Source organism: Argonema antarcticum A004/B2, from assembly GCF_023333585.1.
GTDB classification, from domain to species: domain Bacteria; phylum Cyanobacteriota; class Cyanobacteriia; order Cyanobacteriales; family Aerosakkonemataceae; genus Argonema; species Argonema antarcticum.
This window is the reverse complement of the sequence record NZ_JAIQZN010000014.1, coordinates 1-57,671: the sequence shown is the minus strand read 5'-3', so window position 1 is coordinate 57,671 and position 57,671 is coordinate 1. Positions and strand designations below refer to the sequence as shown.

49 protein-coding genes and 1 pseudogene (1 of these 50 running past the window's edge) are annotated in these 57,671 nt (G+C 43.5%); 23 read left to right on the top strand and 27 right to left on the bottom strand.

All coding sequences use genetic code 11. The features are described from left to right. Positions 1–2,011 carry the 5' portion of an FkbM family methyltransferase gene (locus LAY57_RS08800; protein WP_249066033.1) on the bottom strand. The gene continues 686 nt to the left of window position 1, outside the view, so the window shows 2,011 of its 2,697 coding nt (coding positions 1–2,011); the start codon lies at positions 2,009–2,011; the stop codon falls past the left edge of the window. 194 nt (positions 2,012–2,205) lie between these two features. Then, positions 2,206–4,095, bottom strand: coding sequence for a tetratricopeptide repeat protein (locus LAY57_RS08795; protein WP_249066032.1), 1,890 nt, complete (start codon positions 4,093–4,095; stop codon positions 2,206–2,208). A gap of 130 nt (positions 4,096–4,225) precedes the next feature. Between LAY57_RS08795 and LAY57_RS08790 the strand changes: the two genes are divergently transcribed. Next, positions 4,226–4,477, top strand: coding sequence for a helix-turn-helix domain-containing protein (locus LAY57_RS08790; protein WP_249066031.1), 252 nt, complete (start codon positions 4,226–4,228; stop codon positions 4,475–4,477). On the opposite strand, the gene LAY57_RS08785 is transcribed toward LAY57_RS08790, so the two are convergent. The 3 genes and pseudogenes from LAY57_RS08785 to LAY57_RS08775 form a co-directional block, all read right to left on the bottom strand. Further along, complete coding sequence (locus tag LAY57_RS08785) at positions 4,398–5,042, bottom strand: DNA cytosine methyltransferase (protein ID WP_249066030.1); 645 nt, start codon at positions 5,040–5,042, stop codon at positions 4,398–4,400. The two genes, LAY57_RS08790 and LAY57_RS08785, sit on opposite strands and share 80 nt — an antisense overlap. Before the next feature lie 57 nt (positions 5,043–5,099). Further along, a pseudogene (locus LAY57_RS08780) lies at positions 5,100–5,336 on the bottom strand (glutathione S-transferase family protein); the annotation flags it as partial. Positions 5,337–5,418: 82 nt separating this feature from the next. Beyond that, the gene (locus LAY57_RS08775) at positions 5,419–6,516 is read right to left on the bottom strand and encodes a helix-turn-helix domain-containing protein (protein ID WP_249066071.1); all 1,098 of its coding nucleotides are present in this window, start codon (positions 6,514–6,516) and stop codon (positions 5,419–5,421) included. A gap of 206 nt (positions 6,517–6,722) precedes the next feature. Between LAY57_RS08775 and LAY57_RS08770 the strand changes: the two genes are divergently transcribed. The 4 genes from LAY57_RS08770 to LAY57_RS08755 all read left to right on the top strand — a co-directional run bounded on the left by LAY57_RS08770 (position 6,723) and on the right by LAY57_RS08755 (position 10,265). After that, the gene (locus LAY57_RS08770; protein ID WP_249066028.1) at positions 6,723–6,941 is read left to right on the top strand and encodes a hypothetical protein; all 219 of its coding nucleotides are present in this window, start codon (positions 6,723–6,725) and stop codon (positions 6,939–6,941) included. A gap of 159 nt (positions 6,942–7,100) precedes the next feature. Further along, the gene (locus tag LAY57_RS08765) at positions 7,101–9,308 is read left to right on the top strand and encodes a YcaO-like family protein (RefSeq protein WP_249066027.1); all 2,208 of its coding nucleotides are present in this window, start codon (positions 7,101–7,103) and stop codon (positions 9,306–9,308) included. A gap of 195 nt (positions 9,309–9,503) precedes the next feature. Continuing rightward, on the top strand, positions 9,504–9,860 hold the full coding sequence (locus LAY57_RS08760) for a hypothetical protein (RefSeq protein WP_249066026.1): 357 nt from the start codon (positions 9,504–9,506) through the stop codon (positions 9,858–9,860). 12 nt (positions 9,861–9,872) lie between these two features. Continuing rightward, positions 9,873–10,265: a PIN domain-containing protein gene (locus LAY57_RS08755; protein ID WP_249066025.1), complete on the top strand. Its 393-nt coding sequence runs from the start codon at positions 9,873–9,875 to the stop codon at positions 10,263–10,265. Positions 10,266–10,267: 2 nt separating this feature from the next. Here LAY57_RS08755 and LAY57_RS08750 read toward each other — a convergent pair whose 3' ends face one another. The 7 genes from LAY57_RS08750 to fusA all read right to left on the bottom strand — a co-directional run bounded on the left by LAY57_RS08750 (position 10,268) and on the right by fusA (position 15,517). Beyond that, positions 10,268–10,867, bottom strand: a complete 600-nt coding sequence (locus tag LAY57_RS08750) for a Uma2 family endonuclease (protein WP_249066024.1) — start codon at positions 10,865–10,867, stop codon at positions 10,268–10,270. A 79-nt stretch (positions 10,868–10,946) separates the two neighbouring features. Continuing rightward, positions 10,947–11,090 (bottom strand): DUF5615 family PIN-like protein, encoded by a 144-nt coding sequence (locus LAY57_RS08745; RefSeq protein WP_249066023.1) that lies wholly within the window; start codon positions 11,088–11,090, stop codon positions 10,947–10,949. Between the two features lie 3 nt (positions 11,091–11,093). Beyond that, on the bottom strand, positions 11,094–11,435 hold the full coding sequence (locus LAY57_RS08740; RefSeq protein WP_249066022.1) for a DUF433 domain-containing protein: 342 nt from the start codon (positions 11,433–11,435) through the stop codon (positions 11,094–11,096). Positions 11,436–11,791: 356 nt separating this feature from the next. Then, positions 11,792–11,932, bottom strand: a complete 141-nt coding sequence (locus LAY57_RS36170; protein WP_338022380.1) for an aquaporin — start codon at positions 11,930–11,932, stop codon at positions 11,792–11,794. Next, positions 11,926–12,156, bottom strand: coding sequence for an aquaporin (locus tag LAY57_RS36165; RefSeq protein WP_338022379.1), 231 nt, complete (start codon positions 12,154–12,156; stop codon positions 11,926–11,928). The genes LAY57_RS36170 and LAY57_RS36165 overlap by 7 nt, the downstream gene beginning before the upstream one ends. A gap of 116 nt (positions 12,157–12,272) precedes the next feature. Then, positions 12,273–13,457, bottom strand: coding sequence for an RNA ligase family protein (locus LAY57_RS08730; RefSeq protein WP_249066021.1), 1,185 nt, complete (start codon positions 13,455–13,457; stop codon positions 12,273–12,275). Next, positions 13,454–15,517, bottom strand: a complete 2,064-nt coding sequence (gene fusA, locus LAY57_RS08725; RefSeq protein WP_249066020.1) for an elongation factor G — start codon at positions 15,515–15,517, stop codon at positions 13,454–13,456. Before fusA ends, LAY57_RS08730 begins: the two co-directional genes overlap by 4 nt. Positions 15,518–15,681: 164 nt before the next feature. On the opposite strand from fusA, the gene LAY57_RS08720 reads away from it, so the two are divergent. The 4 genes from LAY57_RS08720 (at position 15,682) to LAY57_RS08705 (ending at position 20,715) form a co-directional block, all read left to right on the top strand. Beyond that, positions 15,682–16,245: a Uma2 family endonuclease gene (locus tag LAY57_RS08720; protein ID WP_249066019.1), complete on the top strand. Its 564-nt coding sequence runs from the start codon at positions 15,682–15,684 to the stop codon at positions 16,243–16,245. Positions 16,246–16,456: 211 nt separating this feature from the next. Then, complete coding sequence (locus LAY57_RS08715) at positions 16,457–17,767, top strand: hypothetical protein (RefSeq protein ID WP_249066018.1); 1,311 nt, start codon at positions 16,457–16,459, stop codon at positions 17,765–17,767. A gap of 82 nt (positions 17,768–17,849) precedes the next feature. Next, positions 17,850–18,062, top strand: a complete 213-nt coding sequence (locus LAY57_RS08710) for a hypothetical protein (protein ID WP_249066017.1) — start codon at positions 17,850–17,852, stop codon at positions 18,060–18,062. Positions 18,063–18,243: 181 nt separating this feature from the next. After that, a complete protein-coding gene (locus tag LAY57_RS08705) occupies positions 18,244–20,715 on the top strand; it encodes a CHASE domain-containing protein (RefSeq protein ID WP_249066016.1) in 2,472 nt (823 codons plus the stop codon). A gap of 71 nt (positions 20,716–20,786) precedes the next feature. On the opposite strand, the gene LAY57_RS08700 is transcribed toward LAY57_RS08705, so the two are convergent. From LAY57_RS08700 to LAY57_RS08685, 4 genes are all read right to left on the bottom strand, one after another. Beyond that, positions 20,787–21,311, bottom strand: a complete 525-nt coding sequence (locus tag LAY57_RS08700; protein WP_249066015.1) for a hypothetical protein — start codon at positions 21,309–21,311, stop codon at positions 20,787–20,789. 26 nt (positions 21,312–21,337) lie between these two features. Beyond that, positions 21,338–22,108, bottom strand: a complete 771-nt coding sequence (locus LAY57_RS08695; protein ID WP_249066014.1) for a hypothetical protein — start codon at positions 22,106–22,108, stop codon at positions 21,338–21,340. Continuing rightward, positions 22,098–22,850 (bottom strand): TIGR04255 family protein, encoded by a 753-nt coding sequence (locus LAY57_RS08690; protein ID WP_249066013.1) that lies wholly within the window; start codon positions 22,848–22,850, stop codon positions 22,098–22,100. The genes LAY57_RS08695 and LAY57_RS08690 overlap by 11 nt, the downstream gene beginning before the upstream one ends. A gap of 143 nt (positions 22,851–22,993) precedes the next feature. Continuing rightward, positions 22,994–23,134: a hypothetical protein gene (locus tag LAY57_RS08685; protein ID WP_249066012.1), complete on the bottom strand. Its 141-nt coding sequence runs from the start codon at positions 23,132–23,134 to the stop codon at positions 22,994–22,996. Positions 23,135–23,184: 50 nt separating this feature from the next. On the opposite strand from LAY57_RS08685, the gene LAY57_RS08680 reads away from it, so the two are divergent. The 3 genes from LAY57_RS08680 (at position 23,185) to LAY57_RS08670 (ending at position 31,618) form a co-directional block, all read left to right on the top strand. Continuing rightward, positions 23,185–24,627, top strand: coding sequence for an RtcB family protein (locus LAY57_RS08680; protein WP_249066011.1), 1,443 nt, complete (start codon positions 23,185–23,187; stop codon positions 24,625–24,627). A gap of 322 nt (positions 24,628–24,949) precedes the next feature. Further along, positions 24,950–30,415, top strand: a complete 5,466-nt coding sequence (locus LAY57_RS08675) for a trifunctional serine/threonine-protein kinase/ATP-binding protein/sensor histidine kinase (protein ID WP_249066010.1) — start codon at positions 24,950–24,952, stop codon at positions 30,413–30,415. Between the two features lie 27 nt (positions 30,416–30,442). Further along, positions 30,443–31,618: a low temperature requirement protein A gene (locus tag LAY57_RS08670; protein ID WP_249066009.1), complete on the top strand. Its 1,176-nt coding sequence runs from the start codon at positions 30,443–30,445 to the stop codon at positions 31,616–31,618. Positions 31,619–31,653: 35 nt separating this feature from the next. Here LAY57_RS08670 and LAY57_RS08665 read toward each other — a convergent pair whose 3' ends face one another. Together LAY57_RS08665 and murG are read right to left on the bottom strand one after the other, a co-directional pair. Further along, on the bottom strand, positions 31,654–32,334 hold the full coding sequence (locus LAY57_RS08665) for a Uma2 family endonuclease (protein WP_249066008.1): 681 nt from the start codon (positions 32,332–32,334) through the stop codon (positions 31,654–31,656). Between the two features lie 89 nt (positions 32,335–32,423). Continuing rightward, positions 32,424–33,539, bottom strand: coding sequence for an undecaprenyldiphospho-muramoylpentapeptide beta-N-acetylglucosaminyltransferase (gene murG, locus LAY57_RS08660; RefSeq protein ID WP_249066007.1), 1,116 nt, complete (start codon positions 33,537–33,539; stop codon positions 32,424–32,426). Positions 33,540–33,682: 143 nt separating this feature from the next. Here murG and LAY57_RS08655 point away from each other — a divergent pair, with 143 nt between their 5' ends. Together LAY57_RS08655 and LAY57_RS08650 are read left to right on the top strand one after the other, a co-directional pair. Then, the gene (locus LAY57_RS08655) at positions 33,683–34,537 is read left to right on the top strand and encodes a DUF8623 domain-containing protein (RefSeq protein ID WP_249066006.1); all 855 of its coding nucleotides are present in this window, start codon (positions 33,683–33,685) and stop codon (positions 34,535–34,537) included. Between the two features lie 159 nt (positions 34,538–34,696). After that, entirely contained in the window at positions 34,697–35,473 is a 777-nt protein-coding gene (locus tag LAY57_RS08650; protein ID WP_249066070.1) for an SDR family oxidoreductase, read from the top strand. A gap of 287 nt (positions 35,474–35,760) precedes the next feature. On the opposite strand, the gene LAY57_RS08645 is transcribed toward LAY57_RS08650, so the two are convergent. From LAY57_RS08645 to LAY57_RS08620, 6 genes are all read right to left on the bottom strand, one after another. Beyond that, positions 35,761–37,989 carry a pentapeptide repeat-containing protein gene (locus tag LAY57_RS08645; RefSeq protein ID WP_249066005.1) on the bottom strand — a complete coding sequence of 743 codons (2,229 nt, stop codon included), beginning with the start codon at positions 37,987–37,989 and terminating at the stop codon, positions 35,761–35,763. Positions 37,990–38,412: 423 nt separating this feature from the next. Then, positions 38,413–38,904 carry a DUF2614 family zinc ribbon-containing protein gene (locus tag LAY57_RS08640; RefSeq protein WP_338022378.1) on the bottom strand — a complete coding sequence of 164 codons (492 nt, stop codon included), beginning with the start codon at positions 38,902–38,904 and terminating at the stop codon, positions 38,413–38,415. A gap of 73 nt (positions 38,905–38,977) precedes the next feature. Continuing rightward, positions 38,978–40,162: a glycosyltransferase gene (locus tag LAY57_RS08635; protein ID WP_249066004.1), complete on the bottom strand. Its 1,185-nt coding sequence runs from the start codon at positions 40,160–40,162 to the stop codon at positions 38,978–38,980. Between the two features lie 49 nt (positions 40,163–40,211). Next, on the bottom strand, positions 40,212–41,210 hold the full coding sequence (locus LAY57_RS08630) for a GDP-mannose 4,6-dehydratase (protein WP_249066003.1): 999 nt from the start codon (positions 41,208–41,210) through the stop codon (positions 40,212–40,214). Positions 41,211–41,250: 40 nt separating this feature from the next. Next, complete coding sequence (locus LAY57_RS08625; RefSeq protein ID WP_249066002.1) at positions 41,251–41,625, bottom strand: four helix bundle protein; 375 nt, start codon at positions 41,623–41,625, stop codon at positions 41,251–41,253. 117 nt (positions 41,626–41,742) lie between these two features. Next, positions 41,743–43,359 carry a serine/threonine-protein kinase gene (locus tag LAY57_RS08620; protein WP_249066001.1) on the bottom strand — a complete coding sequence of 539 codons (1,617 nt, stop codon included), beginning with the start codon at positions 43,357–43,359 and terminating at the stop codon, positions 41,743–41,745. A gap of 397 nt (positions 43,360–43,756) precedes the next feature. On the opposite strand from LAY57_RS08620, the gene pheT reads away from it, so the two are divergent. Both pheT and LAY57_RS08610 read left to right on the top strand, forming a co-directional pair. Next, complete coding sequence (gene pheT, locus LAY57_RS08615) at positions 43,757–46,198, top strand: phenylalanine--tRNA ligase subunit beta (protein ID WP_249066000.1); 2,442 nt, start codon at positions 43,757–43,759, stop codon at positions 46,196–46,198. A gap of 238 nt (positions 46,199–46,436) precedes the next feature. After that, positions 46,437–46,706: a YciI family protein gene (locus LAY57_RS08610; protein WP_249065999.1), complete on the top strand. Its 270-nt coding sequence runs from the start codon at positions 46,437–46,439 to the stop codon at positions 46,704–46,706. 83 nt (positions 46,707–46,789) lie between these two features. On the opposite strand, the gene LAY57_RS08605 is transcribed toward LAY57_RS08610, so the two are convergent. Further along, positions 46,790–48,508 carry a sulfatase family protein gene (locus LAY57_RS08605; protein WP_249065998.1) on the bottom strand — a complete coding sequence of 573 codons (1,719 nt, stop codon included), beginning with the start codon at positions 48,506–48,508 and terminating at the stop codon, positions 46,790–46,792. A gap of 411 nt (positions 48,509–48,919) precedes the next feature. Here LAY57_RS08605 and LAY57_RS08600 point away from each other — a divergent pair, with 411 nt between their 5' ends. The 4 genes from LAY57_RS08600 to LAY57_RS08585 all read left to right on the top strand — a co-directional run bounded on the left by LAY57_RS08600 (position 48,920) and on the right by LAY57_RS08585 (position 52,557). Beyond that, positions 48,920–49,225 (top strand): small RNA NsiR4-regulated ssr1528 family protein, encoded by a 306-nt coding sequence (locus LAY57_RS08600; protein WP_249065997.1) that lies wholly within the window; start codon positions 48,920–48,922, stop codon positions 49,223–49,225. Then, on the top strand, positions 49,200–50,843 hold the full coding sequence (gene ggt, locus LAY57_RS08595; protein WP_249065996.1) for a gamma-glutamyltransferase: 1,644 nt from the start codon (positions 49,200–49,202) through the stop codon (positions 50,841–50,843). The genes LAY57_RS08600 and ggt overlap by 26 nt, the downstream gene beginning before the upstream one ends. A gap of 253 nt (positions 50,844–51,096) precedes the next feature. Further along, positions 51,097–51,900, top strand: coding sequence for an SDR family NAD(P)-dependent oxidoreductase (locus LAY57_RS08590; protein ID WP_249065995.1), 804 nt, complete (start codon positions 51,097–51,099; stop codon positions 51,898–51,900). Between the two features lie 93 nt (positions 51,901–51,993). After that, positions 51,994–52,557: a Uma2 family endonuclease gene (locus LAY57_RS08585; protein WP_249065994.1), complete on the top strand. Its 564-nt coding sequence runs from the start codon at positions 51,994–51,996 to the stop codon at positions 52,555–52,557. A 3-nt stretch (positions 52,558–52,560) separates the two neighbouring features. Here the strand turns inward: LAY57_RS08585 and LAY57_RS08580 are convergent, their stop codons facing one another. Continuing rightward, positions 52,561–53,403 carry a cobalt-precorrin-6A reductase gene (locus tag LAY57_RS08580; protein WP_249065993.1) on the bottom strand — a complete coding sequence of 281 codons (843 nt, stop codon included), beginning with the start codon at positions 53,401–53,403 and terminating at the stop codon, positions 52,561–52,563. A 23-nt stretch (positions 53,404–53,426) separates the two neighbouring features. Further along, a complete protein-coding gene (locus tag LAY57_RS08575) occupies positions 53,427–53,615 on the bottom strand; it encodes a hypothetical protein (RefSeq protein ID WP_249065992.1) in 189 nt (62 codons plus the stop codon). A 254-nt stretch (positions 53,616–53,869) separates the two neighbouring features. Between LAY57_RS08575 and LAY57_RS08570 the strand changes: the two genes are divergently transcribed. The 3 genes from LAY57_RS08570 (at position 53,870) to LAY57_RS36440 (ending at position 57,372) form a co-directional block, all read left to right on the top strand. Then, on the top strand, positions 53,870–56,410 hold the full coding sequence (locus LAY57_RS08570) for a mannose-1-phosphate guanyltransferase (RefSeq protein WP_249065991.1): 2,541 nt from the start codon (positions 53,870–53,872) through the stop codon (positions 56,408–56,410). A 179-nt stretch (positions 56,411–56,589) separates the two neighbouring features. Continuing rightward, positions 56,590–57,171, top strand: a complete 582-nt coding sequence (locus LAY57_RS08565; protein ID WP_249065990.1) for a single-stranded DNA-binding protein — start codon at positions 56,590–56,592, stop codon at positions 57,169–57,171. Between the two features lie 102 nt (positions 57,172–57,273). Next, complete coding sequence (locus LAY57_RS36440; protein WP_420839073.1) at positions 57,274–57,372, top strand: hypothetical protein; 99 nt, start codon at positions 57,274–57,276, stop codon at positions 57,370–57,372. Positions 57,373–57,671 lie beyond the last annotated feature (299 nt).

Sequence of the window (57,671 nt, the reverse complement as noted above, 5' to 3'; positions counted from 1 at the left end):
TGCCAATATAGGTGTCGTTTATGTTGTAAAGAAACACACCGTGACGGCATTTCTTTAGACGATTGAAACCATCCGCAGAAAGTAGGTTTTTATCGTCGTGGTTAATTGTTTCTATAAGTTTCTCCTGAGAATATCGATCTGTTAAACCCACTTGTTCATCATTTTTATGTAACTCGGCAACCAAATTCTGGAGCGCAACAGCCACTCGCTCAAATATTTCTGCCCAATCTCCCTCACGCGACTGGCGGAACAGGCGCATGGTAGGATACCAAGGGCTATCTTCTCCTTCAAGCATCCATCGCCAGTCGGGTATTTTAGTTAGCAAAACCCATACTGGTTTTCCCATAGCTCCGGCTAAATGAGCCACCGCAGTATCTACACTGATAATTAGATCGAGTTGCGCTATAGCAGCGGCGGTATCTGCAAAATCATTGAATTTTTCGCTCAAATCCTGCACTTTTACTATGCCAATTTTAGCCAAATCCGCAGCTTTTGGCTCTTTTTGCAAACTGTAAAAGGCAATCTGTGGAATATCTAAAAGAGATAAAAAATGTTTCAATTCGCAAGAACGGTTCCGGTCATTTTTATGAGCGGAACTACCAGCCCAAACTATACCCACTTTCAGCAAAGTTTCGGGTGGTGCTTGCAGGGTAAAGGGGTAAGGTTGTTGTGCTTCTAGGTAGGGTATGGAAGCGGGAATTGTTTCCAGGGTGGTGCCGAAAAGGTGGGGTAAGTTCAACAGAGGGGCATGAATTTCAAACTGAACTATCGCTCCTGTAGTTACTATCTGTTCAATGCCAGCAACGGTGCTAAACAGTCGCAGCAATGCTTCATAACATACGACAATAACACGACAGCCGAGTTGTGCAATTAGGGGGGCGTAGCGGATAAACTGGATGTTGTCGCCAAACCCTTGTTCGCAAACCAACAGAATTGTTTTTCCTTGTAAAGAAGAACCATCCCAGATGGGGTATGGCAAAGATTTTCTGATGAATTCTTTAGTTTGCCAGCGCCACTCATATTCGGCAAATCCATTCTTGAAGTCTCCAGTTAATAGCAGGCTTATAGCCAGGTTTTGGTGAGCTTCTGCAAAGTTGGGCTTAAGAATTAAGGCTTGGCGAAGGAGGGTTTGGGCTTCGGCTAATTTTCCTTGAGCTAGTAAAATGTTGCCCAGGTTGTTGTAAGCATTTGCATAGTTGGGATTTAAGATAAGAGCCTGCTGGTAGTAAGCGATCGCATCTTCTAATTTTCCCCATTCCTCAAAAGCGTTACCCAGGTTGTTGTGGGCTTCGGCGTTGTGAGGATTTAAGGCAAGTGCTTTTTGATAGTGTGCGATCGCATCTTCTAATTTCCCCTCCTCCTGTAGTGCGTTACCCAGGTTGTTGTAGGCTTGTGCGTAGTTGGGATTTAAGGTAAGCGCTTTTTGGTAGGATGCGATCGCATCTTCTAATTTCCCTTGTTCTTGAAGTGCATTACCCAGGTTGTTGTGAGCTTCCGCATCGTTGGGATTTAAGGTAAGCGCTTTTTGGTAAGATGCGATCGCATCTTCTAATTTGTCCTGTTTCCAAAGCGCAACGCCTAAGTTGTAGTGAGCATTTGCATAGTCGGGATTTAAGGCTATAGCCTGCTGGTAAGATGCGATCGCTTCCTCTAGTTTACCCGCTGCGTCGAAAATATTACCCAGGTTGTAGTGAGCTTCGGCATTGTGGGGATTTGCGGCTATAGACTGCTGGTAGGATGCGATCGCCTCTTCTACCTTCCCTTGTTCCTCAAAAGCATACCCCAGATTGTTGTAGGCTTCGGCATTGCTGGGATTCAAGGTTACAGCTTGCTGGTAAGATGCGATCGCATCCTCTAACTTCCTCTGCGCCTGAAGAACAACCCCCAAGTTGTTGTGAATATCGGCCCGATCGGGTTTAACTTGCAGAATTTCGCGGTAGATTTCTTCAGCTTCTATTAAACGTCCAGCCTGATGATGTTTTAGGGCAATTGCTAGTTTGTCATTACTCATATCTTGTCCGCTTGCATTGTTAGTACATTAGCGATCTCGTCAAATTTTCTGTTTTTATCATTGGTTAAATTTTTACCGCAGATGTAGGCAGATGAACGCAGATAAACGCAGATAAGAATAAGAACAGAATTTTTTAGGTAACCGATGCTACCGGACACGATCTCATTAGTCATTCGTGACTCAACGATCGCTGACTATTCATTCTGGTATTTTACCAGTAATTCCGGGATGTAGTCATATCCATCCACCCCAATCAGGGGAATAATCTTAGAGCGATATTTATTCAGGACATTCTGAAAAGCTTCTTTTCCTATCTGTCCTTGCAAAATCGTCAGCAACCCCGCCGTTTGACGCCACTGAGGAGAATAAATCTGCTCCAAAATATACATCCCCAAACTACCTGTATAGATAGCTTTTTCTATTTGTTGCAAGCTATAATTAGCTTCAGCTAAATAAACTAAATTTAGCCCTTGAAGATACAAATCGCCGGACATTTGGGCAGCTTGCAAACCAAATTCTAAGTATGGAATAGCAACTTGCGGTTGAGATAAAACAATATATGCAATACCGAGACTGCTGTAACAGAGAGATTTACTTTGCTGTAAGACGTATTGTATTCCATAACCATCGCTTAATCGCTCTGAGATCTGCAATCCTTGTTGGAGATAATTAATAGCTGTCTCGTAAACCTCCGGTTCCACCCGTTCCAATTGTTGGGCTTGCAGGACTTCGCTGTAGCCCAAATTTGCCAGGGCGTTTGCTTCTCCTAAACGTTCTCCGGTTTGGCGACTCAAAATTAATGCTCGTTGACTGTAATTAATGGCTTCGGTATAATTTTTCTGCGCTACGCAGATGCGGCTGATGTGATTGAGATTGGCAATTTCACAAGGAATATCCCCCGCAGTTCGGGCTATCTCCAAAGCTTGCTGATGGAATGACTGCGCCTGCTGATATTCCCCTACTGCTCCCATTGAATAGCCCAGCAATGTTAAAATGCGAGCCTTTTCTTGGGTTCCTTCAACATATCGAAGTGGTTCATCGAGATAATTCAGAGCAGAACGGAGATAATCCCCGCTGAATGAAGCAAAAATACCGCCGTAGAGGGGAAAGTATTTCTGTATGGTAAATGTGCGGAAAATTTGCAGCGTTATTTGAAAACAGGCGTTAGTTAGGGAAGTGATAGAAATAGAATTTCCCGCCCGATTAAAGCCACTGGCTAATTGCGACCAAATGACTGCAAAAGTAAGAAAGGTGGATATTGAAAGTTTTGCTCCTACTTTGGCATCATAAATGAGTTTGTCAAACCAGTTGACTAGCCCTCGTTGCAAGCACTGTAAAATAACAGCAAGTTCCACTAATTCATTTAGTTGTAAATGTTGTTTTGCAGCGAGTTCGACGATCGACTGATTGAGTGCTAAAGTTTGGAACAGTGCTTTTGGAAAGGGGCTATTCACTTGCTTTGCCCATAATGCCCAAGGGCCATTTTCTTCGGGAGAGCCTTGAAATCCGAGTTTTTCTCGATTTCGATCGTAAATCCAACTAACTAAATGTTCTTGCAATCTTTGCCAAGATTTCAAACCTTCAGTTAAGCCTTCTGATAATTGCTGAAGTTCGATCGCGCGATCGGAATCGGAACTTGTTTGAGCTTGTTGCGTTATAGATTTTGCTAATTGCTGTACTTGGTCTAAGTTTAAAGCCTGAGCTTGATTGGGATCGATCGCCTGCAACAAAGCTTGCAATCTGTTGTTAGTTTCGGCGTTGGCGATCGCATCCGTCGCTGCTGTAATAGCATTCGATCCGCGATTTTCCGCCTGATATCGTTCCCATTCTCCTTGGATGGTTTGGATCGCTCTCAAGCTCCGAGTTGCTTTCGCTTGCTTGAATTCATCCTTAGTATTGTCTATCTCGGACTGGGTAGTGGTGATGCGCGAGCTCAAGCATCGCTCGAAAATTTCCCCTTCTCCGGCGCTGACACCTTGCAACAGCATTTGATAAACCTGCTGTTTCGAGCGGATCTTGCCCTTGAGGGTCATCTGCACGATTTCGTCGATTAAAGCGAAGTAGCGATCTAGAGAGTCTGACATAGGCTGGTGCGATCGGTTCTGGCAATAAGCATAGCCTGGAAATTACCCATTTGGCTGGTAAACTTTCCTTTATAGCTTTGAATACTATAATCTGTAGAACTTTTGTATTCAAAGCTCTAACTTGTTTTTCATGCAATTGAACAAGTTAGATCGATTTTTAGGGCTAGAGATACAACACCGTCGTACAGAAAAGGGTTGGTCTCAGGAATATCTGGCAGAAATTTCAGGTCTGCACAGAACTTACATCAGCCAGTTAGAACGCGGACTGAAAAGCCCATCAGTGAGAGTTCTCAGTCATATTACTACTGCGTTAGGCGTGACAATGAGCGAATTTTTGCAAGCAGTTGAGGAAGCATTAAGTGCTGACAGACGAAGAGATTGAAAGATTGAGGCAAAGTATTATTGCTACCACAGCGATCTAAACTAGCAATAAAAAAAGCTCTAGCTCTCGTTTGCGGTACTCCGTAGTGGGCAGAATTTAACGATACAGATCTAACTTTGTATCCGAGCAACTCTAGTTTTTCTATTATCTCATCTCTGACTACGCCATTGTACGCTTTCAATATTTCAGGTACATTTTCCATCACAACATATAAGGGTCTGAATTCTTTGACAAACTCCAGAAAAGTTTGATATAACCGATTGCGAGGATCGTTCAGATATCGATACTCAGCCGGAATATTGCGTGAGAATCCTTGACATGGAGGCCCACCAATTAATGCTGTTAGAGTTTCTTTCGGTAAACCAAGTTGCGATCGAAGCTCTGAAGGCTCGACTCTACGAATATCATTATTGACGACTTCTGTAGTAGGGGAATTGTGCTTATATGTCGCCAAAGCCTTCATGTTTATGTCAATGGCGCAAAGAGACTTGAAGCCTGCTAAATGAAAACCTGTAGTCAAGCCGCCTGCGCCTGCAAATAAATCGATAACTGTGTGTGTCATCATTGAATACTATAGTATTTTATAGATAAAGTCAACTACTAAGGTCAAAAAATATTCATGTTAATAGGCTAATGGGGCATATAAAGGCTCGTCTGCCCTCTGAAAAGCCGGACGCTCCATCAGCTTTGTCAAATAAGCTTTGGCGGGGCTTTCGTCTTTCATCATTCCTAATTTTAATGCCCAGAGTAACACCCCACCTGTCACCACATCTGCTGTTGTGAACCGATTTTCAACTAAATAATCATGGTTTTGTAAATGCTCATTTATAGGCTCGCACACTTTGACAAACCATTCTAATGCTTCTGCTTGGGAAACATGAGTTTGCTGATTTTTGGGTAATAATTTTTCAGGTAAATTACTATATAACTAACAACTTGCGTTACTCCAAGCCATAACTATACTCCCTCAGTACAGGTGGCAGAGTATAAAAAGTTCCTTGTTGTTCTATCAAGCAGCGCCGCGATAAAGATTGGAGCGCTTTTAGTAAATATGACGGCGGAATTCTGCCATTTTCTAGCAATTTTACCAGGTTGATTGCATCGCTTTCTTTAGCCAACAAGGAGATAACTTGTTTTTCTATTTCGGATAGGCGACTAAACTGCTGCTCTAAAACATCTTTCAAATCTTCTGGCAACAATATGGGATCATCTAGTAATAACTCAGTGCCGCATCCTCCCAACTCTTGAATCAGAGTGGCGACGCTTTTTAACCATAAGGGGTTGCCTTGGTAACGGTTAATGAGTGCTGAGTAATTCTCGATTTCTGCTACCCCGTAATCTCTCAGTATTTCCCGTCCCGCTGCAATATCTAAACCAGTGAGTTGTAAGGTACGAATGGGAGTATTTTGGTTTTTTACTTGAGTCACTTCTCTTGGTTGTTCCCAACCGATTAACAGAAAGCAACTTTGATGAGATAATGTTTCTATCTGTTTGAAAAAGGAGCGATATTCTTCGTATCCTGGTTTATACTTCCCTGCCAATTCGCCGCTACTGAAAAGGTTGTGAATGTCATCTAAGACGACTAAACAGCGATGTTTTTGGAAATATTTAATCAACGGTAAGGTTTTTGGGTTCGTTGCAGGCGAATCTTGCTTTTCTGACTGCGAGAAAAACTGGATCGAGTTAGCTTCAAATTTAGCTAGAGTGGATGATGCGTCTAGACTGCGCCAAAGCACGTACTCAAACTCATCGACGTTTTTTGCAAAGTTTGAAACGTTAGAGACTTGGAACCTCTGAATTGTCGAGCGAAAATTCTTTTTATTAATATTTTCTCCTAACTCGTCTGAAAGTATCTGCCAGAATTGTGAAGCTACATTCCTAACACGGCTTTCAGAACAGTCAAAATCTTTTGCTATTTGCTTATATGTCTCATGTTGTAGAGTTCCGCGCACTACAGCTTCTTGTAAATCGTCAAGATGCTGACCCGTTTTCTCGAAGACTATTTTATCGGCGAGGTTTAACATTTCTTTAAGATTCATCTGCTCAAAAGCCTGAAATACTTTTGTGTAGTATGGCACAGTCTTAGACATTTTAGTACATTTTGAGATATTTTAGTACATAACTAGATTTAAAGAGAGTGAAAGTCGGGGAAAGTTGCCGACGAAATAGGACATTTTTGGGCTTGGCAAATCGATAATTTATTAAGGATGATGGGAGAAGTATTACACTCACACACAAAAAAATTATGTCTTTAGAATTCGTTTTCATTCCTTACGCATCTGGTGGTTCTGGTGGTGGTTCCGGTGGTGGTTCTGGTGGCGGTTCTGGTGGTGGTTCTGGTGGTGGTTCTGGTGGCGGTTCTGGTGGCGGTTCTGGTGGCGGTGGCGGTGGTTCTGCTTCTGGTCAATCTGGTGGTGGAAATTCTAGTGGGGGTTGCTCAGGAGGAAATAAATCAAGCCGTTAATATAGCTCAACTCTTACACACAACCCGCAAGCCAAAAGCTTTATATCTTGTGGGTTGTCTTGGTGTTTATTATAAAATTTCCTATTATTTATTTTCTATTTACCTCTCTTATAAGCAAGAAAACCAAGCTCAATCTCTAAGTTTTTAGGAGATTAAAAAATGAAAGATAGCTTTAAACCACGAGCAACCTGTTACGGCTTTATCAACGAAGACGGAAACCTGGCTTTTCTGGGAATTGATGGACAAATTGTTTTTACCAAGGAAGTTGAAAAAATTCAACAGGTTTTATCATTTTGTAATGGTAAAAACACCATTGGATGGATCAAACAACGGCTTAAAACTAACTTAACAGATCAACAAATTGATGAAATATTGAAAGTTTTAGAGCAACAAGAGATTATCTTGGATGGGCGTAAACTCTATAAAATTTTTGATCGTTTAGCTTCAAATCCTCAACCATTCTATCAATGCCTCAGTCCCAGTCAAATTTCTGAATTAAGCAATCGACATAGACTTGAATATACTATCCCAAAAGATAGAATTACCAGTTTAGATACAGTCTCTAGTAACTTACTACATTTATGTAAGCATCGAAAGACAATAAGAGACTTTAAGCGGCAAAGAATTAACACTAATCTAATTGGCGGTCTTTTGCAAGCCATAGTATCTACTGACGGTAATAGATCTACCCCATCGGCTGGAGGTTTATATCCTCTGACCCTCTACCTATTAGTTCTTGATCCTAACCTTGAACTAGAAGTTGGAGTCTTTAAGTATCATCCCCAAAATCATGTTTTGGAGAATATTCATTCTGATTTTCCAGAAGAGCTTCTTTTTAAAATATTTGACTGTCGTTTAGCCATCGAAACAGCCTCAATAATTATTATAATTTCAGCAGATATTGATGTTCATCCCGAAAAATACTCTAATAGGGGATATTTATATACTTTACTTGAAGCTGGACACGCTGCCCAGAATGGAATTTTATTTACTATAGAAAATTCATTGGGAGTATGGGAATATGGTGGATTTTCCAATCAAAAATTAAACACAATCATACAACTTCAGCCCCATGAACAGGCATTGATAAGCTTATTTATTGGTGTAACCGATCCTCTTGCTGATGGTAATTTACTTGGCTCAGTTTATCTTGAGCGCGATCAATCCTGGCAACTTCAGCATGATATTGTTGGTGAAGGAAAACCTATAGAATGGTTTGAAGTATCTGAATTAGTTCAAGATGGATACGAAATGCCCCTATGGTTCGCACGAGCAAAATATAGATATGGTTCAGTAACTCTTGACTCTGATGATGATAGCTACTCATTTGCGACAGATTATTCCATAGACGGTGTAATTATTAAGGTTCTTGCAGAAGGCTTTGAAAGATATCAAAGTAGTATAGTTCGTATAGATAAGATTGCTAGATTAGATGAATTAGATGCCAAATGGATTAATCCTGATACATTTGCATCTTTTCATCCAGAAATTTACTCAAGATTAGATGCCTTACAGCCATTCAGCAGAGATAACATTTGGCAATGGGTTAAAGGCAAACGAATAACGAATGGAGAACCAATTTATGCAACTATAGATAATGTCTTCTATCCAATGAACGAGAGTTATTTAGGTAGAAAAAGAATTTATTTTGCAAGTTCTAATGGGGTAGCTGCTCACTTTGAATACGACTTGGCTGTGCAAAATGGGCTTCTTGAATTAATCGAAAGAGATGCGTTGTGTGTCACTTGGTATGCTAAGAGAGATATATATTCTATTCCAGAATCTTATGTAAATGAATCTATCCAAAAACGTATTTCACACTGGAATAAACAAAGTTGGTCTGTCAAGTTATTAGATTTTACGCTTGATAGCGTACCCGTTGTGTTTGTAGTTTTCTGGTCTGAATCTAGCTATCCAAGTTTTGTTTGTGGAGGAGCAGCCCATTTTTCTTTATCAAAGTGTATTGAGAAAGCTTTTAATGAAGCAGAGTTTGGTTTAATGTCTTGGCGCAATTGTAAACGTCAAGCTATTTTGCCACAAACAGTTGAAACACCTGTTCAACACGGTTTGTTATATTTCTATGCTGAAAGTCTTCAAGAAGTTGAATGGTTAATCTCATCACCTAATAAAGAACCTTTTGTTAAAGAAATCAAGCTTAATGAGCTAGTATCTCACTTCGACCCAGTTGTATTTGATTTACATAAGGCATCAAACTTATGTAGCTTAAATGTTGTGTATGTTTTATCGGAAAAACTGATGCCTGTTAACTTTGGTTATGGAACTGAAGCCTATGGACATCAAAGAATTAAAGATTTGGGGCTGAAGTGGTCAAGAGAATATCCATCTTTTCCACACTTTCTTGCTTGATAAGTGCGATCGCCTTTCCTTATAGCTTAGTTTAACCCAAGGAAACCCAACCTCTTTTTCCACTCACAATCTTAGCCATTTTTCCCATAACAATATGATGATTGGACAAAGAGCGATCGCACTACCAAAAAAAGTGCAATCGCTATCTGCGGTATAATAAAGTTAAAGCTCATAATTAGTCTTTCAAAAATTAACATGATGAACCTAGACTTGTCGCAGTCCGATCCATTCACCAACCTCAAAGTCACACTCCTGCTAGAAGCACTGACATCCGGGCAAATTGCGGCATCTGTCAGAGAGTTTCCCGACTGTCGAGTGAAAGCAGAAACAAGAGAAGAGGCGATCGCACAAATTCAAGCTACTTTTTTAGAACGGCTAAAAAATATGGAAGCGATTTCATGGAACGTGCCGATTCAGACTTCAGAACCAACCTGGAAAAAATTTGCAGGTGTCTTTAAAGACGATGCCGATTTTGCAGCAATTAGCTCGTCAATTCGCGCCGAACGAACCTCAGATGATGAATCGGAAGTCGATCCTTCCTATTACCTGTAGAGGTGTCTTTTGGTGTGTCAATATATTTTGGATACCGATTGCGTTTCACTGATTCTCTACAATCATCCCCAAGTGATCGCTAATGCGGCAAAGCATCAGTTTGCCATCACGATTATCACAGTTCAAGAACTCTTCAATGGCTGGGTTGTCAGAATTAACGATCCGTCCCAGGTGCATAACCTACCTGCACTCTATTCAAAACTTTGGACAACTGTAAAATATCTTCAAACTATTGAGGTACTAAACTGGGTTAATACAAGGAAACCAAACCTCTTTTTTCCCTCACAATCTTATCCATTTCCACCATGCCAATGGGATGATTGGAAGAAGAACGATTGCCTACGGCACGCTGCGCGATCGCACTACCAAAAAAAGTGCGATCGCTATCGCGAAATCGGCGATTAATGTTAAGGCAATAGAGAATCTACAGAGAGCGTTCCTATCTCAAATCCTTCGATCGCTAAAGGCAGCGCATCCTCTAGCCCATAGTTTTGTTGTGTGGCATAATCTGAATGTTCGGCTTCTCCAAATGGCTGAGTATATACCTCAATCTGTCGAGCGAGGAGATTTACAATCCAGTAAATTGGAATGCCAGCACGAGCATAAATGCGTTTCTTTAAAGAGCGATCGCGTTGAAGGGTCGTATCGGCTACTTCGACAACAAGGGCAATATCTTCAGCACCCGGATGTCGAGCGAGGTACTGTCGAGTATCTCCTCTAACAACAACAACATCCGGTTCTGGTTCGCTATCAAATAGTGCGATCGGTTCTTGCGAATCGACATACCATCCTGAAGGCAAAATGCTCTCGATCGCGATTCTGACAAGGCGAGTTGCTGCTCTATGTGGGGGATTTTTTGGCCTTTTGAAAACTAACCAGCCTTCTAACAATTCTACCGGATCTTCGTCCGTAAGAATACCATTTTTAATCATACTATGATACCGATCTAAGCTTAAGCGCCAGATCAAATCTGAAGGAATTGCTGCTGCACTCTCTAGGGATGACATGATAACTTTCCCGAATGTACTATTCAAAATGAAACAAAGTTTATAAATTTATTCTAGACTAGCATAATTTTATCCATTTTTATAATAACAATGCGACATCCGGATCGGGAATTCTCTGATTTGCTTTACCTGCTTCTTGAACAGTTAAAACATCGTGTCCCAAAGCTCGCAGAAATTCTACAACAGGATATGGGTATTGCTCATCAGCATAGAGACGCGCCATCTACTACAAATCCTCGTACATCACTCGATCGTTTTCCCGGATTTCTGTTTCAATTTCCTCCGGGAAAGCTTTAGCATAAGCCCAGGCATTTGCAATATCAGTAGCAGAAAGCGATGGATAGCTAGTGAGTAAATCGGCTTCACTATATCCAATGCGACGAGCTTCTACAAGTCCCCAAAGGGTGATGCGAGTTCCAACAATACAAGCACTACCACCACAAACACCAGGCGTTTTTTCAATACCGCGCCCTAGATTAATTTTGCCCTGGGATAGGAGTTGAACGACTTGAGCTTTTTCGTCGTCAGAGAGTGCCAGCAGTTGAGGCTCTAATTCTTTCAGCGTCATAGCAAACAATGGAATTGCGACTAATTACTATATATTATTACGATTGTAGACGCTCCTGACTTTGATGCCAAAATCCAAGCAGCAGTTTGGCAGCAAATGCAAACAGCAGCTAGCGCGTTCGCGTAAGCGATCCGCAGCATTATCGCCCTTCCTTTTAGCTTGGGTTGACGCAAGGAAATCCAACCTCTTTTTCCACTCACAATCTTATCCATTTTCATCATAACAATGCGATGATTGGACGGAGAGCGATCGCTTCAAATAAAAGAACTTTCCTACAACACGCTACGCGAACAGGAGTTATAGCAACCGCCAAGGCGACTCTTGACAGTAGGGGCGAACGCGAGTGCGTGCCGAGTTCATTTTAAATGAATTAGCGTTAGTGCAAAACCAATAGCAATAGGAGCAATACCTTGGGGCGCACGGCGATCGGTAGAACCCAAAATGATCAGTAAAAAGATAAAAGTGAGGACAAATTCTGTCAGGAAGCAAGCTAGCAAGGAATATTTACCAGGAGAATGATCGCACAAGCCATCGTCAGCACTGTCAAACCAAATGCCAGGGAAACACCAACTAATCCAATACCTAGCGGAAATGATATATCGGGACTTATTTTTGCCGCGTCTGCTACAAAGGTTGCTGCTAACACCGCACTACCACAACCACCAAAAACCAGCCAAAATGTGCCTATAAACTCTGCCAAACACCGCTTTACAATGGACATCTTTAACCCCTGTAAAATTACGAGATGTGGATTTGAGCATATAAAGGTTCTACCACTTAACTGTAGAATAAGTTTTTAGGTAGCGACGATGATGTTCATGTAAATTTTTATAACTTTTATTTAGTGTAATTATCAATTAATCTTTGCGCCTCTCGATTTAATCTCTCTATCATGTTTTGCTTATCTCCCTCGTTAATACTGCTGAAAATATCTGCATAATCTTCATTAAAGTTTTCTAGCACATCAGTTACAAACGATTGCAGAAGCATCTCTTTATTTTTTATTTCGCCTCGGTCAAGCCTACCAATTTTCGAGATTGCATTGTTCAACCTATTTGGCGTTACCAGTGCCAGCATTTCCCGCTCTAACTCAGTTTCTAAACTCAAAGGTTGGCTGGTAGTTGGGTTGATCGGATGATTCCATTTTCTGGCTTGATGAAATCGGCTATCCTCGGCGAATTCTGCTATTTTTCTCTTTAGTATCGGTCGAATTATTCCTTTCGGAGTTTCCAAATAAATTGATTGGATAGGTTTAATCACCACACCTTCTGCCTTATTGGGTGATAGTAACTTCGGTAATCCTAACAAGGCAGGTATAGTAGAATCAAATTCTATATTATAAGTAATGGCTGACTCGTATTTGCCAATAAACAACGGTTGAGCGCACATCATGTCTACTCGATCGAAGATTTTCATGGCTTTGTTATAATCCGTATAATTACGTGCAGATGAATTGCCAGATTCTACAATGGCAATATCGAAGGCACAGTATTCAATTTTTGGAGAATAATAAATGCCTGTTTGGACAGCTTGCACGTTGAGAATGGGAGAAACTTCTGGGTGGGGATATTCTCCCCCAAATAATTCGCCATAAACAGAAACGATCGGCGAAAGTGAAGTTTCCGCCTGGATAATCATGAAAATTTCCTTAACTTGATCGACTAATTGACTTTCCAGGGATTTAAAGCCAAAAAAATCTTCATCTGGCGGCAGAAATTCTTTCCTTTTGGCAAAGCGAACATTCTCGCCATCGGTGACGATCGCAAAATTAGCGCCGTGAATCTTTTCTGTTACCACCCAATCGGTTTTCTTAAAAGCTCGATAATCCGATTCCGTGAGATTCCATTGTTTTGGAGTCTCAGGAATTTTGTCATAGCTGATGAAATTCCAATCAGTTAAGTTATTTTCAAGCATATCCATAATTAGGAAAAAATTACTCCCCTCTCCTTGCACCTTTGAGTCCAGAAACCCGGTTTCTTTTCTCCCCTCTCCTCGCAGGAGAGGGGTTGGGGGAGAGGTCATCTTACGCCATGTGCAACCAATTGCTGTTGCAAAGTGGGTGGAACTTGCCGATATTCTGCAAACTCCATTGTGAAGCTAGCTTGTCCAGACGTGATCGATCGCAAAGCTGTCGAATAACCGAACATTTCCTTCAGCGGAACTTCTGCACGGATAACAGAATATCCTTGCATTGTCTCCGAACCTAACAACAAACCGCGACGAGAAGAAATATCTCCCTGCACTCGTCCGACATACTCATTTGGTGTTTCCACTTCCACCAGCATAATCGGTTCGAGGATAATCGGGTTAGCTTTTCGGAATGCTTGTTCAAAGGCAAAATGAGCAGCAGATCGAAATGCTAATTCCGAAGAATCTTCCCTGTGGTAGTTACCGTGTTCCAGAATTACCTTTACCCCAGTTACCGGATAACCGATTAAAAGTCCGCTGTTAATTGCATCGCGGAAACCTTTCTCGCAAGCGGGGATAAATTCCTTGGGAATCGCACCGCCGACGACTTTGTTCTCGAACGCGAATGCTGCTTGGCAAGGTTCTATTTTACCAATTACATGAGCGAATTGACCGGAACCACCTGTCTGCTTTTTGAGCAGATAATCGAAAGTTGCTGACTGGGAAATTGTTTCACGATAAGCTACCGCCGGATCGCCAACATAAACTTCCGCTTTGTATTCGCGCTTGATGCGTTCGATGTAGATTTCCAGGTGCAATTCACCCATTCCCGAAATCAGAGTTTCCTTAGATTCTGGATCGATGCTGACGCGGAAAGTCGGATCTTCGCGCATAAAACGGTTGAGTGCTTTCGAGATGCGATCGCTATCTTCTTTATGCTTCGGCGTAACTGCCAAAGTAATTACCGGATCGGGAACAAACATTCCTTCCAAAGAAACATTTATTCCTTCCGAACAGAAAGTATCCCCAGAAGCGCAATCAACACCAATTAATGCCACAATATCACCCGCTGCGGCAACTTCGATATTTTGCCTTTTGTCGGCGTGCATTCGCACAAACCGTCCTACGGAAACTGATTTTGTGGTGCGGGTATTGCGAATGCGTTCTCCCTTTCGCAGCGTTCCCGAATAGATGCGCGTGTAAGTCAATTGTCCCGATTGTTCATCATCGGCAATTTTGAAAGCTAGCGCCACAAGTGGAGCATCTCTGTCTGCAAAAACATTAATTTTTTCCTCTGTTTTAATATCAAACGCTTTCACTACCTCCCTATCAATTGGTGATGGCAAGTACAAAGTAATCGCATCCAGCAAGTTTTGCACTCCCTTATTTTTGAAGGCAGAACCTATCAAAACGGGAGTTAGCTCAAGACTCAATGTTGCCTGTCGAATAGTTTCCCAAATCATTTCTTTAGGAACCTCTTCATCCATCAGCAGTTTCGCCATCATCTGTTCGGAAAACATCGAAAGGCGATCGAGCATTTTTTCCCTAGCTATTGCTGCTTCTTCTCGCAGGTTTTCTGGAATAGGTTGAACAACTCTATCCTCTCCGTTTTCTCCTTCAAAGTAATTCGCCGTCATCTCGATTAAATCGATGACACCAACAAACTTATCCTCGCTTCCAATCGGATACTGAAGCAGTAAAGCATTCAAATTCAGCTTATCTTTCAGCGCTTGGACAACGCGAAATGGATCTGCACCCAAACGATCCATTTTGTTGATAAAAGCAATGCGCGGAACGCGATAGCGTTTCATTTGTCGGTCTACCGTAATAGACTGGGACTGCACGCCAGCAACAGCACAAAGCACCATAATTGCACCATCGAGAACGCGCAAAGCACGCTCAACTTCAATGGTGAAATCTACGTGACCGGGAGTATCGATGAGATTGATTTGTGTATCGTTCCAAATGCAGGTTGTAGCGGCAGAAGTAATGGTAATTCCTTTCTCCTGCTCTAGCTGCATAAAGTCCATCGTGGCACCGTCTCCGCCGCCACGCACCTCCTCAATTTTGTGGATTCTGCCAGTGTAGAAAAGAATCCGCTCCGATAGGGTTGTCTTACCAGAGTCGATGTGGGCAGAAATACCAATGTTACGAATTTTTTCGAGGGGAATCATAGGACTTGCTCCTTGCTAGAGCGATGAAAATATCTTGCCACTTATCCGGCAATGCTTGTATACTACCTATATACTACATTAATGTCAAGAGGGTGGAAAGGTGAGGCGCTTCAATAAAAAAACAGGTACTATATAATATAGAATTATGCAGTAGGAGTTCTTCTATGAGCCAAGCAGTAAATGAAGGTGTGCGCTGGACTACGGCAGATTTGGAACTTCTGCCAGACAACGGCACGCGCTATGAGATTATTGATGGAGAATTGTTTATGTCCAGATCCCCCCACCTCAGTCACCAAGGCACTTGTGGGAATTTCCACTTTGAGTTACAAACCTGGTCGCAAGCTACTAAACTGGGGAAGGCATTCATCAATCCCGGCATTATTTTCTCTGATGCTGATAATGTCGAGCCGGATGTGATTTGGATTAGCAATGAAAAGTTAGCAACTTTGGTAGATGAATCGGGACATTTGACAGGCGCACCAGAGTTAATAGTAGAAGTGTTATCGGCTGGGAAAGAAAACGAACGCCGAGATAGAGAAGCAAAATTAAAATTGTACTCAGCCAGAGGGGTGCAAGAATATTGGATTGCCGATTGGCGTTTACAAAAAATAGAGGTTTACAGGCGTGAAAGTGCTAAGTTGCAATTAGTGGAAACTTTATTTAGTAATGATGAGTTAAGTTCACCATTACTGCCAGGTTTTAGTTGCCCTGTATCTCGGTTGTTTTGATGTGGAAGTGATGGTGCTGCGATCGCGATCCTTCAGCTTTACCGCTGAAGTCGGAAATTTTTAATTATTTTTTAAAATATCCGTGAAACTACGCTGGAGGCCAAAATGTAGTTCAGTGTAATGTATTGATAACGATCTCTCTCTACTAATAGTTATCAGTATGCGAGATAAATACTCTAAGGATTTAATCCACACCACACTAAAGGGGGACATGGTTCGTTCTAAAGGTGAGGTAGCTATTGCTAATGCCTTATTCAAGGCTGGACTTGAGTATGAGTACGAAGCATTTATGACATTTGATGAAGGTTCTTGTCATCCAGACTTTATTGTTAAGCATGGAAAGCGGGTATTTATTTGGGAGCATATAGGGTCTGGAATGGCAGAAGAACCAGGCTATTTGGAAAAGCTTCGATTCAAGCTTTATCATTATCGGTGTTTATCGAGTTATAAATATAGCGTCATCGTGACAACACCGGATGATATCCCTGAAAGAATTATTAAAGAAGTAATAATGTCACCCAACCCACCCCATGAATACAATTCACAACCGAGGGTACAAGATGAACCCCATGAAGAAGAAGAGTGGCCTTTGCCTTCTATAGCTCCTTCAATTATACCTAAAGTTACGGATAAAACCCTAACACCAACAGCCATACGCAAACGATATATTGAGGAAGCTGGATTACGAAATAACCAACATATACAGCTTTTTGTTGTTGAGGTTGGAGGAGTTAGACTAATTCGTAAATCTCATTTTGCCGAAAAAACTTTAAAATTCGATATATCGGAAAGCGGTATTGTCGAGAAAATAAAGAATCATAGAATTACTTACCTATTCGTTTCTGAAGCCTACAAGCTGGGTCTTGAAGGAGATGTAAACTTAAATAAATTGCCAGAGGGAGACATTGTTAAGAAATTTTGTTTATATTCAACCAAAAGAAATGAATGTACTAATCCAGCGGTTGCTAAGTACTTAAGAGATAATAATAAGGAAGAAGAAGAAAGCGTTTTTAATAAAATAAAAGAAATACTCTTCCTTTATAAAGATGTAAAACCTCAAATTCATATACTTGTCGAGTTAACGGAGGAACTATCACCTTCAGGAATAATGGCGGCTCATATCCAGGGCGGGGAACCAAAGCCTAAAACTAAAGTCAATAGTCATAAGTTTGATATCGTAATACCTGGTAGTCCTTATTACATAAATGAAGTAAATCGAAATATCGAAGATGTGCTGAAACAACGTGATGCTTGGGAATGGGAAGAAGCAAGGAAGTTAAAAGAAATGGCTATAAATGCACCAATGGCTATAAAGGCAGCTATTTTGAAAGCAGAAATTAGTAGAAAAGGAAATCGGAATAAAGAAGAAGCAAAAAACAACAATACAATCGAATATCGACCACCAAATAAGAATGAAGCTATAAAAACAAGAGAGAAGCAAAAAAAAGAAGAAGCGCGTCGTCATGCACGGTTAAAAGAACTCGGTGTGCGTCTACGCGAGCAGGATAAAAATGATCTGTAAAATTAAAAAAAGCGATCGTACTTTCCTCAAAAGTGCTTCAAAGTGAAACTGCCACTACTGTATAAAAGAATTGGAATTTATTATGAATGATCGACCCAGAATTCCCGATCCAGAAACGAGAAAGCGCCATGTCGAGAAACTGCGAGAAGTTGTCCGTATGTACGACGATCTGAATCTGTTACTCGATAAAGCGATCGCACAAGCAGAAGAAGACATCCGCCACAGTCCCCTGACAGCTTATCGCTTGGGGAAGGCAAACCGTGTAACAGCACAGGAGAAAGAATCAGACTCATAGATTTTTTAGCGCGATCGCTCAAAACTTTACAAAAGTGCGATCGCGTCAGCAGTTCTCCCTTTATGCGTTCTGCCAGCAACTCCAATAGCATTGAGGTAGTGTTGCGGAATCGATCGTCTAAACTAGAGGAGATCGACTCTTTATACTACAGCTCGATTGAGCAAAGGCTAAATTAACCCAAATGGCTTTACCTAGAAAGCGTCGCTACACTCCTGCGTTGCTGATGCTGTGCGCGGGAATCTTTTCATCCTTTGTCGCTAGCCTAACTGTAGGAAACTGGGAAAGAGAAAACCGAAAAACTCAATTCCAGAATCAAGCAGATAAGCTGGCAACAGCCTTACAGCAAAGTATCGATACCAATTTGGGAACGCTCCGAGCAACTGGCAACTTTTATAGGGGGTCTCAAAAAGTCGATCGGCAGGAATTTGAAATATTTGTTCGAGACTTCCTGACTAGGTATCCCAGCATCTTTGCATTTGGCTGGTCGCAGCGTGTATTGGCAAAAGATCGACAAGTTTTCGAGCAAGCAATTCGAGCCGAAGGTTATGCCAATTTCCAGATTCAAGAACGATCCTCCCAAGGTAAGATGGTTAGAGCCGGAGAGCGATTGGAATATTTTCCCGTTACTTATACAAGCGCATTGTCTAACCAGAATGGAGCCTTAGGCTTAGACCTCATTTCTGACTCCATGCGTCGCTCTCCTTTGAAAAAGGCAGGCGATACAGGAGCAATGAGCAGTACCGGACGAATCGAACTCGTTACAACTAAACAACTCAGCTTTTTAACATATCAACCTATCTATCTTAACGGTGCTTCCCTCAATAGCCTGCAATCTCGTCGCCAGAACTTCTTAGGAGTTACCACAGCCGTTTTTCAAATTGCCGATATTGTCAAAGCTGCTTTACCGGAATTGGAATTAGACAATATTAATTTTTATTTGTTCGACGATTCGGCAGCGGTAAAAGACCGCTTTCTGTCTTTCTACCAATCGGAAAATCAGCAGCTTGTAACAGATATAAACCGCGAAATACCTGTAAAGATTGGCGTGGAATCGCTTTGCTGGAAAAACTTAGTTTTCTGTACCCGCAAGCTTAAACTTGCCGATCGCCAGTGGTCTATCCTCCTGCTTCCTACGCCGGGATACCTCAGCATCCAAACTTACTGGGGGGCGGGTTTAACGCTCTCGATCGGCTTGTTATTAACAACTTTTATAACTATCTATATGATGATGTCATTGCGTCATACTTTCCAAGTAGAACAACTGGTTCAGCAACGTACAGCACAAGCCAAACAACTCAGCGAAACTTTGAAAATATTGCAGCAAAATATGGAGATGCTCGACTTAGCTAATGACAGCATCATCATTCAAAATCTTGAAGATAAAATCACCTATTGGAATCAGGGTGCAGAACGGCTATATGGCTGGACAAAAACTGAATGTGTGGGTCAGTACATCCATACATTCTTGCAGACTGTTTTTCCGAAACCTCTCGAAGAAGTTATGGCAATATTTCTACAGGAAGGTCATTGGGAAGGCGAACTAATTCAGACGAAACGGGATGGTACGCAAATTATTGTAGCCAGCCGTTGGACTTTACAACGCGACGATTTGGGTTACATAATTGCCAAGCTAGAAATTAATAATGACATTACCGAACGCAAGCAAGCCGAAGAAGATCTGCGCCTCGCTTCAGTGCGGGAACGCGAGAAATCAAAACAATTAGAGCAAGCGATGCAAGAACTTCAAAAAGCACAAGTTCAACTGATTCAAACTGAAAAAATGTCCGGCTTGGGGCAATTGGTTGCGGGAGTGGCGCATGAAATTAACAACCCAGTTAATTTTATCTACGGCAACCTAACTCACACTAATGAATACGTTCGAGATTTACTTCAACTCGTGCGCTTGTACCAGCAGCACTATCCCAACCCCGATCTGGAAATTCAGCAGCATACTGAAGACACGGATATAAACTTTCTTGTGGAAGATTTGCCTAATATGCTCTCTTCGATGAAAATAGGTGCAGAACGCATTCGTCAAATTGTGCTTAGCTTGCGGAACTTCTCTCGTCTCGACGAAGCGGAGATGAAGCAAGTGGATATTCACGAAGGCATTGATAATACGCTGTTAATTTTACAAAATCGCCTGAAATCAAAACAAGATTGTAGCGCTATTGAGGTGATTAAAGAGTATGGCAATCTGCCTTTGGTAGAGTGTTATGCTGGACAACTGAATCAGGTGTTTATGAATATTATAGCTAATGCGATTGACTCTTTGGAGTCACGCTTCGCGAACGATGCTTTGGAACAGGGGAGATTATCTTCCCGATCGCCTACCATTTCAATTCGCACGGAAATGTTGCCACCCGATCGCGTTGCGATCCGAATTGCTGACAACGGATCTGGAATGACACCAGAGGTACAAAAACAATTGTTCAATCCGTTTTTCACAACGAAGCCAGTAGGAAAAGGCACGGGTTTGGGCTTATCGATCTGCTATCAAATAGTCGTAGAAAAACATGGCGGCATACTGCGGTGCGAATCGGAGTTGGGAAAAGGAACCGAATTCTGGATCGAGATTCAAGTGCGGCAAAGTGCATCCGCATCAGGCGATCGCATTTCGGGAAGTGCGTTTTCCCAAAATGATTTGATCTAATAGAAGTAGACTGCGGCTGCTACCCTAAACTTATTGGAACAATCAATCGAACAGGCAGAGATAAATACCCTTTAGTTTATCACCATCATTGTCTCACACTCACATTGAATAAGGTTACTTTTAACTGCTTTACATCCACGTTTTTCTTGATATTCAAGAATTTGAATAGTCTGATTTTTTTTACAGCGATTTGCTTCTCTACCTTTCGTCAAAAGGTTGTAGCATAACCTTTTGGCTGTATCATTATCAATTCGAGTATTAAAGTGTAGTTTTTGAACATATAGACAATCTCCTTCTATTTTTTTTTCAATAGTTATACCAACTTCTTGTAATTCCTCCTCTGTTATCCAAATAAAATCAATGTCTTGGTTCCTTGGATTTCTTGTCGCACTTAGAGATGCAATTACCCCATAAAACTCTAAATCTGAGGTTACTCGCCAAATACTATACACATCTTTTGTAAATAGTCTCTCAGCTACTCGATTAGCTCGTTCTTCTATGCTGTTACATCCTTCAGGGTTCCAGCGGGCACGGCTATCTATTTTTCTTATAAATACAGGAAATTGTGCGCCAAATTCTGCAAGAGTAGGAAGCATTTTATGATGTAAATATACTGCAAAACTTATTCCATCGCTTCCTTAGCATATTTTTGGATATATTTATCTGACTCATTATCAGATGCGAAATAAGCTAAGTGAATCTCGATCTTATCCTGAGAAATTTCATTTTGCAGTATCGTTAAAGCATCTATAATTGCCGCTTTAACTAAGCGTCTGTTCTGCTGAGGAATTAATTTGGTAATTGTATTAAACCTCTGTTCTGGTTTGATTTTGTAGGCACAGGCAATGCCTTTAATTAAAACTTCCCATTTTGCTTCTAGATCCAGTACGTCCTTATCATCACTAAAATTACCACGAGCATTAGTATTAGCTACCTTAAGGAGAATCTGACCGCATTCAGATAGCAAGTCAATAGCACCGTCGTATGCCTCTTGAACACCCCTCTTGTTGCTCCACTCTAGGACTTCTAAAACTAATTCAATGGAATTTATATGTTGAGCAGTTAATTTTCTCCGTTTTGCTCTCAGACTTGGTTCTGTAAGAAAATATTCTTTAATCAGTGGGTCTAAAGCATTTTCAGATAAAATTCGCGCTGATTTTGGTACATAGTTTTTTTCTTTAGCTTCTTCGATAAGAGACAAAGAATAGGATAAAGGCTCTTTGTGGGAAGTTGCTTTTGGAAGTAATGCAACGGTTTTGCAATGGTGTGTTTTCAAACTGTTTCCGTGTTTATAATCCGCCGAATGTATTAGATCCAAAAAATATGGAGTAGGAACTTTCTTGGATTTAAGGTTATCGCTAAAGCAAGGAATATCTAGTGTTTTAGTTCTCATAACGTCCCCATTTCTGCTGAGCGTCTTTTTTAGTTAACTCTAAAAATCCTCTAACTATATGCTCATGTGCAAGCTTAAACCAGTCCGGTAACTCTTTGTTAGCATCTAAGCTTTGTGCTGTTAGTCGAAATAATACAAAATCTGAGTCATCAGCTTCTGCGGTTCTTTGATCTACTGTAACTGTCAATTCTCCTTCACTATCAGGTAAAGAAAAGACTAGCTGAATATCTTGAAATTCTGGTATTCCAAGAATACCATCCCAGTTGCCACCAAGGAAGGTAAATATCTTTTGGTGATCTGCTGTGTTATTCCAAACCGAATTTTCCTTATTAATTACATTAAGATATGTCAATTCATACCTAGAAGGTTTGAAAGGGTCTTTTCCCAGCTTTGACCACCATTCTTGTAAAAAGATCCACTCTTCCAAAAATGCGGCAAAGATTTTTTCAAAATGAGGATATTCGGATTGATTATTGTTTCTCCAGTTATAACCGAAGAAATTGTCTTGAATTTGCACCATTTTCTGACTATCCGAAGAGATGAACAAAGCTCTACGGAGAGGCGGCACCGAAAGGTCAATGTCATTATCTATAATTGGCGCTCTATCGACTTGCGATGGAAATCGTTCGCGAATCGCTTGCCAATACAGTCCGAAATCAACTGAGGAAAAATTTGTTTCCTCTAATTCGACTGCCAAGACAACTTCTAAAAGAGGTGGGTTAGCAAATTTGACTATAGCCATTACACGCGATACAGATCCTTCATTATGGTAATTAAAGTTGACATCAAACTAAAAATTGGGTAAAGCAGTAAGTTTCATAAAAAGAATATTGACTATTGTGGGCTACACCTTAACTGTACTAGGTAAAGGGTCATCCATCAAGGTTAAATTTTGAAATAATCCTTTTTAATTTCTCGACCTGAACTAGGAGCGGGCCTATAGAGGCGATCGTAAAACTGCTTGTAAGGGCGATCGCTATCAGCTATAATACAAACACTAGACTGCGGCTGCTGAACCAAAGTCACCTATCCCTTCACCTCATGTTGGTCGTCCTCCGACCCGCAACACACTATTTATGCAGCAGCCGAAAAATCTCAAACGCCTCCTTCAAGCTTTGGCTAAACAGGGGCTCGATGTCAACTACAACGATCGCACTTACTCTGTCCGCCTTAACGATTCTCCCGATGCACCAACTGCGGAAATCCTTCTCCCAGAAGACTTTCCTGTAGAAGCGAAAGCACTCAAGCAGCTGGCGAATCTGGCACAAATTTGCCATCCCGCAGGCGGTTCTGTGTGCAAATGCTGTGCAACGCCAGACTTTCATCCCGGTGATGCTGGAGTTGCTATAGGCTCAATTGTGCAAACAGAAGGGATGCTTATCCCCGCCGCTGTCGGTTCCGATATCAACTGCGGAATGCGATCGCACGTCGTTGACTTATCCCTAGAACAATTTCTCACAAAACGCGATCGCTTTGTCGAATTAATCAAAGGCGATTACTTCTTCGGTACTCGCGATGTCGCTATGACTGCCAAAACCGCCCGCGCCCTTTTCGGGTACGGGATTCCAGGTTGGCTGGATGCTATGCTGGATGCGCCTACAGGTAGCATAGTTAAATCAAACTTAGACCAATTAGCGACTGAGTGCGATCGCGTATACTTAGGTGGTTCCATGAATGGTGACTGGAAATGGGCACCAGAAGAACTCGTTCCAGACTCAGGAATTGTGCGCGATGGCGGATTGGCTACCATCGGGGGAGGCAATCATTTTGTCGAAATTCAGGTAGTTGAAGAAATCGAAGATAAGGCGACAGCTTTCGCCTGGGGTGTGCGTAAAGGACAACTCGCCTTTATGGTTCACTCCGGTTCTCGCAATGTGGGCAAATATATTGGGGGAATGTGGCGCGATCGCGCCCAAGCCGCATGGCCCAAACATCTCAAATACCCCGATTCTCGCCTTTTTCCTCTTTCCGTCACAGCCAATCCCAATCTTGTCAGCGACTATCTCCAAGCCGAAGCAACTGCTGCTAATTACGGTTTTATCAATCGTCTTTTATTAGCAGAATTATTGCGTTTGCGTTTGCGGGAAGTTTACGGAGATTTGGAAGCACCATTAGTTTACGATTTACCGCACAATATTACTCTTTGTGAAGGTAATAATTGGGTAACTCGTAAAGGTGCTTGTCCCGCACATCTCGGACAACCAGTAATTATTCCAGGTTCGATGGGAACAACATCTTACCTGCTAATTGGAAAAGGAAATCCGGCATTTCTTTCTTCTGCTTCTCATGGTGCGGGAAGGATACGTTCTCGTTTCGATCTCAGCCGTGAAGGTGCCCACAAAAGCGAGGATGCTTTGGGTTTAACTGGAGTAGATTGCATAACTCTGCGCGAGGAACGCAGAATCGAAGAAGCACCCGCAGCTTATAAGCCAATTCAGCCGGTAATTGATGTTCAAGTTGCAGCAGGTATGGTTGGTGTCGTGGCGCGTCTGAAACCAGTGTTGACTTTTAAAGCGTAGCATCGTGAAAAGTAGGGTGGGCAATGCCCACCCTACTTTTTTAGATAAATTGCGATCGTCACTAATCTAGATTCGATTCCTAAAGCAGACTCAAAATTCGCAATTTCCTTACAGTCTCCCACTCTTCAAAACGTTGTACACCGACTAGAAAACCGCTGTAAACGCAAGGCTATATTTTAGACACAGATATGATAAAGTCTATCTGTGCAAGGGGTTTCGGCAGAATCAGTTAATAAATGTATCCAAATGATGACATCATAAGTGTTGATTAGTTAAAACAGAGGTTACTCAGTTAGGCAAAAGTTGTCAGGGAATGGTCACAATGCTAGAGCTTCCAGGATATCAATACCTCGAACTAATTCACGAAGGTGTGAAGAACGTTATTTATCGCGCCAAAAGAAATTTAGACTCAACTTACGTAATCGTTAAAGCCCTTAAAGCGCAATATCCTACCCTGGAAGAAATCACCCGCTTGCGCCATGAATATAAAATTTCCCGAAATTTGGATATAGAAGGAATTATCAAATCTTATAACTTAGAAGATTTAAAACACGGTATAGCTATAATTTTGGAAGATTTTGGCGGAACATCGATTAAAAAGGCTTTTTTATCGTCTAAATTAACCGATTTAATCGAATTTATGCAAATAGCCATTCAGCTTGCAGATACCCTTGGCGAACTGCACCAAAACCAGGTTATCCATAAAGATATTAAACCTGCCAATATTCTCATCAATTGCGAAACAGGTCAAGTCAAGCTAGCAGATTTTAGCATTTCCTCTCGCTTAATGAGAGAAAATCCTGCGATCGCCAATCCCAACCAAATGGAAGGCACTCTTGCCTATATGTCCCCAGAACAAACTGGGCGAATGAATCGCTCTATTGATTATCGCACAGATTTTTATTCCTTGGGCGTGACTTTTTATGAAATGCTGACAGGTGAATTGCCTTTTAGTTCTACCGATCCTATGGAATTGGTTCACTGTCATATTGCAGTTCAACCAATTCCCCCATCGCGGCTAAATCCAAATATTCCGCCAGCGGTTTCCGATATCGTAATGAAATTAATGGCGAAAACTGCTGAAGATAGATATCAAAGCGCCCTTGGACTTAAAGCAGATTTAGAAATCTGTTTTAAGCAGTTAGAAAATACTGGAAAAATTGGTGAGTTTTCACCCGGCAAGCTGGACAATTGTGGGCAATTTTTGATACCCCAAAAACTCTACGGTAGAGAAAAAGAAGTTGTTGCGCTGATGGATGCGTTTCATCACGTCAGTCAAAGTGCAACCGAAATGATCCTAGTCAGCGGTTACTCTGGCATCGGTAAAACCTCAGTCGTTAATGAAGTTCACAAACCTATTGTCCGTCAGCGCGGCTATTTCATATCTGGCAAATTTGACCAATTCAAGCGCAACATTCCCCATATGGCGTTGCTGCAAGCATTCCAGTCATTAATACGTCAGCTATTAACTGAAACTCACGAAAAGGTAGCAGGTTGGAAAGAAAAAATATTAGCGCAATTGGGAAATAATGGCGCTGTAATTATTGATGTCATTCCCGAAGTTAAGCTGATAATTGGCGAACAGCCTCCCGCGCCAAACCTGTCGCCAACTGAATCTCAAAATCGCTTAAACATTGTGTTTCAAAAGTTCATTCAAGTATTTACCCAGAAAGAACACCCGCTGGTTATTTTCCTGGATGATTTGCAGTGGGCTGATTCCGCTTCATTGAAATCGATCGAGTTATTGTTGACAAATCCCGATAGCAAATATTTATTGCTGATTGGTGCGTACCGAGATAACGAAGTCAGCCCCACTCATCCCGCAATTCAGACTATAGAAAAGATTCAACAGGCTGGTGCAACTGTTAATAATATTGTCATTCAGCCTTTGGATATACAGCACGTCAGGCAATTAGTAGCCGATACGCTTAACGATAATGTTTATTCAAAGCCGCTAGCTGAGTTAGTTTTCCATAAAACGGGTGGCAATCCTTTTTTCTTGACGCAACTGCTGCAAACTCTGCACGCAGAAAAGCTACTGACGTTCAATTTTAGCTTAGGTGTATGGCAGTGGAACATAAGGCAAATTCAAGCGATCGGCATCACTGACTTAAGCGTGGTGGAACTCGTTGCCAGAAATATCCAAAAACTTCCTCCTGAGACGCAGCAAGTGTTAAAGTTAGCTGCTTGTATCGGAAATCAGTTTAATTTGGAAGTGCTGAGTATAGCCCATTGTAAATCTCAGCCAGACACCGCAGAAGATTTGTGGGATGCACTTCAGGCGGGTTTAGTTTTACCTCTCTCTTCTGCTTATAAAATCCCCTTGCTTGGAGACTGGCAACTGGGTAATTACCAATCACCTATCACCAATTCCCAATCACCAATTTCCTACAAATTCCTGCACGATCGCGTTCAACAAGCCGCCTATTCTCTCATTCCAGAAGAACAGAAAAAACAAACACATCTAAAAATTGGTCGTTTGCTGCTTGAAGCTACTCCTCAAGATAAAATTGAAGAAAATATTTTCGATATTGTCAACCAATTGAATATCGGCGAGGAATTTATCACCAAGCAGACAGAAAAAAATGAACTAGCAAAACTGAATCTCATTGCTGGCCAAAAAGCAAAAAATAATAATGCTTATGTAGCTGCTGTAAAGTATTTGAATTTGGGATTAGAAATTCTCCCAGAACAAGCTTGGCAAACTCACTATGAACTATTTCTTCATCTCCATCTAGAAGCCGTAGAAGCAGAATACTTAACAACTAACTTCAAACGATCGGAAGAGCTTTTAAATATAGCGTATACATATAGCAAAGATTTACTCAGTCAAATTCAGACCTTGGAATTAAAAATAAAATTTTATATTTATACTACTCAAATTGCGTCAGCGCTACAAACCGCAATTGATGGTCTGACAATGCTGGGGGTTTCATTACCCAATCAGCAAGTCAAACTGAGTACATTATTCCGCTCGTTGCAACAAAAAATTAACAAAAACGGGAGTGAAACAATTGAGAATCTAAATTTTCTTCCCAAAATGATCGATTCTTATAAAATCGCGGCAATGCGGCTCTTAATGAACGCCGCTTCTCCTGCTTACTTGACAAATCCTACATTGTATCCGCTAGTGATTCTTACAATGGTCGATTTGTGTGTCGATTATGGTAATTCGACCTATGCCGCTTTTGCGTATGCTCAGTATGGCTTGATTTTAAATGGGGTGTTAGGAGACATTGATTCTGGGTATCGATTTGGTCAACTAGCAGTGAATTTGTTGGATCGATTTGATTCAAAACAACTAAAATCGAAAGTACTTTGTTTATTTAACTATAATCTCAGACATTGGAAAGAAAAGGCTAGAAATACTCTGGCCCCCTTGTTGGAGGCCATTCAAGTTGCATTAGAAGTTGGAGATATAGAATTTGCTTGCTATAATGCTTGCGCTTATTGTACGCACTTATTATTTGTAGGTGAGCCTTTAGAATCTGTTGCTGATTATCACAGACAGTATATAGATATGCTGTTTAATCTTAAGCAAGAGTTTAACATAGATTATTTAAAATTGCACCAAGAAATGATAGATAAATTAATCGATGGGCGGAGCAATAAATCTAATTTATTAGGCAACTATTTTAACGAAAATGAAAGGCTGCCTGTTTTGCTAGAGCGAAGAAATTATAATTCGTTATTTGCTGCTTATCTATGCAAAGCCTTTCTCTGTTATTTATTTAAAAATCACGCTCAATCTATGGAAAATTCTAGGTTAGCTGCAACCTACCAAGCCTCTGCCGTAGGCGGAATGTGCGTTGCTGTCCATAACTTTTACTATTCTCTCGCTCTCTTAGCATTGTTTCCCAACGCTACAGAAAATGAGCAAAAACAATACCTAAGCCAAGTTAAAGAGCATCAAAAACAAATAAAAAAGTGGGCTTTTCACGCCAGATCAAATTTTCAGCATAAGTACGAACTTGTAGAAGCTGAAAAAGCGCGAGTTTTGGGTCAAAATTGGGAAGCATCGGAGTATTATGACAAAGCTATTCAAGGAGCAAAAGAACAGGGATATCTTCAAGATGAAGCACTCGCCAATGAATTGGCGGCTGAGTTTTATTTCTCTCACAACAAAGTGACGATCGCGGAAGCTTATCTCACTAAAGCTTACTATGGCTATATTCGCTGGGGAGCTAAAGCAAAAGTTAAAGATTTGGAATCAAGATATTCTGGCTTATTCTCCACACTGCTTACCAGAATTAATCCTAGCACCGAGGTAACTCGAACTTGGACAGTAACCTCAACAACGACGAGTACCAGTAACAATTCAGCGATGTTAGATCTGGCCACAGTTCTCAAAGCATCCCAAGCTATATCCGGCGAAATATTTCTAGATAGGTTGCTTTCTGAGTTAATGCAGATTCTAATAGAGAATGCAGGTGCAACGCAAGGTATTCTCCTATTGAAAAAAGGAAGTAATTTTATACCAGCAGCTAAGGGAAGTGTAGAAAACTCCGATATTGTCGTGCAACTGTTGGCGACAAAAGAGGAATATAATGATCTTCCCATTTCACTGCTTAACTATATCGAAAAAACTCAAGAAACTGTGGTATTAAATAATGGAACAATCGAGGGAATTTTTACCGCAGATCCTTATATCATCCGCACCAAACCTAAATCAATTTTATGTTTGCCCCTAAAAAGTCAAGGCTCCCTAAATGGCATCCTTTATTTGGAAAATAACCTGGTTATGGGAGCTTTTATCCAGGAGCGAGTCGAAGTTTTGACGTTTTTAGCTTCGCAAGCTGCGATCTCCCTAGATAATGCTAATTTATACGAGGAATTGCAAGATTATTCGCAAGAGTTAGAACTCAAAAATGCTCAATTGGAGGAAGTGTCAGCACGGGAGCGATCGAAAGCAGAAGAACTAGAGTCCAGCCTAAACAAACTGCAACAAACTCAAGCACAACTAATCCAGACAGAAAAAATATCGAGTTTAGGGCAATTGGTAGCGGGAGTCGCTCATGAGGTTAATAATCCCGTCAGCTTTATCTCAGGCAACTTGCATCACGCCTCAGAGTACGTGCAAAACATGATAGAACTCTTAAATCTTTATAAGTATTACTATCCCAATCCTACAGACGATATTACCGAAAAAACTGATGAGATCGATTTGGAATATGTGCTGGAAGACTTGCCAAAAATTCTTTCTTCCATGCAAATGGGGATTGACCGCATCCGCGATATTATGCAGTCATTACGCAACTTTTCCCGTACCGATGTAAATGCCAAACAACCTACCGATATTCATGCAGGGATAGACAGCACTCTGATGATTTTGCAACATCGCCTCAAGGCTAAACCAGAACGTCCGGCAATACAAGTAATTAAAGAGTATGCCTCTTTGCCGTTAGTTAATTGTTATGCCGGACAACTGAATCAGGTATTTATGAATATCCTAGCTAATGCTATTGATGTCTTTGAAGATGATAGCAGGTATTCGATAGTGGATAATCGGAAGAATTTAGAGCAATTGCCTAGTATTCGGATTAAGACCGCAGCAATAAAAGAAGAGAAAGTAATTATTTCTATTGCCGACAATGGGCCAGGGATGACAGAAGAAACCCGCACAAAATTATTTGCTCCCTTCTTTACTACAAAGCCAGTCGGCAAAGGTACCGGGTTGGGGTTGAGTATTAGCTATTCCGTTGTAGTAGAAAAACATTGTGGTAAACTTTCTTGTATTTCAGCACTAGGACAGGGATCTGAATTTATCATTGAGCTTCCTGTGCTGTGAACCGGAAACGCTAAAGGAAATCCTCTTATGACAAAAGGTTTGTGGCAGCCTCCCCGTCTGCGTACTGCTGGAGAAAATGAAGAAGAACGACGCGCTACTTGGCTGGAACTATTTTATGATTTAGTGTTTGTGGCAGCGATCGCAGAAGTAGCTCATAATCTACACGGGCATCTCTCGCTGACTGGCTTCTTAGGCTACGTGCTGCTGTTTGTGCCAATTTGGTGGTCTTGGGTTGGGGCAACTTTTTACGCCACCCGGTTCGACACCGACGACTTAGGACACCGACTGCTGACACTACTCCAAATGGTAGCGATCGCAGTCCTCGCAGTCAACGTACATGATGGCTTAGGCAAAAGTTCAGATGACTTCGCCCTTTCTTATGTAACTGTGAGAGCTATTTTGATTCTCCAGTATCTCATCGCTGGATACTATGTAGTGGCAGCGCGTGCCTTGACAAATTGGTACATCCGAGGCTTTAGCATTGCTGCTGCCATCTGGTTTGTGTCAGTCTTCGTGCCAGTTCCTTGGCAGTTTGCACTTTGGGTGTTGGCGCTAATTATAGACTTCGGCACACCTCTCACCGCCGGAAAATTGGTTGCCAAGATACCGCCGAGCTTTTCACACATACCGGAGAGAGTGGGGCTATTTACTATTATCGTCTTGGGTGAGGCCGTCATGTCTGTGGTGAAAGGAGTCGCCCAGTTGCAATGGGGTATCGCATCTGCGCTGGTTGCTTTGCTGGGTATGAGTATCGCTTTTAGCCTATGGTGGATCTATTTCGATAGCGTTGATGGCTCCCCTCTTCGAGCTATGCAAGTTGGTAACATGAAAATCGGTCTAACTTGGCTTTATTCCCATTTACCCCTCGCTCTTGGTATTGCTGCTACTGGTGTGGGTGTGGAATACATTGTTGTATCCAGCAAAACGGAAATAATATTACCATCTGCCGAGCGATGGTTGCTCTGCGGCGCTGTGGCAATATGCTTAATTTTCTTGGCGGTTATCCACTTCATAACTTGTACTTTGGGAACAACACAACGCCGTAAAATTTTAGCCGCTTATCGCTTAGGGGCTGCGGCTTTTATTTTGATTCTCGCCATCGCTGGAGTCAATTTATCACCATTGGTGCTGATGGCATTGGTAGCTTTAGCTTGTGCCGTGCAAGTTGTTCTGGATCTCCTGGGAAGCCCTGAAAACAAGTAATATCAAGTCCGGGAACAATGAATCATCAATAGCTTTTACTCTACATTCAAATTGGCAATTTGTTGACCAAACCAACTAGCAGCACTAATATTAGTTCCTTCATTTAAGCGGTGAAGAGTTTCTTCTAATAGTGCAATTGGCAAATTATTCAAAGCTACAGATTGGAAGATCTGCTGATATATTCCATTTGACTGCAATCGAAACACTATGACCCGTTTGCCCAGAACATCGATTACCCAATATTCTGGTATTTCTAAATCAGCATAAATTTTCTTTTTTTCATCCAGATCGCTTGCCAAGGTAGTATCAGAAATTTCACCAACCAGATCGGGAACTCGCCATTTATTCAAATCAATATAACGAGATTTTCCTGTTTCCCATTGCGGTACACCTTCACCGATATATAAAACTAAATCTGGCGAAGCTGCTTGCTTTTTCGGCTTCTCAATTAAACAACCCCCCAAATCGCTAACTGTCAGATCTGAGAAGCGATTGAACCAGATAAAAAATAGCATCGCAAAGAGACGAGCGACACTGGCGTGATTAATTCCTTCTTTACCCATGTCAACAAAAAGGCTGTCACCATTAAAAAATAACCTAACTATTTCTGGGTTAGGATCGTCACGATAACGTAAGTAATCCTCCCAAGTCGCTGGTTCCCATTTTAGCACAGAAGTGCTGGATATTTGGCTAGTTGTAGAAATCGAAGTAGTCATAGCTTTAGTATATCCGCAAGGGTTACTACAATTTTAGCTTGTCATTAGTCATTAGTTTTTACAATGACTAATGACTAATGACTAATTAATCAATTTTCCAGTAATTGACGCACTAAATTACCCAATTTTTTAGCGCTATCTATCACTGCCAAATTAGCAGCTGCATCGGCCATTGTTTGCAGCTTTTCCGGTGATTTTAGCCAAGTTATCACCTGTTCTGACAATATTTCCGATGTTAGTTCCGATTGCCGAAACACCAATCCCGCACCCGCTTCTTTAAACACGGAAGCATTGAAAAATTGATGATCTTCTGCCGCAAAAGGATAAGGAATCAGGATTGCAGGTGTTCCCGTTACTGTCAATTCTGTCACGGAACCAGCACCAGCACGACTAATTGCTAAATTAGCTCGTTGCAACAATCCAGCCATATTGTCGTAAAATGGCACTTGGATATATTGCGGATGTTGAAGACTGGCAGCATCTGGATCGTTATCGCCTGTTTGGTGTACGATCCAAGCACCCGCATCAAACCAGGCAGGCGCAGATTCCCGCACCATCTTGTTGACGGCAACCGCACCCTGACTACCACCAAACACTACAATCAGGGGAACGTTTTCTGGAATCGGCAAATCCAGCTTTTGAGGTTGGAGGAATTGCGATCGCACTGGCGTACCAGTATAAATTGTCTTAGCCCTTGGTAAGTATTTGGCCGTAACTTCAAACCCGACAGCCACAATACTGCACCAAGGACTCAACCAGCGAGTCACTTTACCTGGTAAAGCGTTGGATTCGTGCAAAATAGCAGGCAAACCGAGCGATCGCGCTGCAATAATCGCAGGTGCCGCAATATACCCGCCCGTGGTGAATACACCATTAAATTTACCCTCCTTTAGCAACTTCCGACAGGCAAGAATAGCACCGGCGAACCGCCCAAAGATTCGCAGTGTACCCAAACCAAAACGTTGTTGGAATCCTGACAAAGCGATCGTGTTTAGGGGATACTGGGAGGGAACCAGCTGTTTTTCCAGGCGGTTCGGAACACCTAGCCACTCAATTTGGTAATCTGGCAATTGTTCTGCAAGAGCAATCGCCGGAAATAGATGCCCTCCCGTACCGCTGGCGGCAATTAGCAGTCGCGGCAGTCTCTTGCTTGAGCCTTCTGGGGAAGACCCTTGTCGATCGAGATTCTGTTTCTCAGTTACCATCAAGTCAATAAAGCGATATTCGTTTTCTAGGGGCGATGGCGTCGGGGCTAGGGACTAGAAAGCAACAAAGTGGGGAACAATGCCCCAGCCCGAATGGCCCCACAGCCCCAGCAACCCAAACACCAACTCTCAAAATATTACCGATGCGTAACCCTCTGAATTTGCTAAAAGGCTTCTCTCGACATTTTCCCCCCGCTTTTCTGGTAACTTTAGCGTTATCAGCTGGGTATCCAAGCGCCCAAGCAGCAACTCCCGACACCGCACCTGGAGAACTGAAAAACACTTTAGCGCAAATAGATACCGCCGCCAATAACCACAACGTTCCGGCTGTAATGCAGTTCTACAGTTCAAATTTTACCCATACCGATGGCTTAAATCGTCAGAGTATGGAAAAAACCCTCACCCAACTTTGGCAGCGCTACCCCCAACTGAATTACCGCACAGAACTTGTATCTTGGCAATCTCAAGGCAATGGGTTCGTAGCAGAAACAGTAACTCAAATTACTGGTACAATGCCTGTACAGGGAAGAGACTGGAGTTTCAACTCTACTATTCGATCGCGGCAGCGTTTTGAAGGCCAAAAAATTGTCACTCAAGAAATCTTGAGCGAACGAACTCAGCTATCCTCCGGCGAAAAGCCACCCACACTTGATTTCAGATTACCCGAACAAGTTCGCACAAATCAGGAATTTAACTTCGATGCGATCGTCAAAGAACCTCTAGGCGATGATTTGCTTGTAGGAACGGCTTTGCAAGAACCTATCAGGGCTGATAAATATATTAACGCCACACCAGTGGAGTTAGAAGGACTCGATGCCGGTGGTATTTTTAAGGTCGGTCGCGCACCAGCTACCGAAGGTAAATACTGGATTTCAGCAGTTTTGATTCGCGCAGATGGGATGACAATACTCACACAGCGTTTACCAGTTGTCAATCGCACCACAACAGGATCTGGGTCTCAAAACCGTTCATCTTCTGGGCTTACAAATTCCCTCTAAGAGGGGCTAGAAAAGTCAAAAGTCAAAAGTCAAAAGTCAAAAGTCAAAAGTCAAAAGAAAATAGGGGCTAGGGGAAAAGGGAAGATTTGAGATTTGAGATTTTAAAATCTCAAATCTCAAATCCAAAATCCAAAATCTAAAATCTAAAATTGATTGATGATGGTTTCGATTCAAGAACGAATTGTTCTGATCACTGGCGCAAGTAGTGGCATTGGCGCATCTTGTGCCAAACTTTTTGCTCAAGGCGGTGCTAAACTAATTTTGGCAGCGCGGCGCTTGGAACGCTTGGAGCAGATGGCAGATAGCCTCAGCAAAGAGTTTTCTTCCTCCGTTCATCTGTTGCAGCTCGATGTGCGCGATCGCTCTCAAGTCGAATCTGCCTTACAATCTCTCCCAGATCCTTGGTCTAATGTTGACGTTCTGATCAACAATGCCGGTTTGAGTCGAGGTTTGAGCAAACTGCACGAAGGCAACTTCCAAGATTGGGAAGAAATGATCGACACCAATATCAAAGGTTTGCTCTACGTCACTCGCTATATCTTACCGGGAATGGTTAGTCGTGGTAGCGGTCACGTGGTCAATATCGGTTCCATTGCCGGTCATCAAACCTATCCCGGCGGTAATGTTTACTGCGGTTCTAAGGCAGCAGTCCGAGCAATTTCCGAAGGCTTAAAGCAAGACCTTTTGGGAACGCCAGTACGAGTCACTTCCGTAGACCCCGGTTTAGTCGAAACCGAATTTAGCGAAGTCAGATTTCATGGCGATACGGAACAAGCTAAAAAAGTTTACCAAGGACTAACTCCCCTTACACCAGATGATGTAGCCGATGTGGTCTTTTTCTGCGTCACTCGACCAGCTCATGTCAACATCAGCCAAGTGCTTTTAGTCCCAACAGACCAAGCAACTCCTACTATGGTTCATCGTCGCAAACTGTAGTTTATAATACAAAAAAAATCTTAAAATAATAAGGATTGGGGCTTGTGCTAGGGCTTTTTTTGGTGGTATTATTTTTATAATGGAAAAATTTACAAAAATATTATTAAAGTCAACATTCCCATTATAAAACGAGTTTACCAGAAAATTTTCCAAAAATCAATAGCTATCCCCAAATCATTTTAGCGAAAACAACAAATGAACGTAAAACAGCCGCGCCCTTAGAAACCGGGTTTCTTGGAGAAACCCGGTTTCTGAGTCTTCAGTATATTTACGCGCCACCTACTTAACTACGGACAGCGATCGTGACGCCCGCCTTGAGCGCAAATATACGCAAGTTGCTCAGCGTCTAAATTTTTAGATTTATTAAAATTAACGCCCTTAAGGCGAGGGCCTGTTGCAATATTTGGCGTTTGAATAAATTGATCCTGTCCAGTAGGTTGGTTAGAGGCGACAAAAATTGCACCCTGAAAATCCGCTCCCTCCAGATTCGCACCCCGGAAATCTGCCATACTCAGATCGGCATTCCTCAAATTAACATTCTGTAACTGGGCACTGCTAAAATTAGTGCCCTTAAGTCGGGTAGAGCTAAGGTTAGCATTTTTGAGTACAGCACGAGTCAAATTAGCGCCAGACAAATCGGCGTCTCGCCAGTCGGATTGAGTCAGATTAGCCAACTGCAATTGTGTTCCCACCGCACTTACTCTAGTTAAACTAGCCCCATACAGATTAGCTTGGGATAAATTGGCTTCTGTCAAATCAGCACCAGTTAAACTGGCATTTTCTAAGACAGCTTGCTGCAAAGAAGCCGCAATCAGTTTAGCACTGCTAAGGTTGGCACCTTTTAGGTTAGCCTGAAATAAGTCTGCCTGATTGAGAGTAGCGAGAATTAGACTGGCATTTTGCATTGAAATATGATTTAAAATCGCACCAGTCAGGTTAGCTTGCTTGAGTTCGGCACCGCTTAAATCTGCTAAAGCATCGTCGAATGTCCCCAAACGGTTATCTTCACCGGCACCGATGAAGCGACTGCCTTGAAAACTAGCACCAGTTAAGATTGTCTCTCGAAAATTAATCCCGGATAAGTCGATTTTGTCAAGTACCAAAGCGAAAGGTGCCGAACCGAATGTTTGGCCTAGTGTCGTCCGGCTGAGATCTTTGACCCTACTTGGATTATTGTTAAGAATAAGAATATTAGCGATCGCTTCTTGAGTGGCGTGGAGTCGCAGACGAGCCAGTGCGTATGGATTTTTCGATATTTCCTCATCGGTAAGTGCGTTTTCATTCTCCGGCGCTACTGACGATTTGGATGAAATCGCCTCAGACTGTTGTTGGGTGTTGCTAAGCTGTAGAGAATCAAGGTCTTTAGCTAAAGTCTGATTCGATCGTTGCAATTCTGGCAAAGCATCGAGGCCAATTGTCACCAAAACTTGCTGAATTGTTTCGATCGCTTTTGGCTCTTTTTCTTGAGCCAGCAAATCGACTAATAACCTTACTACCCGTGGATCGTCTTTTGTAGATCCTAGAGCCAAAATTGCTGAGAGTCGCTCTGCTATTGTCCCGTTAGCAGTAGCGGTTATCCGCTCTGTAAGGGCAATAAATACCTTATTTTTCTGGTATTCGGCTATTAGCCGATTGTCCTGAGTTTGACTGTAAATTTGGGCTGCCACAAAAGCTCCCGCCACAACGATCGTGCTGACTGCAAACAGGATCGTCAAGGTTATACGAGAATGCCGACGCATCCAGTCCCAAATCAAGCGAGTGCCCAGAGGAAATGCTCCTGTGCTACTACTATGCACAAGAGTTCCTGTGCTACCGTGTTTCTCGATAAGCCAGCGTGGCGGTGATGGCGGAAAAGTAGCCGTTAGGGAACGATCGATTTTAGTCGTATCCACAACCAATGTTCCTGCAATTCTGTCATGCAGTGTCCGGCGTCGGCGATGTAAATTCCCGCTGAGTCCATCGAACAGCAGCAGCAACCCAAGCAAACCCGTCAAAACGCTCAAGTCTGGATAGGCACCAATGTAGCGCCAGACGGTGAAGGCAATTCCCCCCGACAAGCCCCATCGACCGAAACTTTCGCGCACCAAAGCCCGCCTTAAACCGGGGGGATCGCCCTCTGCTGTCGTCACTTGAACGCCAAACCAACGTTTGGCAGGAGTTTGGCCGCTCACTCCCAGCCTGTAGAGTTGCCAGCTAGCGACGATTAGAGGAGCCACCAGCGCCGCACTCCAAAGGAAATTAGTGGCTGGTGTCACCTGTCGATTTTTTTGATAAATTGGCAAAGCGAGGGTTTGCGCGATCGCGTCCTGAGTAGTCACCAGCAAAGGATTCAGAGGAACAGGTTCGCTAGTCCGCTGTGACTCTGCATATAAGCCTATACTGAAGGGAACTACCCCAGCAGCCACAATCAGGGACACTTCCACAACCCAAGCACCGCAACGACGAACGCCCAGAGGCAGTTTATGCGATCGCTTCTGCCAAGATATTTGAGATGAATTGCTACTTTTCTTCTGCATAAGGATAATTATAAGATAGTTCCTTAAAGCTCAAAATTATCTGGATAGATATGTTGATATTAAGCTGTCCTTAAACATCGGTTACCTAAAAAATTTGCCTTGTTCTCTTATCTGCGTTAATCTGCGTTCATCATTCTTCATCTGCGGTAAAAACTTAACCAACGATAACAACAGACAATTTGACGATATCACTCATCAGTCGGTCATCCAAAAGATTTTATTATGCCGTGTCCCTACAGCTTATATAAAACAAAAGAACCGATAATCAACATAATTCCGGCTCTTTTAAAGTTGTGATGCTTTTGTTCAAATAAATAACATTTTTATACCTCTTACCCCGACCCTCTGCACAAGCGCTCCTCTTACCCTCTCCCCTCTGCTCAAAATAGCATAGTAAATACGGAAGAGCCGTGGTATTCGTCTTCAATCTTCGATTTGTTTAGCTGAAACCTCAACTGCTTGAACATCAATAGTACCGGGAGGAGTGATGCGGCTAAAATGGCCTTGCTCCATCCGCAGGGGTTCACTACAGCTGGGGCACCGCATATCAGTCTGATTTAACCCAGTTAGTTGATAGCCACAAACGGGACATTTGTCCTCAACTAGGTTGCGTTGCAGCCACCAGCGAAACGCAAAGAACGCTATCACGGGTGCCATGAGGATGAGGATTACCAAAATCACAAAAGATTTAACTAACCAGCCCAGCCCAACAGCACCCAACACCCAAAACATTACCAGCAGGGTGATAGCACAGCCAAAGCCTGAAAGATTCAATTGAGAGGTTCTGATGCTGCCCATTTTCTGCATCTCATCTTGGTCTGCCTCTAGCATAGCGAGTTCCGGTAAGGGACGGGCAGAGGGGAATTTTAGATTTTGGATTTTGCGCGAAGTGGGCGTCTTGGCGGTTCCCGTCACGATGCCCACCTTCGCAAGAGAGGATTTTGGATTGAAATAAAATCTACAATTCTCTCCCCTGTTCCCCTGGCCCCTAGCCCCTATTTTCTTTTGACTTTTGACTTTTGACTTTTGACTTTTCTAGCCCCTCCGTTCTAGTTTTCGCCAAAAGTTCTTTTAATTGCTGTACGAGAGCATCCCTGCCGAAGTGGGCGAGAGATTCCTGTCGCAGCCATTGGCTGTCACAGCGTTGGTCATCGCCTTTGAGGATTTCGATGCAAGCTGCGGCTACGGCTTCTGGATCGCGGTGGGGGACTCGCCAGCCCAAACGCCCGTCCTGCAAGGGGTCTGCTGACCCATCAGCGTCACCCGATAGTACGGGAACCCCACAAGCCATCGCCTCTAGGTAGACAATGCCAAATCCTTCTTGTGAGGGCATGATGTAGGCATCAGCAACGCGATAGTGTTCGACTAAATCTTCTGTGGGGACGAAACCGGCAAAGATGACGCGATCGCCAACACCCAAGTCTTGGGCTAACTGGGCTAAGCGAGGCCGATCGTCGCCGCGACCGATGACTAAATATTTGACATTTGGGAATACTTTTGCGATCGCGCTCAACGCCCGAATAGTTACATCCACACCCTTATAGATATCTCCAGACCACAGCCGCGCCACCGTCATCAAGACTTTAGCACCTTCAAGATCGTACCGCTCTACCAGCGCCGGAGGTTTAGGGCCAGGAGTAAAGGCATCGCCATCAACACAACAAGGTAGAAGTTTTACTTGCTGGCGATCGATCCCGTTCGAGTAGCAAAGCCTAGAGCTACTATAGCGGCTAATAGTCCAAATCCCAGCCGCGCACCTCAGAGCCCTTTGGTATGGTTGCGGTAGCGGCTCCCAGACCTCCTTACCGTAGGTCAAGATAGTGTAGGGAATATCAAACCGTTGGCATATAGTCCGCACCAGAGGAGCGAGATTGATGTGACCGCAGAAAACATGAGCCGGACGCTGACGCCACAAACAAGCAAGTAACGAAGCACTCAGCTTCATTCGCCCCAACATCGGGTGCAAACTTTTAAAATAATGAAATTTGAGGTTTTTGGACTCAAAGGGATTATCGCCGATCGGTTTATCCCGCAGTAGAAACACCTGGGCTAGTTCCGAATCTGGTAAAGCGAGATAAGCTCGCCAAATATCTTTAACGTAAGACTGAATACCACCTTCGCCCGCGAAAATTTCTAGAAAAACGAAGACGTAGCTGGTTTTGGTGTTAACCATCTTCTCCAAATTTTGATGAATTTTCACTTCCCCAACTCAAGCTTTTGGTTTATTTGGGTGTACTTAGGGCGGCAGGCGTGATAGTGCCATTTTCCAGTCGTTCCAAATCTTTCAACACCATTTTTTCAATGAGAGCCTCAAAGCTAACTTGAGGCTCCCATTTGAGGTTATTTTTGGCTTTGGCTCGATTTGCTACCAACTGAAAATGTTCATCGGCTCGGAATAACTTCGGCTCTACGATTACTCTTCGAGTCCAATCCAGTCCCACACACTCAAAAGCAGCAGCGACTAATTCCCGAACGCTATGCAGCTCGCCAGTCCCGATCGCATAATCTTCCGGTATATCCGCTTGCAACATCCGCCACATTGCTTCTACATAATCACCAGCATAACCCCAGTCGCGTTTTGCATCCAGATTGCCCATTTCAATCGTGTCACTCAACCCTAATTTAATTGCTGCTGCCGCCAAACATACTTTACGGGTGACAAATTGAGGAGGGCGTCGGGGCGATTCATGGTTGTATAAAATACCGCTACAAGCAAACAACCCGTAGCGTTGGCGGTGATGCACCATTGTCCAGTGAGCGTGCAATTTTGCCGCCGCATAAGGGTTCATGGGCCGAAAGGGGGTCTGTTCGTCTTGAGGCGATCGATCTACATCCCCAAACATCTCGGAACTGCTAGCTTGATAAAACCGCGTTGCCAGTCCTGCCTTGCGTACCGCCGCCAACAATCTCGTTGCCGTTCCAGTTATCAAGTCTAGCGTTCCCAACGGGTCATTCCACGAATCCGGTACGAAAGAAGGCGCTGCCAAATTGTAAATCTCTTGGGGCTGCGTTTGTTCGACCGCAACCTCAAGCGCCTCACTATCAGTCAGGTCTACAGCATAAACCTCAACCTGACTGGCGAGAGAACCCAGCTTTGCTATATTACTTTGACGCTGTGGTGGCAACAATCCCACAACGCGATAACCCTTTTCCAAGAGCAAGAGGCTGAGATAATAGCCGTCTTGACCTGTTATTCCTGTAATCAGTGCTGTCTTAATCATTAGTTATTAGTCATTTAGTCATTAGTCATTTAGTCATTAGTCATTTCTTGTCTGGAATGTTGCCAATTGATTTGAGGTATGCGTTCAATTGGGGCGATAAGTTATTAATCATTTGTTTGAGTGTATTTACTTGTTCAGCAGTTAATAGTTTTCTGTAATAATCCCTTCTTAACCAGTGTTGTGTTTCATTCAAAGAACCTCTCGCTATTTTCACAAAGCGTCGATTATCTTGGTAACTGCCTCTCCCCACTCCTTCCGCGATATTGGCAGCAATGCTATCTGCTGGACGGATAATCTGTTTACCTAAAGTATCTTTTGCCAACTGCTTCCATCCGTCAACAATTTCCCATATTTCGTCTGCTAATCGTTCTGCCAATTGATAAACCCGCAAATCCTGAAATCTCTTACTTGACATTTTATCTCCTTTACCCAATGACCAATGACCAATGACTAATAACTCATGACTAATGACCAATGACTAATGACCAATGACTAATGACTAATGACCAATGACTAATGACTAATGACCAATTCACCACAAACCTCTCTTACCGCTGGGTCGCACAGTCATCCAATTTGTCTTTGCCATAGCCAACTGCTCTTCTGTGATTCGGGCCCCCGTAAGATTGGCTCCACACAGATTCGCGCCCCGGAGATTAGCATTGCTCAGATGAGCGTAACTGAGGTCAGCCCCTCTCAGATCGGCCCCTTCTAAGTCGGCGTAGCTTAAATAAGCCCTGCCCAAGTTAGCATCCTTCAGGATTGCGTAATTTAAACTCGCCCGACCAAAATCGGCCTGAAACAAATTGGCTCCAACAAGATTTGTTTTGTTCAACCTAGCTTGGTGGAAAATAGCTTCCGATAAGTTAGTTTTTTGCAGATTCAGCAAGCTGAGATTTTGTTGTGCAAAATCCCGTCTGCCTTTGTTATAGGCCGATTGCACCTCTTGGGAATCTAGCTTGCGCGGCACCTTATTTTTATTTCCGTTAGAACCGCTGCTCTGTCCTACGTTACCACCAGTTCTACCCATACCGCTGCGACTTCCTGCTATGCCGGAGTTTATATCCGTTCCTTCTAGCCTGGTTCGCCTTGCCCGAATAGCCATTGCCGCACGCGAGACATTCGCCGACCCTGCCGAACCTCCTGAAGCACCTGCTGCCGAACCTCCTGAAATTGGCCCCAATCTGCTTGCAGGTGGCTGGGAGATACCAGTAGAGGGAGAGATCAGACCCTGAGCTAAGCTATCCATGTATGGCTCTAGCTCCAGGGCTCTGAGAACTTCATTAGAAGACTGATAACGATGCCGGACTGACACCTCCAGCATTTTCTTGAGGACTTCGACAAAATGCGGGCTGACGCGGATGTGTTTTTCCCAGAGCATCTCGCCTGTTGAGGGATTGTAGTCTAAGTCTTTGGGAGATTTTGCAGTGAGTAGATAAATGCAAGTGACGCCAGCGGCGTAGATATCGCTGGCGTAAACCGGGCGCATTGCCATTTGCTCTGGTGGGGCAAAACCAGGGGTGCCGATGGCATAAGCAGTCAAGGCAGTTTGCTCAGAAGCACTCGACCCTGTTGGGGTTACTTGGTTTTTAACGGCTCCAAAGTCAATCAGCACCAGTTTTTTGTCTTCTTGGCGGCGAATTAGGTTGGCAGGCTTGATGTCGCGGTGAATTACCTGCTGACCGTGGATGTAGTGCAACACCGGCAGCAGTTCGCTCAAGAATTGTTTGACGCCCTCTTCGCTAAATGGGCCGTTTTGTTTGACTTCCCGCTGTAGGGTTGAGCCGGAAACATACTCCTGAACCAAATAAAATTGTTGATTGTCTTCAAAGTAATCGAGCAGTCGCGGCACTTGGGGATGGTTGCCAATCTTACCCAGGGTTTTGGCCTCGCGCTCAAACAGCTCTCGCGCCATCTGGAAGACGTGGGGTGCTGTGGCCGTGGGGCGCAGTTGCTTGATCACGCAGCTGGGCTGACCGGGCAACAACTCGTCTACGGCTAAAAAAGTAGCCCCAAAACCACCTTGTCCCAGTGGTTTTGTGGAGCGATAGCGATCGCGTAGCCGCAGGTTGGTTCCACACGCCTGACAAATGTCGGTATGCTCCGGGTTTTCTGGATTGGGACAGGCTGGATTTAAGCAATAGCTCATTCAGCTTCACTCGCTTCAGGATTAATCAGCGGTCTTAGAGTGCCCTACTTTCATTATCTGGGCATAAATGAACAAATACAGTGGTATCTGTGGAAAAAATATTTTAAAGAGTTGATAAAGAAACACTAACAGTACTTAAAGTGTTCGTAAATATCCGAATATTTACTTACCATGAAATTGCCTAACCATTTAACTCACCTATACCTAGAATGCCCTAGCGAGCCTGGAAAGGTAACAAAGAGCCTTGGATCGGGGGGCAGAGGGGAGGGGGTAAGGGGGGCAGAGGTAAAAGAATCATTCTTTTGACTTTTGACTTTTGACTTTTGACTTTTGACTTTCCTAGCCCTAGCCCTTGATAAAATAGTCAGTCTGATATAGGTAAAGGCATCAAGAGCAAATGCGTATCTCTCTGAACTGGCTGCGGGAACTGGTCGATTTCACGATGACCCCAGAAGAGTTGGCTCATACCCTGACGATGGCTGGGTTTGAAGTGGAAGATATTGAAGATCGGCGCACTTGGGCTGATGGTGTGGTTGTCGGCAAAGTGCTTAGTTGTCAACCCCATCCCAATGCCGATAAGTTGAGAGTCTGCGAAGTGGATATCGGTGCGGCGGCACCTTTAAATATAGTCTGCGGAGCGGCGAATGTCCGGGCAGACCTGTATGTGCCAGTAGCTACTATCGGTACATATCTACCCATCATCGATCTGAAACTTCGACCTACAAAACTGCGGGGCATCCGCTCGGAGGGGATGATTTGTTCTCTAGCAGAACTCGGTCTGGCAAAAGAATCGGCTGGAATTCATAGTTTTGAAGCAGAAAACGTGGAATTAGGCTGGGATGTTCGGCCTCTGCTGGGTCTAGATGATGCGATTTTAGACATAACGGCAACCGCTAATCGAGCTGATGCTTTGAGTATAGTAGGTATAGCGCGGGAGGTAGCAGCGCTGACTGGGGCTACCTTGAAATTACCAGAAGCAGTTGAGGTATCAATTCCAGATCGAGGATCGGGCCTAAATCTGAAAATTCAGGAGCCTCAAGCTTGTCCTGCATACATTGGAACTACGATCGCACAAGTAAAAATTGGCCCTTCTCCCGATTGGTTACAACGACGTCTACAAGCATCTGGGGTTCGACCTATTAACAATGTAGTTGATATCACTAACTACATTCTATTGGAATGGGGTCAGCCACTGCACGCTTTCGATCGCGATCGCTTATTAGCCGTAGGAGGTAAAGATTCCCTGACTATTGGCGTCCGTTTCGCTAACGCAGGAGAATCTTTTAAAACTCTCGACAATCAAACCCGCACCCTCCAACCGCAAACTCTCCTGATTACAGCTAATGACAAACCAGTCGCCCTTGCTGGGGTCATGGGCGGTGAAGAAACCGAAGTCCACGACGAAACTCAAAATATCCTTTTGGAAGCCGCCCTGTTCGATATGATGGCCATTCGTCGTTCTGCCCGCAGTCAAGGTTTGCGGACTGAGGCTTCGGCCCGCTACGAACGGGGCGTTAATCAGGCAGAATTGGAAGTGGCCTGTCGCCGTGCTATAGGGATGATCTGCGAATTGGCAGGTGGCGTCGTGGTGGGGCAAGAAATGGCGGATGCTAGGCCAAATCAGTCGGCTTGGACGCGATCGATCGAACTGCGTCTCGATCGCGTAAACCAAGTTTTAGGCCCGGTAGACTTGGGAGAAGATGATATTGGGGAACTCCAAGCAGAGGAAATCCAACGTATCCTCACCGCTTTGGGATGTAAAGTTGTTCCCACGGCACAAGAGGGAGTCTTTTCGGTGACTGTACCGCCCTATCGCTATCGAGATTTAGAGCGGGAAATCGATTTAATAGAAGAAATTGCCCGTTTGTACGGTTACGACAATTTCTGCGACGATTTGCCAGAAGAGACAGAAGCAGGGTATCTTTCAGCTGACCAACTACTAACCCGAAAACTGCGAGAAGCTTTCCGGGGATCTGGATTGACTGAATTGGTGCATTACTCCCTGGTGAAACCGGAAGGCGATGCAAAAATTGTGCTTCGCAATCCTATGTTTGCCGAATATTCAGCTTTGCGGAAAGATATTATATCTGGGCTCATCGATGCTTTTCAATACAATCTGGAACAGGGCAATGGCCCGCTGAACGGGTTTGAAATTGGTCGGATCTTCTGGCAAGAAGAAGATGGGCTAATGGAAGCAGACTCCTTGGCTGGTATTATAGGAGGCGATCCTACACTCGGTCGCTGGAGTCGGTCTGGTCGGGAAGAACCGATGACTTGGTTTGAGGCGAAGGGTGTTCTAGAAAGTGTGTTTGGGCGATTAAATTTTCAAGTAGAATACCAACCAGACCGGCGCGATGAACGTCTGCATCCGGGACGCACGGCATCTTTGTGGGTGCAGGGCGATCGTTTGGGGACTTTTGGACAACTTCATCCCCAATTGCGAAAAGAACGGGATTTGCCTGATGCAGTCTACGTTTTCGAGCTGGATTTGGATGTGTTGCTAGATTATCTGGATCGGGATGAAAACTTTATTCCTACGTTCCACTCTTATTCCAATTTTCCCACATCCGATCGCGATATTGCTTTCTTTGCACCCTCTGCTGTTCATGTTGCGGAACTTGAACGGGTAATGGCTAAAGCTGCTGGTAATCTATTGGAGTCTGTGGAATTGTTTGATGAATATAAGGGTGAGAATGTCCCAGAAGGCCAACGCAGTCTGGCATTTCGGTTAGTATATAGAGCGAGCGATCGTACTCTCACCGACGAAGACATCGAACCCGTACATCAAAAAGTCCGCGAAGCCCTCGCCGAAAAGTTCAGCGTTAGTCTGAGAAGTTAATCGATTTTAGATTTTGGATTTTGGATTTTGGATTTTGGATTTAATACCAAATCCGGGTTAACCCCCTTGCCCCTGCCCCCTCTCCGCAACGGAGAGGTTCCACTATCCCCTTTTTCTTGAAGCCCGCGCAGGCGGGCTTTGTTTGTGTAGCCGCGACTTTAGTCGTCTAGGCAACCGGATTTGGTATAATCCAAAATCTAAAATCCAAAATCCAAAATCTAAAATCCAAAATCGCCCTATGCCTAAGTATGTATTGTGGGGAAGTTATTGCAGTGATGTCCTAGAAAAACGGACACCCTACCGTCAAGCTCATTTAGATGGACTTGCCGCTCAAAAAGAATCTGGTATCCTAATTACGATCGGCCCCACCAAAGATTTAACCAAAGTCTTCGGTATTTACGAAGCTACAGACGAAGCTACCGTCCGCCAGTTGATTGAAGCCGATCCATATTGGCAAAACGGTATTTGGACTGAGTACGAAGTACGCGAGTGGATTCAAGCAATTTGAAAATAGTAATGGGTAATCAGTTAATAATAATTATGATTACCCAAGCTCTAATCACTATTACAAAAGCCCAATTTGTATTAGCGCTAGTATCCAGATTCAGGATCGCCTGGGACGATTCGCATATCTTTTGCGTAGCGATCGTATATGGCCACCATCTTTTTCAACTGATCGGGATAAACCTCGGACAGATCGTTCAATTCTCTGGGGTCCATCCGAAGATTATAAAGTTTCCAGGTTCTATCCCCCCAGGGTGGATTTAGTTGCAGAATTTTCCAGTCTCCTAAAACCACAAACTTGTTGCTAGTACCGAAAACTTCTTGTACAATCGGTTCGGTCGGACTATATACCTGCGCTGATTTGCCTTCTAGGAAAGGACGTAGAGAACGCCCCTCTAAGGGAACAACGGGACGACCTTGGTAAGTATTTCCCGGAGGATTAACCCCTGCGTAATTTAGCACAGTGGGCACAATGTCTACTTCGCGGGTAAAGGCATCACTTTTGCGTCCCGACATCACGCCACCACCAGAATATGAAATGAATGCTGGTACGCGAACCCCGCCTTCAGAGTGCCTTGCTTTACTCCATAGTAAAGGTGTTGTTGATGGTTGCGCCCAATTTATACCTAAAGAAACGTAGGAGTTAACTCTTCCTATATTCTCATAGCTGTTGTTCATTCCTACCTTCTTAAACCATTCCTGGAACTCAGGAGAAGGAGATTCTTTGCCATTTGTTGTGTTTACAAAGTCTAGACCAGAACCACCATTGTCCGACAGAAAGACGAAGACTGTATTGTCATATTCACCAATCTGTTTTAAGTGGGTAACCAGTCTACCTATGTTATCGTCTAGAGCGTTTAGCATCCCCGCATAGATTGCCATTTTTTTAGAATTAAAGCGCCTCTCTTCGGGAGACAAACTATCCCAGGCGGGCACCATTGGCCATCTGGGTGGCAAGGATACGTAGTCGGGAATTAACCCCAGCTGCTTCTGGCGATTGAAGCGTTGTTCCCGCAACTTATCCCAGCCCATGTCATACTTGCCCATATACTTTTGGATATATTCGTCAGGCGCGTGTAAGGGGGCGTGAACCGCTTGGTAGGAAGTGTAAACAAAGAATGGTTTGCCGTCGCCGCGATTTTTATTGATGTATTCAATCGCTTTGTCGGTATAAGTCCGGGAAGAGTAGTGGTTAGCTGGCAAAGAGGTGACTCGTTTACCATTATCGAAAAATATCGATGTGGCGTTTGGTTCCTCTCCCACGAGATTAAAGTGACTGCCCCCACCTTGCATCAGCGCAAAGGATTGCTCAAAGCCTCGTTCGGAAGGACGATATCCTGGCTCTTCTCCCAAATGCCACTTACCTACCATATAGGTGTGGTAGCCCGCATCTTTCAAGAGTTGGGGTAGGGGGACAACTCGGTTGTTGAGATACCCTTCATATCCAGGCTGACCTTTCTGAGCCTGGGATTGTAATCCGTCCATAGTAGCTAACCCATTTTCGTGGTTGTCTACCCCGCTGATTAACATCGCACGGCTGGGCGAACAGGTTGGTGCGGTATGGAAGTTAGTTAACATCATCCCCGACTTGGCCAAAGCTTCTATATTCGGGGTTGGTACTTCACCTCCATACATAGGTAAATCGGCATACCCCAGGTCATCGGCTATTAAGAACACAATATTGGGGCGCTTGGTTCCTGCGTTGCTGGTTATGGCTTCTGAGCTTTTTTTCCAAGTTGAAATGCCGATGATGGTAAGGGCTGTGCAACTTGTTACGAAGACAAATTTTTGAAATTGTTGCTTCACAATCTATAAATCTCTTTGAGTTGGGAATACATACCGAAACTATACTTCTGTAAAATCGGATACAGTGCTTTTACAAAGACTTATCTCTTGTCACTATTTTTCAGCCAGAGTGCTTTTCCAGTTTGGGCCGGAAAAGCACTGTCTCCGATCGTCTGAAGTATAATCAACAAGAGTACACCAAAAGGAAGATTTATATTAACCTTGTGGACAAATATTTCCATTTACGGTATTTTACGGGTGCCATCACAAAAAGCGATCGCGAAGTTATTTTTATCAAAAAAACTATATTTCCTCTTGTATAACTAATATATTACTGTTAAGTTTTGTTGTGCCATTCAAGGCAGGTATCAGCCGAAATAGATATTTGTCCATCCTGGTAGAATAAAGTTGTGATCTTTATTGCAGGTTGCCATGTCCTCGGAAACAACATCAACTTCTCAAACAAGCATCGGTGCTGATGCGATCGATCTAGCTATAGCCCAAGGATTAGACTTTGACGGTTCCCCCATTCCCCCTGCCAAACTCGAACTTTACACAAAGGTGATGGGACTAGAAGCAGGACGGCAAAGAAGCGGTGTATCGAATACGATGCGATCGCGCATTGTTCGCATTGGCGCTAAGCACATTTCCCAGGCAGAACTCAACCAAATGCTAATAGACGCCGACTTTGCCCCTCTTAAAGAGAAAGAAATTGCCTTCTATTATAGTGGAAAGTAATCAGGAAAGCAACTACCCCCTCTTCCCCTCATCTCTTCTGGACTACCCCTATCCTTCAGGACGGCGGGTGATGATGGGACAGCGGGGTGCAGTGGCGACAAGTCAACCCCTAGCTACTTTGGCGGGGATGGAAATGCTCATGTCTGGGGGAAATGCGGTAGATGCGGCGGTAGCAATGGCGATCGCACTTACCGTAGTTGAACCCACCTCCAACGGCATTGGTGGCGACGCTTTTGCCTTAGTTTGGGATGAAAAATTGCACGGTTTAAATGCTTCTGGAAAAAGCCCCCAATCTCTTCCCGTGGAAGCATTTACTGGGATGAATAATGTGCCTGAAACCGGATGGTTACCAGTAACTGTTCCCGGTGCAGTTTCCGCTTGGCGAAAGTTGTGGGAACGTTGGGGAAAGTTACCTTTTGAGCAATTATTTGCACCAGCAATTAGATATGCCCAGGAAGGTTTCCCCGTATCGCCAGTAACGGCACAAGCTTGGAAAAGAGCCGAAAGAATATATTTACCTCTCACTCGGACTGAGTTTCAGCCTTTTAAAGAGGTATTTTTCCCTGGAAACCGCGCCCCAGAAGCGGGGGAAGTTTGGCGGAGCGAGCTGCATGGAAGGACGCTGAGAGCGATCGCATCCACTGGCGGCGAAACTTTTTATCAAGGAGAAATCGCCCAACAAATTGCTAACTTCGCTGCCGATACTGGTGGTTTCCTAACCATAGATGATTTTACCACACATCAACCAGAATGGGTAGAGCCAATTTGCACAGATTATCGCGGTTTAACAGTTTGGGAAATTCCCCCCAACGGACAAGGCATAGCCGCTTTAATAGCTCTCAATATATTAGAAGGTTTTGATATTGCCAAATATAAGCGCGAATCAATCGAAAGCTATCATCTGCAAATCGAAGCGATGAAACTGGCATTTGCCGACACCCATCGTTATATTGCCGACTCCCGCTTTATGGAAATGCCAGTTGAACATCTTTTAAATAAAGATTATGCAGCCGAACGTAGAAATCTAATTACCGAAAATGTTATTCCTCTTGCCGAACATGGTATACCCAAAGGTGGAACCGTCTATCTAGCAGCAGCAGATGGCGAATTGATGGTTTCTTTTATTCAATCCAACTATATGGGTTTTGGTAGTGGAATACTCGTTCCCAACACTGGAATTGCACTTCATAATCGAGGCGTGGGTTTCACCTTAGAAGAAGGACATCCCAACCAAATAGCAGGGGGAAAACGTCCTTTTCATACGATTATCCCTGGATTTCTCACCAAAGATGGCAAACCGTTAGGGCCATTTGGCGTCATGGGAGGGTCAATGCAACCCCAAGGACATCTACAAGTAATAGTAAATATGCTAGATTATGGGATGAATCCCCAAGCAGCTTTAGATGCTCCCAGATGGCATTTTGTATCTGGAAAAAGAGTACTTTTAGAGGAGGCAGTTTCTCATAATATAGCACAAGAACTTACCGAAAGAGGACATGAAATTCGAGTCAGTAAAGATGTGGGATTATTTGGTAAAGGTCAGATTATTTTTCGGCAAGGGAAAGTTTTCTTTGCAGCTTCCGAACCACGCGCTGATGGAATTGCGTTAGCATACTAATATTCCATCCAAACAATCATCACAGTGAAATAAAATTAAAATTATCTGTGTTAATCTGTGGATAAAAATTTTTAAATCGCAAATTATATTGTGTTTGGTTGTATTGTTAGCATAAGAGTGATATCGTCAAGTTGTCTGTTGTCATCGGTGGTTAATTTTTTACCACAGATGAAGAGAGATGAACACAGATGAACACAGATAAGAATTAAGAATACGAATTTTTTAGGTAACCGATGCGTAAGGACATGATATTATGGTTTCAACCGTTCTGATCACTGGTGCTTCTCAAGGAAGTGGCAAAGCAACAGCACTCTTATTTGCGCGTAATGGTTACGATGTTGTTCTAGCAGCGCGTCAACCAGATAGATTAGAAGCTGTAGCGCAGGAAATCCAAACCCTCGGTCGTTCTGCTTTGGCTATTTCAACCGATATGGGAGATTTTCAGCAAGTACAACACCTGGTAAATAAAGCGCTGCAAACTTTCGGAAATATCGATATTTTGATTAACAACGCAGGCATTTGTCTGACTGCGCCAATGGAGAAAACTTCTCTGAGTGATTGGCAGAAAATTATAGATACAAATTTCTGGGGATATGTGTACACCATTCAAGCTATTTTACCCCATTTCTTAGAGCGAAATACTGGAACTATTGTCAATGTCGGTTCTTTTGGTGGAAAAATGCCGCTGCTAAACATGACCGCCTATTGTGCTAGTAAATATGCAGTTACTGGGTTAACTGAATCTTTGCGTTTGGAATTATTTCCTAAAGGTATCCAAGTCTGTGCGGTTCATCCTGGAGTGATTAACAGTAATTTTATGGAACGCGCTATGTTTGGCGGTGGGGATGAATCGGAAACTGAGGCGCGTCGTCAGCAGATGAGTAAGTTGCTTGAATCATCTTGGGTGAGTAAACCAGAAGATATTGCCAATGCGATTTGGGATGCCGTTCAGAATAAACGGTCTGAAGTCGTGGTTGGGCAAACATTTTTGGCAACAGAAGCTTATCGGTTATTTCCAGGTTTGATGCAGTGGTTTATGAATCAAAATGTTAACTAGAATAATTGCAGATTGGAAGATTTAAAATAAAAGATAAAAATAACTTTTTCATCTGCAATCTTAAATCTCAAACTTGAAATCAAGGAGACAACGATGCTTTTAGATGTTCGCCTTTTCACAGCTAAAGAATATCATTTTATGGCTGAAGCTGGTATTCTTAACGCAGATGAAAGAGTTGAGTTACTAGCAGGACAGATAATCAAGATGCTAGCAAAAGGAACAGCTCATAGTGCAGCGACTACGCGCACAGAAAAACTACTGGAAAGCCGTTTAGAAAATCAGGCTTTAGTGCGAGTGCAAGAACCAGTTCAGTTAGATGATTACTCTGAACCAGAACCAGATATTGCGCTTGTTATTCCAGATCGGATGTATTATGAAGACCACCATCCAACTCCTTCAGAAGTTTATCTAATTATTGAGGTTGCAGATACAACTCTCAGTCGAGATCTCGAATTCAAAGCAGGTATTTACGCGAGGTCTGGGATTGCGGATTATTGGGTATTGGATGTTAATAATCGGCAACTGCATATATTTCGAGAACCGAGTCAGAATGGTTATCAAAGTGAGTTGATTTTATCAGATAGTGGGAGTGTTTCGCTTTTGGCGTTTCCTAATGTTATCATTACTGTTGGGGAAATGTTGCGACCTTTAAGCTGACCTTCAACTATATTTAAGACAAAACTCGATCGCTTCTGACAAATCGCTAGTAACTTTCGGATACTCAACCAGTGGCGGCTCGATTACCACCAAAGATACTCCTAATTCATCTGCCAATGTTCGCTTAATATCCTCGCCACCACTAGCACCAGAAGCTTTAGTTACTACCATCGAAATTTGCCAGTGACGCCATAAAGCGTTTTCCAAATCGGCAGAAATGGGCGGACGCATAGCAAACAATCGCTCTGGTGTAAACCCAGCGGTTATTGCTGCTTCGATCGAAATACTAGCAGGTAAAACCCTAGCAAATAAAGTCGATCGCTCTTGCCAAGGACGAAACAGAGGCAAAGCTTTATATCCCACAGTCAACAGCACTCGCTGTCCTTCCAGATATTCCCCAGCCACAAGAGTAGCAAAACTATCTAAGTGAATAATTTTTGGATTTTGGATTTTGGATTTTGGATTTTGGATTGATAAATCTCCTATGGCCCCCGCTTCCCCGCTCCCCCGCTCCAGGCGCGGACGTTCGTAGCGCAAGTAAGGAATTTGCAATTGGGTAGAAGCAGCGATCGCATTCTGAGAAATCTCCACTGCATAAGGGTGAGAAGCGTCCAGAACCGCCACAATTTTCTGTGCTTGCAAAAATCGCCCAATTTGAGCCGCGTCCATACGCCCCACCCAGACACGCAACAGAGGCACATCGGGATAGAGCGATCGCGCGGTTTCCGTAGCCACAGAAATCGTACAAGGCAGCTGGGCTTGCGCTAGAGCAGCCGCCAGTTGTACACTTTCGGTCGTTCCACCGATCAGCCACAATCGCCCACTAGATTCGGCTTGGTACTGCAACAGCCCACTCTACCAATAAAATGTTAACCCTTGAGAGCCTTAGTAAAGTTCTTACGAAACGACCTATTAACCAGCAAAACAGGCCACAACACCGACATCGAAAGTCGAGTAGGCAAACTGCGGTTGAAATTCGTCCTCTCAAACCCAGTCCAGAACTTCCAGACGCCCCCTACATAACCCACCAGCAATGCTATGACAACTAACTTAACCATAAAATCTCCTTCCAGCGGATACCCACTTAATTTCAATTATGGGCGCTCAGGCAGTTCTTGTCTTGCTTAGGACTTTTGACTTTTGACTTTTGACTTTTCCAGTCCCTAGTCGCGATCGAATCTTTAAGATTAAGGAGGGATAGCAGCAATTATACAGACGCCAGAACAGGTATTTTTACGATCGCTGCGACCACGAGAGAAGCCGAACGCCAAGAATTCGTGACGACCCTAAAAGAGAGCAAACAGGAGTAATTATGCGGGCAGTGCTGATGGCTGGCGGATCTGGAACTAGGCTAAGACCGCTGACTTGCGATCTCCCAAAACCAATGGTGCCGATCCTGAATCGACCGATCGCAGAACATATAATCAATTTACTCAAACGGCATCATATCAAAGAAGTGATTGCCACTCTGCACTACTTACCTGACGCCATTCGCGACTACTTCCACGACGGCAGTGACTTTGGCGTGCAGATGACCTATGCGGTCGAAGAAGACCAGCCCTTGGGTACAGCAGGCTGCGTCAAAAATATTGCCGAACTCTTAGATAGAACCTTTTTAGTTATTAGCGGCGACAGTATCACCGACTTCGACCTCAGCGCCGCCATACATTTTCACAAGCGGCGACAGTCAAAAGCCACGATAATTTTGACCCGCGTTCCCAATCCGATCGAATTTGGCGTCGTCATCACCGATGAAGAACACCGTATCAGCCGCTTTTTAGAAAAACCCTCCACCAGCGAAATTTTCTCCGATACCGTCAACACCGGCATTTATATCTTGGAACCAGAAGTCCTAGATTATCTGCCAGCAGGACAAGAAAGCGACTTTTCCAAAGACCTTTTTCCCCTGCTGCTAGACAAAGAGATACCCATGTATGGCTACATTGCCGAGGGCTACTGGTGCGATGTCGGTCATCTCGACGCTTATCGCGAAGCCCAATATGATGGCCTCTACCGCAAAGTAAAACTCGACTTTCCCTACGAAGAAAGGTCTGGTGGAGCCAGAAATAACCAAATTTGGATCGGCCAAAATACTGTCATCGACCCCACCGCCCAAATCGAAGCCCCCGCCATGATCGGCCACAACTGCCGCATTGGGCCGCGAGTGCAAATCGAAGCCGGAACCATCATTGGCGACAACGTTACCGTTGGCGCTGACGCCAACCTCAAACGCCCAATCATCTGGAATGGAGCCATTATAGGCGAAGAAGCACATCTAAGCGCCTGCACGATCGGCAGAGGCACCAGAGTAGACCGCCGCGCCCACGTCCTGGAAGCAGCCGTCGTCGGTTCCCTCTCCACCGTAGGAGAAGAAAGCCAGATCGGCCCTGGCGTCCGCGTTTGGCCCAGCAAACAAATTGAATCCGGTGCAACCTTAAACATCAACTTAATTTGGGGTCAAACCGCCCACCGCAATTTGTTCGGCCAGCGGGGCGTCTCTGGATTGGCTAACATCGATATCACCCCCGAATTTGCAGTCAAATTGGGCGCAGCTTACGGCTCCACCTTAAAACCCGGTTCCCAAGTCGCCGTCTCCCGCGACCAGCGGAGCATCTCCCGCATGGTTTCCCGTTCCTTAATTGCCGGTATGATGTCAGTGGGAATCAATATTAAGAACCTAGAAGCAACATCAATTCCCATTGCCCGCATAGTTATTCCTACCATCTCAGTTGCCGGTGGCATTCATATACGGATACATCCAGACCGAGCCGATCATATTTTGATAGAATTTTTGGATTTCAAAGGCATCAATATCTCTAAAGCACAAGAGAAAAAAATTGAGGGAGCTTATTTCAAAGAAGACTTGCGGCGAGCCCAAATTGACGAAATTGGCAATATGGCTTATCCCAGCCAAGTCATGGATATTTACAGCACCAGCTTTGAGAAACATCTCAACATAGAAGCCATTCGCTATAGCAATTCCAAAGTGGTAATTGACTATGTTTATGCCGTCTCAGGAGCTGTGCTGCCCCAACTATTAGCTAAGTTTGGTTGCGATGCCGTAGTCCTAAATGCCAGCCTCAATCAAACAGGAGTATCTACAACAGAACGAGAAGCTTTGCTGCATCAACTCGGTCATGTTGTGGAAGCACTCAAAGCTACCTTTGGCGTCCAGGTATCTGCAAACGGAGAACAAATGATTTTGGTAGATGAAGCTGGGATGCCAATTCGGGGCGAAATGTTAACCGCTTTGATGGTGGATATGATGCTTACGGCTAACCCCAGAAGCGCAGTGGTGGTGCCCGTTCATGCCTCCAGCGCTGTTGAACAAATTGCTCGTCGCCACGATGGCAGAGTTATTCGCACCAAAGCCAATCCCAGCGCTTTAATGGAAGCGAGTCAGAGTCATCCTAATGTGGTGCTGGGCGGCTCTGGAGAAATGGGTTTCATTTTCCCACAATTGAATCCGGGATTTGATGCCATGTTCTGCATTGCAAAACTCATTGAAATGCTAACTATCCAAGAGCGAAATCTCGCCTCCATTCGCGAATCCATACCCCGCGTCGCACACAAAACCTGCTCAGTTCGTTGCCCTTGGACAGTGAAAGGAGCTTTGATGCGCCATTTGGTAGAAACCCATCCAGCTGATAGCTTAGAGTTAATTGATGGCGTAAAGATTTGCAATCGATTCAATGACAGTTGGGTGTTAATTTTACCCGATGCGGGAGAACCGTTGGTACATATTTTCGCCAACAGTAGCGATCGCGAATGGGTGGATGAAACTTTGAGGGAATACCGCGCCCGTGTCCAAAACTTTGTTGACCAAGAACAGGGCGTGGAAGAAATTAAATAGTTTTAAGCTTGGTCATCGGTCATCAGTCATTGGTAACAAAATACTCAGTTCAGAAAAACTACTAATGACTAATGACTAATAGCGCAATTAGCGTAAAATAGAAATAGTGAGAAAGCTTGAAACCTTCAAGTTAGATCTCTATAACTCAAACCTCTACTCGCAAAACTCAACAACTATTTATGAATACCTTCATTGTGATGGCAGAAGTGATTCAAGACCCGCAACTGCGCTATACCTCGGATGAGCAAATACCTGTCGCTGAAATGCTCGTGCAGTTTCCAGCCCAACGAGAAGAAGATCCACCCAATACTCTCAAAGTAGTAGGATGGAGGAATCTGGCTCAGGAAATCCACGATCGCTGTCACAAAGGCACGCAGGTCGTAATTGAAGGTCGTCTGAGTATGATCACTGTAGAACGCAAACCCGAAGGCTTCAAAGATAAACGTGCTGAATTAACCGCACAAAGAATTCATTACCTTGGAGATAATTTTCAACCTGCTGCAACCAGCCAAAAAGCTGTCTCCCAAGCATCAACTCCTGGTAGAAATACCGCTAATTCTGTAGCTTCCGAGTCTTATCGTTCACCCGTTGCGACAGCAAATGTTTCGCCGGTTTCTAACAGTACCACCAACGTCGCTACTATTTCGCCAGTAGATGACGAGGAAGAATATCAAGAAGTAATGCCGAAGGTGAAGACAACGCCATATCAGAATCAACCCATGTCTGGAAATCAGCCGGATGTCGATGATATTCCCTTTTAGTTGATGTAGGGTGGGCAATGACAGGAAAGCTATAAAAACTTTCCTGTCTTTTTTTCAGGGAGTTTTCCCTGGCAAGAGAGCAAAAGAGTAAGAGACTTACCGATTAGTAACCGGTCAGTTTGGCTTTCCGTAAATCGGCGACAATTTAAATGTACTACTTGTGGCTCAAGAAGAAGGTATATCTTCTCAGGAATTAATTAATCTTTATTTGCAAGATTGTGTTAATTCTAATCGTAAATTATCTCTAAATTAGCCTATAACCCACATTCCGCACCCACAACTGTCACAATCGGAAATTACGGAGATAAAAAAGCAAAGCTGGCATAAAAAGAGACATCAACAATCAAAAAAGAGATTCAAGCCGCGATGAATCATCAAAAACGGCATAAAAACCTATTCTCAACAAGCAGCAATAAGCAGGAGATGCAGATAGATTGGCGTTAGATAAATGAATCAAGATATTAAATAGAGCGCTGATAAATTAACTTAATAAATCGGCG

Bases quoted from the DNA above. Each gene is read 5' to 3' on its own strand.
- LAY57_RS08760 (WP_249066026.1), top strand. From the start codon at position 9,504: ATGATGAACCTAGACTTGTCGCAGTCCGATCCATTCACCAACCTCAAA.
- LAY57_RS08570 (WP_249065991.1), top strand. From the start codon at position 53,870: ATGCGGGCAGTGCTGATGGCTGGCGGATCTGGAACTAGGCTAAGACCG.
- LAY57_RS08690 (WP_249066013.1), bottom strand. From the start codon at position 22,850: ATGGCTATAGTCAAATTTGCTAACCCACCTCTTTTAGAAGTTGTCTTG.
- LAY57_RS08740 (WP_249066022.1), bottom strand. From the start codon at position 11,435: ATGACGCTGAAAGAATTAGAGCCTCAACTGCTGGCACTCTCTGACGAC.
- pheT (WP_249066000.1), top strand. From the start codon at position 43,757: ATGCGTATCTCTCTGAACTGGCTGCGGGAACTGGTCGATTTCACGATG.
- LAY57_RS08575 (WP_249065992.1), bottom strand. From the start codon at position 53,615: ATGGTTAAGTTAGTTGTCATAGCATTGCTGGTGGGTTATGTAGGGGGC.
- LAY57_RS08655 (WP_249066006.1), top strand. From the start codon at position 33,683: ATGCGTAACCCTCTGAATTTGCTAAAAGGCTTCTCTCGACATTTTCCC.
- LAY57_RS08765 (WP_249066027.1), top strand. From the start codon at position 7,101: ATGAAAGATAGCTTTAAACCACGAGCAACCTGTTACGGCTTTATCAAC.
- LAY57_RS08745 (WP_249066023.1), bottom strand. From the start codon at position 11,090: ATGGCGCGTCTCTATGCTGATGAGCAATACCCATATCCTGTTGTAGAA.
- LAY57_RS08635 (WP_249066004.1), bottom strand. From the start codon at position 40,162: ATGGTTAACACCAAAACCAGCTACGTCTTCGTTTTTCTAGAAATTTTC.
- LAY57_RS08795 (WP_249066032.1), bottom strand. From the start codon at position 4,095: ATGTCAGACTCTCTAGATCGCTACTTCGCTTTAATCGACGAAATCGTG.
- LAY57_RS08730 (WP_249066021.1), bottom strand. From the start codon at position 13,457: ATGACCTCTCCCCCAACCCCTCTCCTGCGAGGAGAGGGGAGAAAAGAA.
- LAY57_RS08785 (WP_249066030.1), bottom strand. From the start codon at position 5,042: ATGATGACACACACAGTTATCGATTTATTTGCAGGCGCAGGCGGCTTG.
- LAY57_RS08700 (WP_249066015.1), bottom strand. From the start codon at position 21,311: ATGCTTCCTACTCTTGCAGAATTTGGCGCACAATTTCCTGTATTTATA.
- LAY57_RS08665 (WP_249066008.1), bottom strand. From the start codon at position 32,334: ATGACTACTTCGATTTCTACAACTAGCCAAATATCCAGCACTTCTGTG.
- LAY57_RS08610 (WP_249065999.1), top strand. From the start codon at position 46,437: ATGCCTAAGTATGTATTGTGGGGAAGTTATTGCAGTGATGTCCTAGAA.
- LAY57_RS36165 (WP_338022379.1), bottom strand. From the start codon at position 12,156: ATGTCCATTGTAAAGCGGTGTTTGGCAGAGTTTATAGGCACATTTTGG.
- LAY57_RS08620 (WP_249066001.1), bottom strand. From the start codon at position 43,359: ATGAGCTATTGCTTAAATCCAGCCTGTCCCAATCCAGAAAACCCGGAG.
- LAY57_RS08565 (WP_249065990.1), top strand. From the start codon at position 56,590: ATGAATACCTTCATTGTGATGGCAGAAGTGATTCAAGACCCGCAACTG.
- LAY57_RS08670 (WP_249066009.1), top strand. From the start codon at position 30,443: ATGACAAAAGGTTTGTGGCAGCCTCCCCGTCTGCGTACTGCTGGAGAA.
- LAY57_RS08675 (WP_249066010.1), top strand. From the start codon at position 24,950: ATGCTAGAGCTTCCAGGATATCAATACCTCGAACTAATTCACGAAGGT.
- fusA (WP_249066020.1), bottom strand. From the start codon at position 15,517: ATGATTCCCCTCGAAAAAATTCGTAACATTGGTATTTCTGCCCACATC.
- LAY57_RS08710 (WP_249066017.1), top strand. From the start codon at position 17,850: ATGAATGATCGACCCAGAATTCCCGATCCAGAAACGAGAAAGCGCCAT.
- LAY57_RS08585 (WP_249065994.1), top strand. From the start codon at position 51,994: ATGCTTTTAGATGTTCGCCTTTTCACAGCTAAAGAATATCATTTTATG.
- LAY57_RS08695 (WP_249066014.1), bottom strand. From the start codon at position 22,108: ATGAGAACTAAAACACTAGATATTCCTTGCTTTAGCGATAACCTTAAA.
- LAY57_RS08650 (WP_249066070.1), top strand. From the start codon at position 34,697: ATGGTTTCGATTCAAGAACGAATTGTTCTGATCACTGGCGCAAGTAGT.
- LAY57_RS08600 (WP_249065997.1), top strand. From the start codon at position 48,920: ATGTCCTCGGAAACAACATCAACTTCTCAAACAAGCATCGGTGCTGAT.
- LAY57_RS08750 (WP_249066024.1), bottom strand. From the start codon at position 10,867: ATGTCATCCCTAGAGAGTGCAGCAGCAATTCCTTCAGATTTGATCTGG.
- LAY57_RS08705 (WP_249066016.1), top strand. From the start codon at position 18,244: ATGGCTTTACCTAGAAAGCGTCGCTACACTCCTGCGTTGCTGATGCTG.
- LAY57_RS08770 (WP_249066028.1), top strand. From the start codon at position 6,723: ATGTCTTTAGAATTCGTTTTCATTCCTTACGCATCTGGTGGTTCTGGT.
- LAY57_RS08680 (WP_249066011.1), top strand. From the start codon at position 23,185: ATGCAGCAGCCGAAAAATCTCAAACGCCTCCTTCAAGCTTTGGCTAAA.
- LAY57_RS08645 (WP_249066005.1), bottom strand. From the start codon at position 37,989: ATGCAGAAGAAAAGTAGCAATTCATCTCAAATATCTTGGCAGAAGCGA.
- LAY57_RS08775 (WP_249066071.1), bottom strand. From the start codon at position 6,516: ATGAATCTTAAAGAAATGTTAAACCTCGCCGATAAAATAGTCTTCGAG.
- LAY57_RS08590 (WP_249065995.1), top strand. From the start codon at position 51,097: ATGGTTTCAACCGTTCTGATCACTGGTGCTTCTCAAGGAAGTGGCAAA.
- LAY57_RS08790 (WP_249066031.1), top strand. From the start codon at position 4,226: ATGCAATTGAACAAGTTAGATCGATTTTTAGGGCTAGAGATACAACAC.
- murG (WP_249066007.1), bottom strand. From the start codon at position 33,539: ATGGTAACTGAGAAACAGAATCTCGATCGACAAGGGTCTTCCCCAGAA.
- LAY57_RS08715 (WP_249066018.1), top strand. From the start codon at position 16,457: ATGGTTCGTTCTAAAGGTGAGGTAGCTATTGCTAATGCCTTATTCAAG.
- LAY57_RS08630 (WP_249066003.1), bottom strand. From the start codon at position 41,210: ATGATTAAGACAGCACTGATTACAGGAATAACAGGTCAAGACGGCTAT.
- LAY57_RS08625 (WP_249066002.1), bottom strand. From the start codon at position 41,625: ATGTCAAGTAAGAGATTTCAGGATTTGCGGGTTTATCAATTGGCAGAA.
- LAY57_RS08720 (WP_249066019.1), top strand. From the start codon at position 15,682: ATGAGCCAAGCAGTAAATGAAGGTGTGCGCTGGACTACGGCAGATTTG.